Below are 51,110 nucleotides of genomic sequence, written 5' to 3' on the forward strand. Positions count from 1 at the left end.
GTCGAGTCACTGTGAGAGGTAACTCGTTCATCACTACGCGATGGCCCACCCACAACACGGGTACGACACGCCCGAGCTGCGGCTACGCCGCCTCACCGAATGTCCACCACCCCACGGGACTTACCCGTGGAAGATCGCTCCCGGCTCGATCCGGGTCAAGGCTCTAAATCGAGATGGCTCCGTTCACTTGGGGACACGCCAACCTCTCAGGTGATTAATCCGACGGGGATTACCCGAAACCATGTACCAGGTACTGCACGTACCTGATACTGTGCGAACACCTTATCGCGACGAGCTGCGCAGACAGAAGAGGAGAGACCGGTATCTATACAGAAATTGCTGGTCGAGCGACAGCCAGTCTTGTGACCTTTGGAAATTCGATTGCCCTCGCCGGCCAGGCATTGCGGTGGGCCGTGCGCGATATTGTCACCGGACGGTTTCCGTTTCGGGAGTTTGTCACACAGACGTGGTTCGTCATCACCGTAACGACGTTGCCAGCGATCCTGGTCGCGATCCCGTTCGGCGTTATCGTCTCGGTGCAGGTCGGAAGTCTAACCCAGCAGGTCGGGGCCACATCTATCGCCGGAGCCGCCGGTGGACTCGGGATCATTCAGCAGGGGGCACCGATCGTCACCGCGCTCCTGCTCGGTGGTGCGGCAGGGTCGGCCATCGCCTCTGACCTTGGCGCACGCACCGTCCGTGAAGAAATCGATGCCATGGAGACGCTCGGACTAAATTCGACACGTCGACTCGTCGCACCTCGATTCGTCGCGGTTCTCATCGTCGCTCCGATGTTATGCATGCTCATCGTGTTTACCGGTCTCGTGGCCGGCTACATCCTTAGCGTCAACGTCCAGGGCATCACGCCGGGGAGCTACGTCGCATCGTTCGCATCGTTCGCATCATCGGCGGACATCCTTGTAGCGCTGATCAAGTCAGTGGTGTTCGGTCTCGTGGTCGTGACAATCGCGTGTCATCGGGGCCTGTCCACGAAAGGTGGCCCCAAAGGTGTGGCCACATCTGTCAACGCCACCGTGGTCCTAGGGGTAGTGGCGTGCTTCGTCATCAACGTGTTCATCACCCAACTGACCATCATGTTCGTCCCGCAGACCATCGGATGACGGAGAACACGTGACCGCAGTACCATCCACCCGTTATAGTTTTGTTACTCGTCCGATCGTGCGTGCTGTGACACCCCTCGCTGAGGTCCCCGCGCAGCTCGGGCACATTACAACATTCACCATCGACACCGTCGCCGGAATTCGGCACGTCGCAACCACCTATCGACGACAGACGTTTTTATTCATACAGGAGTTTGCCTGGGGACGAGGCGCTGTACTGGTCGGCGGGGGTACCGCGATCGTGCTTGTGATTCTCGGAATGGCTGTCGGGGCGTCCATCGGCATCCAGGGCTACGCCTCGCTAGACCTGGTCGGGATGGGGTCTCTTACGGGATTCATTTCGTCATACGCCAACACTCGAGAGTTGGCACCGATGATCGCCGCGATCGGTTTCGCAGCCCAGGCCGGCTGTCGCCTCACTGCGGAAATAGGTTCGATGCGTATCGCCGAAGAGATCGATGCGCTCGAGTCGATGGCGGTGCGGCCGATTCCGTACATCGTCAGCACGCGTGTGGTCGCGGCGATCACTACCATCATCCCCCTCTACATCGTAACGCTGATACTCAGTTTCGGCGCGGCCAAGCTGGTCGTCATCCTTTTACACGGCCAGTCGGGTGGCACCTATGACTTCTATTTCGATGCGTTCCTCAAACCGCAGGATTTGGCGTTCTCAGTAATCAAGGTCCTCGTTTTCGTGGTGTCGGTCGTCATCATCCACAGCTACCAGGGTTACTACGCCAGCGGCGGAGCAGAAGGCGTCGGCCGCGCGTCTGGTCGAGCGATCCGCAGCAGTCTCATCATCATCGTCGTGGAGGACATGATCTTAACCCTGTTGATGTGGGGTTTCGATTCGGGCGTCAAGATTTCGGGCTAGGAGTTCAAGTGGCTGTATTTCAAGATCCATCAGGACGCGCGCCCTCACTGGCGAACTTGACCCTGCGCGGGATCGGGGTTCTCGTCGTAGTGACGGTTGCCGGCTATCTTCTGGCGGGCAACGCGACCGGAAAATATGAAGACAACACGACAGTGACGATCACCACCGACGCGGTTGGTGACGGGTTGAAGGGCGGATCGGAGGTGAAGTATCGGGGCTTCACGGTGGGCAAGGTGTCCTCGGTGTCGGGGCGCGACCAAAGTGTAAATGTGAAAATCGAGCTCACCGGAGTGAACGACGACATCCGGTTGCGTCAGGGCATGGCCGTGAATTACACGTCCGCCAGCGCGCTGGGGCCGACGGCACTGGAGATTGTCGACCCCGGGCGGGGAGTCCTCATCCGTGATGGCGGCAGCGTCTATGTGAGCAAGCTGCAGTCCGAACACACTTCGGTATCGACCCTGATTCGAAAACTCTCGAAGCTGGTCGATGCTCTCGATCAGCCGGCGTTCAATTCTGTGGTGAAGTTTGTCGTCGATGATTCCCAAACGTTTGCCGATGCCGGCCAGCTCATGTTCCAGATCGCGCAGCTCACTCGGGACGTTCAACAGCGGCCAGTGGGCCAGGATTTGGCGATCGCGGCAGACCTGTCCCAGGGCGTTGCCGACTTCATGACGCCGTTCGTTCCGGGCATCCTCATAAACGTCGACGTCGCTGACTTCTTCGCCACCGACGAGGCCATCAATCAGGCCACAGGCAACCTCAACAGCACCGGCGCGGTTCTGTTCGGGGGACTGGGAGGACTGTTGAGCGAAAACTACCCGGCGTTGAGTTCGGTACTGGACGTCGGCCTCGATCTGGCGAGGCCGGTCGCCAGATCGGCATCGGGACTCGCGCAGACCATTTACACCATCCCGCAGATCCTGGACAGCATCGACAACGCCACGCCGCAAGTCGGCGAGCGAGTACAACTTCAGGTCGCCCTGGTAGTGCAGACGTCACCTGCGCTGCAGAGCGCGCTTGCAGCAGGAGGACCAAGAAGATGAAGCTCAAGTCGTTAATTCCCACCATCGTCAAGATCGTCGCGTTCGCCGCAGTCATCGGCGTTCTCACCTACGTGATCATCGCCATCCTCGAACCCAGCTCGGACGGAGCGAGTTCTGAACGGTCTGCGGTCTTCTCCGATGCATCTGGGCTCAAGCCTCGCGACGGTGTGCGTTTGGCGGGAGTAAAGGTCGGTTATGTGACGGCGATCGGCCTGAAAGGGCCCACCGCGGTCGTTCATTTCCAACTGAACAACGACGTCGCGATCACGTCGAGCACCACCGCCGCCGTGCGTTATCAGAATCTTCTCGGACAGCGATATGTCGAATTGATCGGTGCGGCACAGGGAAAGACACAGGGGGCGGCGCTCACACAGGTGGCACTCGACAAGACCGTTCCCTCATTTGATGTGTCCACCTTGTTCAACGGGTTCAAGCCGGTGTTCGACACGCTTAACGCCGACGAGATCAATGAACTGCAGTCCAACTTGTTGCGCGTTGCTCAAGGTGATGGGAGGGGTATATCGCCTGTTCTGGAGCAGGTCGCCAACATCACCGCCTACGGGGACCAGCGGTCTGAGATCATCACGAATATCGTGACGAGTCTCGGCCAGGTCTCCGACCAACTCGAAGGCCGCTCGGCGCAGCTGGTCGAACTCGTCGACCAGCTGGGATCGATCGTCGACGCCTTCAGCCGCGTGAGTGACCGGTTGCGGGAGTCGCTGGGCGAGGTCAACCGGTCCATGGAGAAAACTGTCATCGCCGGGGAGCAACTTGACTCAACGTACGACCAGAGTTTCGCGACGATCTATCAGCGTCTGGCGCGAGAACCCGGGGAGTTGGAGGGGCTGCTGAATGGCGCGATACTGCTCAAGCCCCTTATGGACTCGCTGAACGCTTCGACGAATTCCACGCCGAGTGAGGCACGATGTTCGAAAGGCCTTCTGCCCCTGCCGGATACAGCCACGATTGCGCTTATGGGGCAACGATTGGTGGTGTGTAAGTGAGGTTGTTCAGTCGAAATCGACCGCATCACCAGTCCGAACGCAGACGCGACCTCATCGTCGCCGCTGTGGTGGTGGTGACCGTGGTGGTCGGTCTGGTAATCGCCGGGACCGTGTATATCGCACCGCCCGGCCAAAAGGTGTACTCGGCTCAACTGGTCAACACCGGAGGGCTGGAGTCGGGTGATCAGGTGCGTATAGCGGGGATAAGACAGGGAACGGTGTCGTCGGTGGACCTCGCGGGAACGTTTATCACAGTCGAATTTCGACTCGACGACTCAGTGCCAGTCCGTTCGGATGCCACCGCAGCGGTTCGCCTGATCACGCCGATCGGCGGGCGAGTTCTCGATCTGGACCCAGGGTCAGGACCGACCTCGCTGTCGGGGGCGATCCCCCTTGTTCAGACATCGAGTACTTACGACATTTCGGACACGCTCGAGACGACGACGCCGGTGTTCCGCGATGTAAAGGGCGTCGATCTCCGTCAGACTGCGTCGCTGCTGCAGAATGCGTTCTCCGACGGCAACACAAACATTCCCGACGCACTGAGGAACACCAGCAGTTTGATGGAACTCTTAGAGCGACAGTACGGTCAGCTCGACAAAGCGGTCGCTCTATCCGATGAATACGTCAACGCTTTCGCCGATCAAAAACAGGTGCTGGTCGACTTTCTCCGTCAACTCAGCTTCCTTGCCAGTACGCTGGGACCTGATATCGATAACGTCCGCGGCGGGTTCGACCTTCTCAGTCGTCTGTTCAAACTTCTCACGAGGCCGCTCGTGGCTTACAGCGATGGAATCGAACCGTCTGTCCAACAATACAAGACGCTCCTCGACAAGGTGTCGTCAGAGCTGCCAGGCTACTCCGATGCCCTGGCCCAGGTTGATCAGATCACTCAGCGCCTCGGCGTCCTCCTCCAGGCGCCGGTCGGTGCGTCGACTACCACAGAACCAGAGGTTCGTGTGTGCATTCCGAGTGGTGACGACAAATGTTGACTACATGGATCCGAAGACTGTTGCTCCTGATCGCCGTGGTGGTTGTGGTGGTCGCTAGTGTGGAAATAGGGGGGAGGGTGTCCGACGACACGCGCTCCCTGTGTGCCGAGTTCACCGACGCATCGGGCCTCTTCGAAGGCAACACAGTAGCCATGCTCGGCAAGAAGATAGGCAGCGTCGTCGGGGTGCACCAGAATAGTGATCAGTCCGGTGTAAGGATCGACATGCGGATCGACAAGAGCGTTCCGCTGCCCGCCGACGTCGGCGCGACTCTGGTGTCGACATCCATCGTGACCGAACGTCAAATCGAGTTCACCAAGCCGTACTCTGATGGAGCCCGATACGAGACGGATCAGTGCATTCCGTTGAGTAAGACGAGAACCCCGCTGGGAATCAGTCAGACGCTCGACTCGATCAGCAACTTGTCCGAGGACCTGGTCAAGGACAACGGCAGGAACACCGACGCGATCTTGCAGTCCCTCGAGCTCGTCTCCCGCAATCTAGAAGGAACGCAGGGTGACGTGGCCGGGATCATCAAGGACTCAGCCACGCTCATCGACGACCCGGCAAAGCGGGATATGCAGATTCGCAGCATCGTCGGGAACCTCGCCGCACTGACGGGGGTGGCAACCGAGAACGACAAAGAGGTGACCGCCCTCTTCGACAACTTCGTAGGTGCCATCGAGGTCATCATCGCGTTCGGCCAGACCTTCGGCTCGGCAGTCGAGTACGCGGGGACGTTCGTTCCGATCCTCTCGAGGTTCGCAACAGATTTCGGTCCCCCGATATTCGCGATCGGTGATGCTGCCGTTCCGCTCATCGCCGACATGGGAGAGCAGCCGGACATGGTGGTAGCGATCGCAGCCCGCACGGCAGACCTCATCGTGAAACACCCCGATGCCAAGTCAATTGTGCAGGCGTTCGCAGTGTCGCTGCCTTTGCGAAGCCTGGTCGGTGGCTGCGCCGCGCCGGTGGCAAACGGAGTCTGCGGGTCCAGCGATGTATCGAGGACGATCGCAGGGATGATGGGGGGAGGGGCCTGATGATCTCGGTCAATCGCGCATGCCTCGGACCCATGGTGGTCGCACTGATGGCAACGATAGTTTTCGTGACATCGTGTGGGATCAACGCCGACAATCCGCCGACGATAGCGACCTCCGACGCGGACGGTTACGACATCCAGATGGAGTTCACCAGCGCACTCAACTTGCCTGCCCTCGCAAAAGTTCTCTCGGGGGGAATCAGCGTCGGGTTCGTCGAAGATGTCACGTACGAGAACGGGCATGCGGTCGTGAAAGCTCGCATCGACAACACGACTCAGCTGCCGGGGGAATCGCGGGCTGAGCTGCGTCAGGACACTCTCCTTGGTGAGATCTACGTTGCCATCCTTCCCCCAGCCGAGCCGTCGACGGGTGCCTTGCTGCGGTCGGGTTCGGTGATCCCGTTGGCACGGACCGAGCCGGCAGCAAATGTCGAGGACGTCATGCGCGGGATGTCGAATGTCCTCGGGGGCGGTGAGCTCGACAAGATCCACACCGCGATCTCGACATTGAACACCACGTTCCCCAAGGACTTGCAGCAATTCGACGCCCTATACCAGACAACGCTGGAGACCGTCTCGGAGGTCTCCTCGAATACCGACAAACTCGACGTAGTGTTGAGGTCGGCGGATCAGACTCTGAAAGTGATCTTGGACGATCCGTCGGGAATCGACCGGATGCTGACCAAGGGCGGACGCAACTTTTCTGGCCTCGGCTACTCCCTGATCGAGGTCGCGTTACTCATCGCCAACTTGCGTGATTTCGCAGTGTCCGCGGGCAGGATCGTGGATCCGGAGTACTTACGGATAAAGGAGTCAGTGGCCGGGATCGCCCCGGTGATCGATTCGATCGCCAACTCCGACATCTACTCGAAGTCCGTCACGGAGCAGGCAACGAGCGTCATCCGCGACAAACTCATTCCATTCGTGCGGTCGCCCGACATTAACCTCTCGGACATCTCCATCGATGGTCGGGACCTAGCGCGGCGTGACGCCGAATCCTTCATAACCGTGTTGAGATCAATCGGAATGATGCCGTGAACCGCAGCAGCACGCTCATATCGATACTGGCTCTCGCCGTCGTGTTCGTCGTAGGGCTCGGCTACCTCGTCGTCGGCGTGGCACACATCAACCCCACCCGCTCCGAGTACTCCTTAACCGCCATCATCGACAGCTCAGGCGGTCTGCTGGACACATCGCCGGTGATGGTGCGGGGGGTACCCGTCGGAAAGGTGTCCTCGATCAACGTCGCGGATTCGGCAATTAAGGTCGAGATGACGATTGATTCCGACCACAAGATCCCCCAGGACAGCGAGATGTCTATCCAGAATCTGTCGCTCGCGGGGGAACAGTACATCAACTTCGTGCCCGCGGGCACGGCAACCGGTGGGTACTTCGATAACGGAGACGTGGTGCCCGCGGACGCGGTGCACGTGTCGCAATCGGTTCCCCAGGTGTTGCCAAAGTTGGCTGCAGTGGCAGATGGGCTCGACCCGGAATCGATCGAGTCCATCAACAAGACCGTCGCCGAGGCCGTCGCCGGACGGCAGGACGACCTCGACACGATCGGCGACATGATGCACCGTGTAGTCGATTTCGTCGGCAAAGATGGGTCCGTCCGGGTGACCGCAGACAACGCCGAGTTCCTGCTCGGCCTCTTGGCCGATGCCGGGGACGTCCTCAGTACGGCATCTGTACGCACCCCTGACGCCGTGAACGGGCTGGCGCGGATTCAACGGGCGTTCATCAGGTTCACAACCACCTCGTACGACAAGTGGCCTCCCGTGTTGAAGCTTGTGGAAAAGCTCAACGGCTATATTCAGATCCTGCAGCCGGATCTGCTGACGATCACCCGGGCGGTGAAACCGGCGACCGAGAAAGTTGCCGACACATACGTCGACTTCGGGTCGATCGGCGACCTCCTCGGCCGGACTTTCCCGGCGTCGCGACCAGGTCGCGCCGAGGTCCCCGTCACCGTGTCGCCGCCACTACGGTGACGCCCCGTCCGCAAGCGACTGTCACCGTTATTACACAGAAGGTCCCACATGACAAATGACGACCGAACGAAACCGCACCCCGAGCCCACTGAAGTCGAGGACAGCGCGGCCGCAGCGACGCCGGATGGCGATCTACTGATGGACGAAAACGCCCCAGCCGCGTCCGCCGTAGCCACGGCTGGGGCTGGAGACAGCGACGTCGACCCCCCCTCGCCAGGTGGGCACCGCTGGTCAGCATCGCCGCGATCACGTGCCGTGGTGGTTTCGGCCGTGATCGTGGTGCTCGCTGTGCTGGCCGGCGTGTTCGCCTACCTCTACCTCGAGGCCGACGAAGCGAAGTCGGTATTGGAAAACGACGCCGCGCAACGGGCCGCCGCGGCGAAGGCCGCCTCGGATTACACGACCAGATCCCTGACCTACAGCTACCAGAACACCGACGCCTTTTTCGCGGCAGTCAAAGAGGACGCGGGTGAGGCTCTAGTCAAGCGGTACGACGAGGTTCGGCCGACGCTGACCCAGATTATCCAGCAGGCCCAGGTGCAGGCGTCGGGACGCGTTCTGGCCACCAGCGTCACCGGTGAAACCGGTGACGCCGACGGAGAATACACGGTGATGGTCTTCGCGAGCCAGAAGACGCAGAACGTGCAGAATCCACAACCGAGTGAACTGCCGACATTGTTGAAGGTGGTCGTGACGAAAACCGCCCAGGGCTGGCAGATTCAGGACTATGGCCCAGCTGAATGAGACGGCTGCTCCGCAGAAGGAGTTCCACGAAGAGCAAGATGCAGGACGGTACTCATTCTTCGACGCGGTCGCAGATGTCGGCGGGGTCGACGCCGGTGAGGAGTTGGGTGATCTCTTCGGGTGGCGGGTGCCCCCTCGATCGGGTCAGTGATCCGTCCCGGTGTTTCCGGAGGGTTCGTCTCAGGGAAAGATGAAACCTCATGGCAGCAGGATCGAAGCGGTACTCGGCGGAGTTGAAGAAGGATGCCGTCGACATGGTGGCTCGGTTGGTGGCGCAGGGCGATACCGAGTGGGCGGCGATGCGCAAGACCGCGGATTTGCTCGGTGTGGGCGCCGCTGAGACCGTTCGTCAGTGGGTTCGGAAGGTACCCGTCGACGGCCCGGGCAGCACTGTCGAGTTACGTGCCGACGCCGAGGTCATCAGGAAGTTGCGTCAGGAGAACGCCGAACTCAAACGGGCCAACGGGATACTCAAGGCGGCGTCAGCTTTTTTCGCGGCCGAAATCGACCGGCCACACCGATAATTGTGGACTTCATCGGCACTCACCAGGGAAACCGGGTGGGTGCCGATGGTCTTGTCTGGGGTGTCGACTCGATGTGCACGGTGCTCTCCGAGCACGGTATGCACATCGCCCCGTCCACGTACTACGACCATGTCACTCGGGTGCCGTGTGCCCGAATACTGTCCGATGCACATGTCATCGATGCCATTCACATGCTCCGGACGCGGCAACCGCTCGCACGGGTTCTCGGTTCGCGGAAGACCTGGATTATGTTGCGCAGCAGCGGTATCGAGGTAGCTCGATGTACCGTCGAACGACTGATGCGGGAAATGAGGTGGCACGGTGCGCTCAAAAAGAAAGCGGGTCCGCACCACCGTCGCCGATCCGACCCACCCGCGGGCCGAGGATCTGGTGAAGCGCCGGTTCACCGCGGTGGCACCGAACCGGCTGTGGGTCGCCGATTTCACCTAATGCCGCACGATGTCGGGGTGGGCGTTCACGGCGTTCGTCGTCGATGTGTTCGCCCGGAAGATCGTCGGGTGGAAGGTCGCATCGGAGATGACCACCAGCCTCGTCGATACCGCCATCACTAACGCGATTGATTCCCGAAAACGTTCTGGTGTAACTGCTTTGAGTAATCTGATCCACCACAGTGGCGCTGGATCCCAGTACACGGCGATCGCATTCGGGCAGCGTTTGGCGCAGGAGGGCATCGCGGCGTCGATCGGAACGGTCGGCGACAGTTACGACAATGCCCTTGCCGAATCGGTGAACGCCGACTACAAGAATGAGCTCGTCGACAACGGCCCTCGCTTCCCCGGTGCCGCGGAATTGTCGTTGGCCACCGCACAGTGGGTCGCGTTCTACAACCGCGAACGCCCCCACAGCTACTGCCACGACCTCACGCCCGACCACGCCGAGCAACTCCACTACGATCGCACGCGCACCCTCAATCCGGAGGAGGCACTCACGCAGTGAGCCCTCCGGAAATGCCGGGACGGATCACAGTTTGCGAGTGGTCGAACACCGACAGAATCGGGAATGTCGGGATTTTGCAGGCCTCCTCGCCGTGCCGACGGTCGAAGACACAGCGATGGTCACCACGGCGCTGAAGACGGCGTTGCGGCGACGAGATCACGGTGGACACCGCGTCGGCTCAGGGCTCATCCATCACAGCGATGCCGGCAGTCAGGGCGGATTTAACCTGTCGTCGCAACACAGTGCCGTGAAGCCGAGTTCATCTGCTCTGCAAGCACTTCCGCTGGGGTTCGCCACCCAAGTGTTTTGCGCGGGCGGTTGTTGAGTGCATCCGTCACGGCCTGAACGTCACTTCGACGGTATCGAGCGAGATCGGTTCCCTTCGGAAAGTATTGTCGCAACAATCCATTGGTGTTTTCGTTCGTTCCCTGCTGCCAGGGGCTGTACGGGTCGCAGAAGTACACACGGATCCCGGTTTCTGCGGTCAACTCCGCATGACGTGCAAGCTCCGCCGCGGTCCCAGGTCACCGATCTGCGCAGGTGCTCCGGCAGCGGTGTCATCGCAGCCTGGAGTGCATCGCAGACCGACTGACATGTATGGGCCCAGGACATCTTTGACCGATTGTCATCGACACATCGTTACCCGCTTCTGGGGCGGTGGGCGTTGAAGTTCCGAATGGCTTTGGTTGAGGTTCGCGCGTAGACGCCGAGCTCGGTGGTTCCGTCGAGGACCCGAAAGTAGTTGTCTTCGACCACGACAGTCACGATGGTTCCGGCATGGGTACGGCCGACCTTGAGCAGCTGACCGGTCACCATGACCCGGCCGTCTTTCGGGACGCGTCGCTGTACGGTCTGCGGTCCGGCCGGCGGCGGCGCGGGCAACGTTCCCGTAGCTTCCCGTGCGCCGGTCAGACCCGCGAGCTGGCTGGCATCGAGCGGGTTCGGCAGTGTCGCGAGCAGGACGTTGTCGACACTGGCGTGGATCAGCCCTGAGGCGATTCGCAGCGTCACTCGTGTTCCCGCTCTGTCGGCTCCGAGGTGAAGTCGGTGACCGGCGAGGATGACGGTTCCGTCTCGTCCTGCGGTTCGGTCGACCTCGATCGGTCTCGGTTTGGTGGGCAGGACTGCGGTGTCTACTGCCGCTGTTGCCGGAGATGGTCGGCCCTGGCGTGTGCCGCGCATGGCGAGGCGTTCGAGGTCGGTGTGGGTCAGTCGCGAGCGCACTGTCTTGATCACGGTGTCGTCGAGGATGACATGAATGCTGACCAGGTCGATCCACAGGGTGACGGTCCGTCCGGCGTGGTTGCTTCCGATCCACAATTGTTGCGCTCCAGCGACATTGGTCACGCCGCTCGGTGGTACCTGGGTGTCGAGCTCGATTGCACTGCTGCTTCTTTCACGGCCCACCGTTGTCAGGCTGGAGCTTGCAGCGGTGAGAGTTGATGACGAATCGGACTGGCCGTTGTCGGTTGTTCCGTCGTGATGCTCGTGGTGGGCTCGCGCACGGAACAAACTCGCGGGTGTTGCCATGTCCAGACTCTGGTGGGGCCGCAGGGTGTTGTAGGCGTGCACCCATTCGTCGAGGGCGGCTTGGGCAGCAGCGATGTCGGCGAATGCGCCTGCCTCATCGAGGAATTCACGACGAAGGGTTCTGTGGAATCGTTCGATCTTGCCAGTTGTGGTGGGTGAATGGCGTCGGGTCAGTCGTGCGGTGATCCCGAATTCTCGGCATGTTCGCTCGAACAGCACTTCGGCCGGCAGCGGCCGAGTGTGTTTACCGGTGAATTGCTTCCCGTTGTCGGTGAGTACCTCGAACGGCGAACCCCACTTGTGGATGGCAGCGATGAATGCTTCACATACTGCGTTCCCGGAGGGGTGCTCGAGGACGGTTGCGGTCACGATGAATCGTGAGTGGTCGTCGATTCCGGTCAGCATTTTGCACTCGCGTCCGCCGACGAGGAACATTCCGCCGACGAGGTCGAGCTGCCATAGGTGCATCGGCGCTTCGCGCTGCCAACGTTTGTAGACTCGTTTATGTTGTTGCTCTTGATGATTGACCAAGCCGTTGCGGACGAGCGTTCGGTGGACGGTCGCGCGAGATGGGGTTCGGTCTCCGATTTCTTTGCTTAGCTCGAAGCAGATGCGGCGTGCGCCCCACCGCCGGTGATGTCGTCGCATCTCGCAGATGAGGGCTTCGATGTCGGGCTGGATACGGTTCGGGCTCGCATGTGGTCGTCTCGACGAGTCGACAAGTCCGTCGATACCCGAGTTTTCGTATCGCTTGCGCCACGCTGTGACGGTCTGTCTGGAGACGCCGAATCGCTCGGCGACGTCGCTGACCGGTGAGCCGTCGTTGACCTCGGTAATTGCTCGGAAAGCGGACCTGGACAGTGAGTCGTTCGGCGATGTTGGCATCGGATTCGAGGGGCTGAGGGGAAGGCACACCCAACGATCACCAAAGCTGGTGAAGCGTCAGATATGTGCCGATGACGTTCCGTCAAAGATGTGTTGAACCTTTACACGTCACCGACTCCGATCCGTAACCGGACAACGCCGGCCCGTTCTTCACCGGGGGCGCATCCCCGTACCCATCCTTACGTGGCAGATGCAGCAACGTGGTGAATCTGCTGGTGCGTTCGACAAGCGTACCCACTGTGGACCTGCCCAGCCCGATGATCAGACCTCCTTCCCAATGCCCTGGCGTTTTGCGATCAGCGACTTCGTCTGGCCGCGAGCCGATGGTGACGTCATCGGTGATGAATCCGGTGCGGAGCTTCTTCGCTCGCGCCCTCGGCTCGCGCAATGCTCGTCCGGTGCGCAGGCACGCCACCAACTCTCTATCCTGCGCTCCACGTCCTTCGATGCAGAGGGATTGGTAGATCGCTTCGTGGGAAATGCGCATCGACTCGTCGTCCGGGAAGTCGATCGGCAGGCGGTTGGCGACCTGTGCCGGGCTCATGCGCTGGCCCATCGTCGGTCCGCTCTCCGTGCCTTGTTGCGTCCCTTCCACGATGCGAACGGGCCGACAACCTCACCGTTTTCGTCGCGGATCACGCCCGAGAGCACTTCCTGTACGTACTCTCGAAGAGGTTCGTGTTCAACGAGTTTGGCTACCTTGGGTCGCCTTGCCGCAAGATCGGCTTCCATTGCGCCACTGATGTGCGGTACTCGACCTTGCCGCCGCGGGTGGCAGCGTTGCGGCGGAGTTCTCGCGAGATCGTCGACGGTGATCGCCCCGATCTGGTCTGCGATATCTCGCATGCTCATACCGTTCGCGCGAAGCAGGGCAATCTCCTCACGTTCGTGAAGGTCAGATACCTCCCCGTGGGCGGGGCCAAGTCAATCGGCGGCATACCTCCAGCGTGACGGAACCACCGTGAACCCACCGGCCCCGACACGCCGCAAGCGGTGCCGCGTCTTCACTGGTCAACCCCAACGCGATCTGCGCCCAGAACTCGCGTTCGAGATCTCGGCGTACCGGCGGACGACCCGGAGATTTCATCACCGCCCGCCCAGTCAACGTCGCCGCCCATTCTGGTGGTCGTCCCATCGAAACACCCTCCATCCCTTGAGGTGTTGCGTCGACCGGTTGAACCTGGTCAGTACACGTCGATCGCGTTCGCGGAAACGCTTGCGCTCGAGGGGATTGCGGCACCGATCGGCAGCGTCGGGGATGTGTAAGACAATGCGTTGGCCGAGAGCACAATTGGGTTGTTCAAGACCGAGGGAGTATCGAAGAGAGGCCCGTTCCTGAACGGCCCGCTAAAGACCATCGACGATGTCGAGTTCGCCACGATGGGATGGGTCGACTGGTTCAACCAACGCCGCCTCCCACAGCACCCTCGACTACCTCACACCAGACGAATTCGAGAAGGCCTACCACAGTCAAGAATCGGCTCTCCGCCCGGAGATGTTGCAAGCGTAGGAGCGGCAAGAAACCCGGGACGGTTCACTGACACGGCGCGCCGTCTGGTGGCGTTGCTTCACCCGCCTGGGCGCTATCGGACTGGATGCTGGGGAACGCCCCAGGGCGCAAAGCGGGTCGGTCAACCCTGATGTTCACTCTCTGCTATCGACTCAACTTCCTCGAGCGTGGTGGGGATGTGGTACGGCGGTCTGCTCGTGCCCGAGATGCGATAGCGGTCCCAGAAATCAGGGTCGCCCACGACGCACTCGGCGCGTCCCTCTGGTGTCGCAAAGACGGCAACCGTGCGCCTTCCCGAGAGGGCGGCGTGGAGCGCATCATTCTTGTCGATCCTTCCGTACCAGGTGTATAAGCCGTTGAGGGGCTGGAAATAGCCTTTGATCTTCACCCCGACAGCAATCTCCTTGCCACGGCACACCAAGGTGCCCTCGCCGGAGTAGTCGAGATCGTGGTCGTCAGACACGCAAGGCTCACTTTCTTCACATCAAACATTGACAAAAGAACGCATTGGCGCAGACACTATCAGTATCTGGTACCCGGAGTACGGGTATGAAGTCGAGACTCAGCTCGGCCCGGAACGCAACGGAGGTGTCACATGACCGTTCAAAATGTGGAGACCAAGCCCGACGTCTCAACGGAAGGCGCTGCGCGTGTCAGCGCCCGCAAGCCCGTCGACATGCAGAGATCTGCCGGCCGACTGCTGCGGGCGGCGGCCGAAAAATTCTATGACGCGGAGATCGACATCGATTGGGACTCACCCTGGGAGGAAGGAAAGTACTACCTGCCAGAGCATCGGGTCTCGCTCTACGGCACCAAGCTGTGGGAGAGAATGAGCGACGAGCAAAAGGCGGAACTCGGGCGCCACGAAATCGTCAGCATCCTCAGCTTCGGTATCTACGCGGAGAATCTGCTCAGCTCGGCGCTGCTCCGAACATCCGCCAAAGGCGCCCTGACAGATCAAAGGTCCCTCTACGCCCTTAACGAGATCGGCGACGAGGCACGTCACTCGACGATGTTCGCCCGACTGATCAACAAGACGGGCCTGGCACCGTACAAGTTGCCGAAGGGGTTCTTGAGCATCGCGAAGATCTTGCACTTTGTGCCTCTCGGCCCGTCCGTGTCCGGCGCGACTCTGCTCATCGAGGAGATCCTCGACCGCGCTCAGCGCGAGGCGATGAATGACCCGAAAATGCAGCCGCAGCTGCGCCAGCTCATGAAGATCCACGTTCTCGAAGAGGCCCGTCACATCACGTTCGCGCGGCTGGAAATGGTGGAAGGGATGCAGCGTCGCGGACGCATCTCGCGCGCCTGGCATAGAGGCACGTTGGCGGCCATTGCGAACTTTGCATACCCGTTGCTCATCAATCCGAAGGTATATCCCGATGTCGGAATCAGCCGTCTGCGCGGCCTGTGGGCGCAGCAGACGAGCCCGAACTATCGCGTCAACTTGCAGTTCATGTCCGAGCCGATGATCCGATTCTTCCACGAGGCCGGAATGATGGAGGGGAAGTTCACGATGGCGATGTGGCGCGCAACGCGCAGCCTGCCCGACGATCTGCGCTAACACGCCCGGCCCGGTCCGCGCGTCCCACAGCCCATTCCTCGACCCCACGACCGGATTCCTCGGTTCGTGGGCTTGGGCGGATGACATTCCCACACCTGCCACGCGTCACGGCGCGCCGTGCGGGTCCGTTTTCTGCATTCGATCAGGAGATTTTCACAATGCCGTCCTCCAACGCCAAGTCCGCCGCCACGGCGACAGACCCGGGAATAACCGAGCCCATCACTACCAAAGTTCTCATCATCGGCAGCGGCTTCTCTGGCCTCGGTATGGCCGTCCAGCTCCGCCGACGCGGGTACAGTGATTTCATCGTTCTAGAAAAGGCCGACTCCGTCGGTGGGACGTGGCGCGACAACACCTATCCGGGATGCGCGTGCGACGTACCGTCACTGATGTACTCCTACTCGTTCGAGAGTCGCGGTAGCTGGTCGAAGGTGTGGTCCTCGCAGCCCGAAATCGAGCAGTACCTGAAAGATATCTCCAACAAGCGTGGTGTCACTCAGAAGATCCACTTCGGGCAGAAGTTGGTCTCCGGATACTGGAGCGAGTCCGAATCTCGGTGGCACCTGCGTACCGAGTCGGGCCGGGAGTACGTCGCGCAGTACATCGTGTCCGGTGTCGGCGCTCTGCACATCCCGAATTTTCCGAATATCCCCGGAATCGACGAGTTCGCCGGTCAGGCGTTCCATTCGGCACAGTGGGACCACACGGTGGATCTCCAGGGCAAGCGGGTGGCCGTCATTGGCACCGGTGCCAGCGCGATTCAGTTCGTGCCGTTCGTGCAGAAGGACGCCGGCACACTCACGGTCTTCCAGCGAACCCCGGCTTGGGTACTTCCACGCAAGAACTTCGCGGTGCCGCCGGTACTTCGGACGCTGCTCAGCAAGATCCCCATTACTCGCCGCCTCGCTCGGTGGTCGGTCTACTGGGGCGCAGAGAGCCTGGCCTTCGGGCTCAACGGCCACTCCAACCTTATGCGACCAATCGAAAAGGTGGCGAAATGGAACATCGAGCGTTCTATCACCGACCCCGAGCTACGCCGGAAGCTGATGCCGTCCTACCGCATCGGATGCAAGCGCATCCTGGGATCGAACGACTACTACCCTGCGCTCGCCGCCCCCAACACGACAGTGATCAGCGATCGGATCGAAAAGATCACTGCCGATTCGATCGTCACCCCTGACGGCGTGTCACACCCTGTGGATGTGATCATTTACGCCACAGGGTTCCATGTCACGGACGGGTTCGATCAACTCGCGCTCAAGGGCGCTCGGGGCGAGGACTTGCCGTCGCACTGGCACCGGACGGGCATCAATACCCACCTCGGCATCACCACCGAGGGCTTCCCGAACCTGTTCTTCCTGCTCGGACCTAACACGGGTCTTGGGCACAACTCTGTCGTGTTCATGATCGAGCAGCAGATCAAGTACATCATGAAGGCCATCGACGCCGTCGACAGTCGAGGTGCGGAGCGTGTTGATGTGCGGGCCGAGGTTCAAGAACACTTCAACAAGAGCATCCAACACAAGCTCGCCAAGGGCGTGTGGACCAACGGCGGATGTACGAGTTGGTATCTGGACTCGCAAGGTGTCAACCGTACGGTGTGGCCCGGGTTCACCTGGCAGTACTGGCGAGCGACGAAAGACTTCGAGCCCGCCGAGTACGAGATCGCCTGACAATCCAACCGTAGGTCATCGAGAAGTGAGTATCCGACAGTGAGTAGTTCGACAGCAGGCAATTACGCGACCCAGGTCGCAGTCGTCACGGGAGCCGCCTCAGGGATCGGTCGGTCCCTTGCCCTCCAACTGGCCGAACGCGGGGCCAGCCTTGCCTTGTCCGACGTCGACGAAGTGCATCTCGAGGAGACGGCGGACATGTGCCGTACCGCGCATCGTGCGACCGTGGAGACCGCGGTGTTGGACGTGGCAGATCGTGCTGCGTTCCAGGTTTACGCAGAGAGCGTGCAGTCGTCTTTCGGGCGCGTCAACATGGTGTTCAACAATGCCGGCGTCGCCCTCGGCGCCGACGTTGTCGACATGTCCTGGGAGGATTTCGACTGGCTGATGGGCATCAACTTCGGTGGTGTCGTCAACGGGACCAAGGCGTTCCTGCCTTATCTGATCGCCTCTGGTGATGGTCATCTGGTAAACACCTCCAGCGTCTTCGGTCTGGTCGGGATCCCCAGTCAAAGCGCTTACAACGCCGCGAAGTTCGGTGTGCGTGGCTTCACCGAAGCGCTTCGGCAAGAGATGAAAATCAGTCGGCATCCGGTCACGGTGACATGCGTTCACCCCGGCGGCGTCAAGACTAATATCGTCAACAACGCTCGTGGTGTATCCGATATGGGGGCAGATACCGCCACCATTGCCTCGATGTTCAACAACATCGCCAGGACCACTCCGGAGAAAGCTGCGTGCGCCATCCTCAAGGGAATGGACAAGAAGAAGCCCCGAGTGCTGATCGGCGCAGACGCACGTGGCTTCGACTTTGTCGCACGCGTTGTCGGTCCGCGCTACCAGGACATCTCTGCGCCTGTCACACGCGCGGGCTACGCCTTGGCTCGTAAGCGGGGGATCATCAAATGACCCTCGAACAGGAGAATCGGCCGGGCACCACCGCGCGATCGCGAACGCTGACCGTGTCGGAGGTCGTGCAGGAGACCAAGGACTCCGTGAGCATCGCCTTCGAAGTGCCTGACGAGATCGTCGACGATTTCAAGCATCTACCCGGGCAGTTCATTACGTTGAAGATCCCGTCCGACCAGACGGGCCACGTCGCACGATGCTACTCGCTGAGCAGTTCGCCTCATGTCGATGACTTCCGCCTCGAGATCGGGGTGAAGCGCACCGCTGGGGGGTATGCGTCGAACTGGTTGTGTGACAACGTTTCCATCGGCATGGAGGTGACCGTCCTCACGCCATCGGGAAAGTTTACCGCTAAGAGCCTCGACGTCGACTTGCTCTTCTTCGCTGGCGGAAGCGGCATCACTCCGGTTCTGTCGCTGGTGCAGTCGGCTCTGGTGTCGGGCAGTGGGGAAGTTGTCCTGTTCTACGCAAACCGTGACTCCGATTCGATCATGTACAAGTGCCGGCTTGAGCAGATTAGATCTGAATTCGCCGAGCGGTTCACTTTGGTTGACTGGCTTGAGTCGGAGAACGGGATTCCCACATCAGAGGCTGTAGAAAAGATTATTCGTGAACACAAGGGATCGGCAATTTTCACCTGCGGGCCTTCCCCTTTCATGGATCTTGTGGAAAGCTCTGCCGCCGCATGCGGAGTGGATCATTCGGATGTACATCGAGAGGTATTCCAGTCGCTGACGGGTGACCCGTTCGACACCGCAACACTGCGTCGACTCAGTGACGACGAGGGTGTAGCTACGGCCACGGTTTACCTGAACGGAGAGTGCATCACCACGGAGTGGCCACGTAACACGCCTCTGCTCGATGTGCTGCTCTCGCGAGGGCACAATGCACCGTACTCGTGCCGAGAGGGCGCATGCAGCGCGTGTGTGTGCAAGCTCATCGATGGCGATGTCGAGATGGTGCAGAACAACATCCTCGTAGACGACGACATTGAAGACGGCGAGCGACTCGCGTGCCAGGCACTTCCGCTCACCGACGCTGTGACGGTGAGTTTCGATGACCTCTGACTCCTCGAAAGCTGGCCTATTGTCGCGGCGGTCGCGGGAGGTTCTCTCCAGTGACGGCACGAGGCTGTTTGTCGAGGAGTACGGGCTCGGTGATGATGCGCCGCTGTTGGTGTTCAGCCACGGGTGGGCTTGCCAAGGTCGGTTCTGGAGACCTCAGATCGAGCACTTCGCCACCACACACCGTGTGGTGGTGTATGACCAACGAGGGCATGGCTGGAGCGACCGGGGTCGCGCGCCCTTCTCTTCGTCGGTGCTCGGCGACGATCTCGAGGCTGTCTTGCGCGCTGTCGTCACGTCTAATCGTAAGGCATTGGTGACCGGTCATAGTATGGGCGGGATGTCCATCATGGGTTGGGCTGCCGAGCACCCGGAGTCGGTGCCCGTCTTATCCCGTGGTGCCGTCTTGGCGAGTACCGGCCCCTCGCAGTTGGTGAGTAAATCGACGCTAATTGGGTCGCCACGTCGATTCCGCGCCTCACTGGAGCGGGCATTCGCAGCCGGGCTCGCCACCGCGGGACCGGAGATGCTTGACACTCGCTTCAACCGACGGTTGGTGAAATACGGGACGATGGGTCCACACGCGCCAGCAGACGTTGTGGCTGAGTGTTCCGACATAGTACTGCGGTGCCCCCCTGCGGTTCGGGGAATGTGGGGCAGGGTCCTGGCCACCATCGATGTGAGCAAAGGAATCGACTCACTTACGGTTCCGACGACCGTGATCGTGGGCTCGGCCGACAAGTTGACACCCGCGGTTCATTCCATTGATCTCGCCGACCGACTGCAGCAGCGCCGCCGGTTGCATGAGTTCGTGGCGTTGCCACAGATCGGTCACATGATCAACATGGAGGCACCAAACTATTTCAACGAAGCAGCGGCCCGATTGGACGCAGCCACGGTAGGCGATGGCTTTTGAACCGTCGACCGGACACACATGAGCTCGTGAGACGGCCACGATCGTCGACAGGCCGCGCGTGTCCGAGTTGGGAGGGGTCCATCGAGGCGTACAGCATCGATGGCATCGCCACGGTGATCTTTTTTGCGTCGATGGTGCGCAGCACCTCGGCGGATAAAACTTCGGCAGCACCATCATCGGGCCGCCTTTCGTCAGGGTCGGCACGAAGAACGCGGCCCCAGCATGCGACAGCGGGGTGCACATCGAGAATTTGGGGAACCCGGCCATTCTCACTCCGGAGAGTTGAATCTGCGTCATCGTGAACATTGCCGAAGCCTCCGATGGCTCCCTTCGGCTTTCCGGTCGTGCCGCCGGTGTATGTGATCGACACGGTGCGATCCGGCGGACGATCGGCTGCTTGAGGGAGGGTGCCGAACCGCTGCGAGCGAACCGAGAGGTTTCAGCGAACGGCTCTCCAGCCCGACTCGCTTGAGAGGACCCTTCAGGGTATTGTTAACCCCATAATGTCATTCGTCCGCCGCGTTTCATTTACTCCATCTCAGGTGCAGCGTCGAGTGGCCGATGCCCGTAGCACCCGCTGGGATGAGCATAGAGTCGAGGTACGCGCGCAGCTGGTCGACGCGACCATACGGATCATCGAACGGTATGGTGCAGGCGTCAGCATGGACGACATCGCTGCGGAGGCCCGTGTATCTAAACCAAAGCTGTATCGCTACTTTGGCGACAAAGCGGGCTTGAACGCGGCGGTGGCGGCGAAACTCGGTGCGTTGATGTGGGATTCGGCGAAAGTCACTATTCTCGCCGACCAAGATTATCTTTCGGTTGACGACATGGTTCGCTCGTCCGTCCAGAGCTACGTCGCGCTCGTCGGGCAGTATCCCACTGTCGTCAGATTCCTTATGGCGAATCACTTGTTTCAGTACTCCGGATCGGGAAATGGCGGAGTTGCTGACGAACTGAGGTCGGTGATGGAGGTCGTCGCCGATCGGTTCACTGAAAGTCTTCAGCGTGTTCACGCAGATACTTCGGTCATTCCCTTGGCCGTGGCGTCCATTCTGGGTTCTGGTCTATCTGCGACTCAGTGGTGGATCGACAACGGTCGTGAGCAAGGGGTGGATGATACGTTCTTCGCCGCACACCTATCAGAGACGACGTGGGGAATCATCGACGGCGCGGCCGCAACCGTAGGCGTGGCCTTCTCACGCAGTCTGCCATTCAGCCATCCCGGTTTCGCGTCCCGCCACAAAATGGACTGAATCACCCTAGATATCCAATAATTGTAACTTGTCAAGCTGCGTCGGGTTGTTGCGCGGTGCGGTGTGCCCAAGCGGTGTGTTCGTCGTATTCGGTGCAGTGGCGTACGCACCCGTGCAGGAGCCCGACAAGTCTGTTGGCGAGTGCGCGGAGCGCTTGGTGGTGGAGGTCTCCGGTAGCACGGTGTTGTTCGTAGAACGCGCGAGCGGCCGGACTCTGGCTGAGGGCGCAGAACGCCCACCGGTCGATGGCATCGTAGAGCCGCCGGTTGCGGATATGTCGAGCCAGTACGGCCCGCTTCTTGCCCGACGCAACTGTCAGGGGTGACGTACCGGCGTAATTCTTGCGAGACTTGACGTTGGTGTAGCGGTCGACGTCGTCGCTGAATTCACCGAGCCCCGGGCGGCGAGGATGACACCGATTCCTGGCAGGGAGAGGTAGATGGCGGCGTTGTGTGTCAGCGTCCGGGTGTGTTTCAAAATGGCGGGTCAGATCGGCTTCGAGGTCGCCGATCTGACGGTTCAACTCCGCGATCAACGCCAAGAGTGCGCCCGGCATCGCGCTCGACCTGCGCTGCGAACGCCTGCAACCACGAAAGGCGAACGCTACCGATCCCGTTTCTGCGCCCGCTGCGCACTCCGCGACGACCTCCATGCAATCTTGATATTCGATAACGAGGACATCGCGCTGGACGCGCTCCTTCAAGCGTTGGGCGCAACAAATCGACCTCAGAGCGCGGTCATCTTGATGCGAGGCGCGCGGGCCTCGCCTGCCGCCGCGGAGCGGCAGAGATTGGGGTCGTCGCAGCATTCGGCCGAGGCAGGTCGGGTGTGAGATAGTTGCATTCGCGAGATGCCCTTCGTGGTGGCTGGAATGTTCCCTAGACAAGAACTCAGTTACGGGCAGTCCGCAAACGCGGCCTCAGAATAGTCATCTCCAGGTCCGAAATCCTCGCGGCAGATCACTTCTCTCTTTAAAGCTATGTCGGCTTGGTCGATCCTTTAGTGCGGTTCACTTCTGACATAGTGCAGTTTATCTTTCGAAACTAACAGCGGTGCAGGCCGAGCGCACGAAGACGCGACAGACTCGGCACAATGTTTTCACGACAGAGAGGTCCGACCATGAAAAGAATTCCAGACGAGGTCAGCGGGTCGGCCGGCCCCGCTATCGAGAACTGGGCGCGCTCGTTCTGGAGCACGAGTTTCGATTCGCCTGATCTACCGCCCCACCACCCCGACTGTCTTGGTTGTGGGCCGCAGAACCCGCACGGCCATGCCCTGTCGGTCCAGCGTGACGAGAACGGCGTGGTGGCTCACCATGTGTTCGATCAACGTCATGTCGGGGCACCCGGGATAGCACACGGCGGCGCGGTGGCGACCGTTCTCGACGATCTGTTCGGCTTCCTGCTCTACACAGTGGGTGAGCTCGCCGTGACGCGGCGTCTCGAGCTCGACTACCTAGCGCCGGTTCTGCTCGGCACTCCATACGTATTGCGTGCTGCCGTTCGGTCTCGTGATGGGCGCAAACTGGATCTCACGGCCACGATGGACGATGCGCAGGGCCGCTCGGTAGCCACCGCTACTGCCCTGTTCGTGGTGGTCGAGGTCGAACACTTCATGCAGTCCCAAGCCCGAGCCCAACTCCGGGCCACAGACACGAATCACACCGAAGAATAGACACCCTGGCCGACCTTCACCGACGTCCGTCACCCGCGGTGGCTGTCGTACGGCTGCGTCTACCTGGCGCAAAGACGGCGAGGACGAGTGCCCCAGCGGCGGTCAGCGCCGCCAACGACAGCGTCGCCTGACCACTTCCGTGTACGAATGCGGCTCTGGCGAACTCGGCCAGCGGCTGACCAGCTGGTCCTGCGCGGTCGGCGACCTGCAACGCGGCGGCCAGAGAATCGGCCACCGGACCACGGGCAGGCTCGGGTAGCTGGGGCAGAGCCGGCTGAATGTGCTGAACGTAACCGGCCGCGAGCACGCTACCGGCTACCGCAATCCCAATCGCGGCACCGATTTCGCGAGCTGCGTCGTTGACCGCGGCAGCCACCCCGTGCTTGGCCTCAGGAGTGTCCGAGACGATGGCGAAAGTCGCAGGGGCGGTACACAACCCCAAACCCGCACTCATGATGAGCAAGGGCCACAGCAGGTCAGGGTAAGTTGCCGCGACGGTCAATCTGCTCACCATCACCAGTCCCGCCGCGATGGTGAGCAGACCTACAGTGGTCATCACCCGCAGGCCAACAATGTTCGACAGCCAGGGTGCAATCACCGAGATCACGATGAGCGGCACGACCATAGGGGTCAACGCCAACGCGGCGGTGAGCGGTCCATAACCGAGAATCAACTGCAGATACTGCACCAACAGCAAGAACACCCCGAAGGTCACCAGAAATTGGATACAGACCGACAGTGCGCCGGCACCGAAGCCACGGCGGGCGAACAACCGGACATCGAGTAGGGGTGCCGAGGAACGTAGTTCTACGACGACGAACACCACAACTGCGAACAAGCCCACCGCAGTGCTGATGGCGACGAGCGAATCCGACCAGCCACGGGCCGGAACCTCGATCACAGCGAAGACGATCGCCCCGACCGCGACAACTACGGTCACCGCGCCCACCCAATCGACCGGTGGATGCTCCTGCTGGCGGGACTCCGCGATACTGCATGCCAACCCGGCCAGAACCGCTCCGGCGACGGTCAACCCGACGAACACCGAGGTCCACGACCACTGTTCGAGCAGCACACCAGCCCCGAGGATGCCCAGGACCGCCCCGGATCCAGCAACCCCGGCCCACACACCTACAGCGCGGCCGCGATGCGCCGGTGGAAATCCCGCGGTCAGTATCGACAGCGTCGAGGGCATGACCAGCGCCGCACCCGCCCCAGCCAACGCGCGAGCAGCGATCAGCCACGCCGGGTCGGCGAGAAACAAGGGCAAGGCCGACGCGAAAGCGAACAACGCCAACCCCGCCACGAGCACCCCGCGGCGACCGTACCGGTCACCGATCGCACCGGCAGGCAGAACGAAGCACGCCAATACCAGCGTATAACCGTCGACTATCCAGGTCAGTTGAGCTTGCGTCGCCCCTGTCGCGACCGCGATCTGTGGCAACGCTGAATACAATGCCGCCATTGCGGCCACCACCAACGCGACCGCCATGCACGACACAATCAACATCCACCACTGGGCACCGCTCCATCGAGCGACGCTGGCAGAGTCGGATCTACGTTCGTTCAACGGCCAGCCTCCCAGTTAGAGACTGATCGTCTCGGTACGAGACTATTAGTATCATAACTTTGCGGGTGTGACAGAATGGTCAAGCGAGGACATGTTTTGTCAGTCAAAATGGAGCGGAGCCCGTTCATGGTCGACCCTCTCGTTGCAGCCGAGGGTCCGGCCGACCCCCGGCTGGCGCGCTCACGTAACCGGTTGCTCGAAGCGGCGGGCCAGCTGCTGTCCACCGGCGGTGTCGAGGCGGTCACCGTGGAGGCGGTCACCCGCATGTCGAAGGTTGCACGTGCCACTCTGTACCGCCACTTCGGAAGTACCACTGACCTGCTTGCTGCAACCTTCGAGCGACTACTACCCCCAGTCGACACCGATATCGATACCGGTCCGCTACGTGAACGTCTGATTTCGTTGCTCACCACCCAAGCCGACCTCATCGACCAAGCTCCGGTGCAGATGACCACGCTGGCCTGGCTGGCAATGGGACCCGTCAACAGCGGCGACGCCAGCCGGCGCGATCTCGATCCTGGCGCGGTGGTCTCGCTTCGGGCCCGTGTCATAGAGCAATACCGCAGGTCCCTGGATCAGATCCTGACGGCCCCTGACGCTCGCGCTGTACTCGGCGAGATCGACACCACCTTCGCCCTCATTCAGCTCCTCGGACCGATAGTGTTCGCTCGCCTCACAGGACTGCGCCACATCCACGCCGACGACTGCATCCAAATCGTCGACAACTTTCTCGCCGCCCATGCCGCAAGTGTCCGATCGAGCACTTCGCGCGACCACAGCCGTCCACGGCCGGCCGCGACGCTAGACCCGCAGCTCACCGACGGCCAATAAAACTTGATGCGAAATTTCACCATCAATGCGCTATCCAGTCAGGGATCGCAGCGCTCACTGGATACGGCCGGACGTGTGCTCGAGAACTCGGAGTTGCACTGCAGTGCACTTCTGACATCGTGCAGCCGTCTTCTGAAACTGACACGAGGAACGCGAATCGGTCGTAATCTGCTCCAATAATCCGCCCGTTCGACTGTGTTCTGTTGGGAACCCTCTCAACAAAAGTTGAGCAACGCTATGGGGCGTACCAGACTTTCCCGGTCACCCGATCTCGAGCCCTCGAAATTGCTACGTTCTGCCGGTCCGAAGTGACATGGGACACCGATCGTTGCAGGGGAGCGAGAATGCACGTAGAAGCACTGTTCGGAGATGGTTCGTTGCGTCCGGTCTGGCCGCACGCGGATGCACTGATCACCAGCGAATGCCCGGGGCTTCGCTTCGCCGGCAAGTACGCCGACGTCGTCGCTCTGAGCAACGGTGATCCGACCGCGTTGCGGCCGTTCGTCGACGAGGACACCCGACGCCGGGTGGCGAGCATGGCACCGCCGCGCACCGACACGGCGCTGGTGTTCGGAGCCAACGGATTCCTCGGCGCGCACCTGATCGGCCGACTCACTCGTGATTCCGCCGTCGAGGTCGTCTATGCGATGGTGCGCCCCACCGAGGAGGAGACGGCGTTCGAGCGCCTGCAGCGCACCTTCGACCAGTACGAGATCGAGGTCGACGCCGACAAGATTCGCATCGTCGAGGGCACTCCCACGACGTTCCGGTTCGGTCTCGACAAGGCTGCCTACTTCGATCTTGCTGCCGGAGTGGGGCAGATCTTCAATTGCGCCAGCTCGACCGACTACACCGAGAGCTATGCCGATCTGCGCGACGACTGGTTCGTGAGCGTCCTGCGCATTCTCGAATTCAGCATCACCTCCACGCGTAAGCACCTCACCTACGTGGGCAGCATCGGAGCTCACCTCTACCAGAAGCCCGAGGATTTTCGCCGCCCGGATTCGTGGTGGTACTCGGGCTACGCGCAGATGAAGTGGGTCAACGCAACGCTTCTCGGGTGGCTCTCGATGTCGGACACCTACTCCGTCACCCTGTGCGAGGCCCCCTACATTCTCGGAAGTACCGAACTCGGCCGTGATCCCGGACGGGTGTACAGCTTCTGGCGCATCATCGAACTGGCCATCGCCGCCGGTGCCATCTGGGACGGCCCGGGAATGAACTACGTTCCGGTGGACGTGATGTGCGACGTCATGGCCGGCAATGCGCTGCGCAGTCACCCGTTGACGCGGCTCCTACCGAGCAACCCCACCGGTTACGGCCACGACCTCTACGCCGAGCTGCTCGGACTCGACCTGGTGAGCTGGGACGAGTTCAAAGAGCGCGTCAGTTCGCGCATTTCGCCTCGATTTGCCGAGACGATGCTGGCCGACAACATCGATCAGCTGATGCGCCTGGTGCACAAGCCCGAGGCGATACTCCCACTCGACCACGACATCTCGTGGTGCGACCACCGCCGACTGTTCGAGCTCTATTTCGAGAAAGCACAGCTCAAGACGCTCACGCCCGCCGCCGTCAACTGACGTGGCAGACGGATTCGAGCCCACCTCGGTGCGCCTACGGGACGTACCCATCGGCCGCGAGGTGACCAACGGCGTTCTCTCGCTCGGCTTCTACGTGGTGTGTGGGCTGATCGGACTGCTGCCCGGCCCGGTGCGGAACTGGGCAGCGGATGCCTTCGTGACCTGGTCGGAGAGCGTCGACGAACAGCGGCACAGCTGATGTCGTGGTGTCGGTGGGCCCTCGGCCTCGCTGCCGCGACGGCAGCTCCGTTCGCGCTGTTCGTCTACTGGCGAACCCGGTTCTTCTTTCGCGATCCGCATCGAGTACCGCCCGCCGATCCGCGAGCGGTACTGGCTCCTGCGGACGGCTTCGTCACGTACGTCAAACGAGTGGAGGCAGGCAGTACCGCGTTCGCAGTCAAGAAGGGGCGAACCATTGCCCTCGACGAGATCGCCGGCGTCGCCGAAGCCGACAGCGGGTACCTCATCGGCATCTACATGTCCGAATACTCGGTACACCGCAATCGAATTCCGATCTCGGGCATCGTCAGGATGCGCCGACACCGATCTGCGGCACCGTTCAACAAGTCGATGGCCCGGGTCGGGGCCAATCTGCTGACGCGGCGAACTCCCTACGACGTGGGCTGCGACTACCTGCTCACCAACGAACGACTCACCGTGTCGATCGAGCACGCGTGCGGAGCCGTGGTGACGGTGACGCAGATAGCCGACCTGTGGGTCAATCGCATCGTTGCGCACATCGCGGTGGGCGACACCGTCGAGCGCGGCGAGCAGTACGGAATGATCCGCTTCGGTTCTCAGTGCGACGTGTTCGTGCCCGACGCACTCGTCGACGAGATCACTGTCCGGCCAGGCAATTACGTGTTCGCCGGCGAGACGACGGTGGTGCGTTCACCGATCCTCGTCGACGGCAGACAACCGAGCGAAGAGGAACGATGATCACGATCGAAGAGGTCGACGGCAAAGCCGGTTGGCGTGAATTCGAGTCCGTCTCGGACCTGGTCTACCAGGGCGATCCGTACCGCCTACCCGACGAGTCGATGGACCTGGGCCGAATTCTCATCGCACCGCCGCCCTCGGTTGCCGCCACCCGCGTCACGAAAGCATTTCTGGCTCGCGAGAACGGGATTGCCGTCGGTCGCGTCGTGGCCATCCACGATCTGTCGTTCACCGAGTACACGGGGGAGCCGATCGGCTTCTTCGGCTTCTACGAGGCGGTCGACGATCACGACGTCGCCGAAGCGCTGCTCGACGCTGCGGCGCACTGGCTTTCGGCGCGCGGACTCGCGACGATTTCCGGGCCCTTCGGTCCGTCGATGTTCTACAGCGCAGGCATCGTCGTCGACGAGGTCCCGGCGCTGCCCCTGGTGGGGATGCCGCACAATCCGCTCTACTACGCGGCCCACTTCGAGAAGTGGGGTCTGATGGCGGTCAAGGACTTCTACAGTTACCTTTTCGACGACCCGTGCATCATCTACAACGACCCCAAATACGCGCGGCACATGCAGATCTTCGAGAAGATCAAGGCGCGATCCGAGGTGACGTTCCGGTCGATGAAATACCGGACGTTGCGACGCGACGCGAGCATCGTGCGGGATCTCTACAACAAGACGTTCGTGAACTTCTGGGGCTTCTCGCCGCTGTCCTACACGGAACTGTTCGAGTTGCTGAAGATGATGCTTCCGGTCATCGATCGTCGGCTCACCCTGCTGGCCGAACTCGACGGCAAGCCCGTCGGCTTTCTGATGGGAATCCCGGACGTCAATCAGGCCGCCGCGAAGGCGTCGCACCTGAAGTCGCGCTGGGCACGAGACCTGGTGACGCTGTGGCACGTCAAGCGTCCGGGTCGCACGGAGGTCATCGACGGAGTGCGGGTGGACATGCTGTTCGTCGATCCGGATTGCCCCGATCGAGCCGTGTCCTCTCTGCTGATCATGGAGATGTCGGTGCGTATGCGCGATCTCGGGTTCACGCGCGTCGAAGCGGCTCCCGTGCTCGACGACAGTCCGTGGATGAAGGGCTCGGTCCTGTCCCGGACGAAACTCGCTCCGCACCGCACGTACCGCATCTTCAGCCGGGAGTTGACGTAGATGACCGACACGATCTCGCGAATCGACCCGCAGGTGAGCTGCGGAAACATCGGCGACCGGTGGGGTCGACTGGTCGCGCGGCGACGCTGGGTGGTGCTGGCGATCTGGACGCTGCTGGCGGTGGGATCCGCGATTCTGTACCCAGCGCTGCAGAACTCCCTGGTGGGGGCCAACTTCTCCGTTCCCGGAACCGAATCCAGCCGCGCCGACCAACTGGTCGAGCAGCATTTCGCGTCCTTCGGCTCGGAACAGCTCGTCGTCACGTTCACCTCGGATTCGGTGGACAGCCGGAACCCGGCCTTTCGCGCACGGGTGGCCGAGGTCGTCTCGTCACTGAGGCAGTCACCGGACGTACTGCGTGTCGTCGACCCCTACGAGAGCGCAGGATTCGTCCCGACGATCTCCGACGACGGGACCTCGGCGCTCGCATTCGTCGGCATCGGCGGAGAGGCCAGCGATCGGATCGCAGTGGCCGAACGCGTGCAGGAGATGATCGGCGGTGCGTCCGGTGATGGCGTCGAGGTGGCGGTGACGGGCTACTCGCCGATGACCGTCGATCTCACCCGCGTCGAATCCGAGGACGCCGTGCGGGCCGAGAGCATCGGTCTGCCCATCGCTTTCGTGGTGCTGGTTCTGGCGCTGGGTTCCGTGGTCGCGGGCATCGTGCCGCTGGTCACCACCGGAATCGGAGTGCTGGCGGCGTTCGGCATGTTCGCGTTGCTGTCCAACGTGATGACCTTCGATGTTCTCGTCACCACGGTGGCGGCGATGTTCGGTCTGGGTCTGGGAATCGACTACGCACTCTTCATCGTCAGTCGGTTCCGGGAGGAGATCGGGCGGGCCGGACCCGGTGAAGATTCGGACAGGACCGAGCGCGCGGTGGGGGCGGCCATGGGCACCGCCGGACACATCATCGTCATCTCCGGTCTGGTCGTGTTGATCGCACTCGGAGCCCTCGCGATCGTCGATGTCCCTGCGGTGCAGAGCATCTCGTTGGTCGTCGCGCTCACCATCGCCACCGTCGTCGTGGTCGCGTGGACCCTGCTGCCGGCACTTCTCGCGGTGCTGGGAACGCGCATCGGGGCCTGGTCGCTGCCGCGACGATTCCAACCTCCCTCGGTCGACGAGCACGACGCCGCAGTTCCCACGTGGTGGTCGCGGTGGGCGCAGCACGTCATCGAGCGCCCCTGGCGTTACACGGTCGCATCCGCCGCCGTCCTCATCGTCTGCCTGGTTCCCATCGGTTCGATCTCGTACGGGGTCGATCTCGGTGCCGAGGCGCTGAGCGCGGAACCGTCCGGACGAGCCAACACGGTCCTGACCGAGAAGTTCGCGCCCGGCACCATCTCGCCCATCACCATCGTGTTCACCGGCGAGGACGACAGTCCATTGGGACCGCAGCAGATCGCCACGGTCGACGCGTTCGCGAACTCCGTGCGCGGAGACGATCGCGTCGCCTACGCGTTGGCGCAACCCGAGGGCGGCCGGTCGTTGCTGATCGTGGTCCCGTCGGTCCCGATCGACTCGACGGAGGCCGCCGACCTCGTCGAAACCCTGCGTTCTCAGGCAGTTCTCGCCGGTGACGTGGACGGCACCAGCGTGTCCGTGGGCGGTACCACCGCGCTGGTGGTCGACGCATCCGAGGAGATCTCCGGCAAGTTCGTCTGGGTCGTCGCCGCGGTACTGGCCTTTTCTCTCTGTTACTTGGCCGTCGTGTTTCGCAGCGTGGTGATCCCGCTCAAGGCCGTCGCCATGAACCTGCTGGTCACCGGGGCAGCGCTGGGTGCCACCGTCGCCGTCTTCCAATGGGGTTGGGGTTCGAGCATTCTCGGCTTCGAGAGCCCGGGTTACATCCAGGTGTATCTACCGGTGACGGTGTTCGCCGTGGTCTTCGGTCTGTCGATGGACTACGAGGTGTTCCTCATCGGCCGTATGCGAGAAGTGTTCGTGCGGGGAGCGAGCAACGACGTCGCCGTCGTCGACGGCATCGAACACACCGCCAGGCCGATCACCGCCGCCGCCGCAATCATGATCGCCGTGTTCGCCAGCTTCCTCACCGCAGACGTGCTCGAGCTCAAACAGTTCGGCTTCGCTCTTGCCATCGCGGTGCTGTTCGACGCCGTGCTGGTGCGCATGATGCTGGTGCCGGCGATGATGAAGCTCTTCGGCGAGCGCAACTGGTGGCCCGGTACGCGGAATCGTCAGGTGGTCGGCAACTGAGCCGACGCCAGCAGCGAGCCGTCCGCGCCGCGGATCTCGATCTCGGTGACGTCGCCGCGAAGTACCGCCGCGTTCATGCGGCATTCGATGGTGACGTCGCTACCGAGAAACGTGCCGGACGGGAGTTCGGTGCCCCACCGATCGACGAGGACGACCTCGTACGGGCCTCGATCGGACACGCCGTCCATGTCGAGGAACGTCTCGGTGCCCCACGTGTGCGCAACGAGGCCGCCCTCGATGTCCACGCTCGGCATGCTCGTGGTGAAAGCGACCTGCTCGTAGGCACCCAGGGTTCCCGGAGGTCCGGTGATCGCGGCCGGTGGATCCTCGGGTTGCGGTCGAGAGGCGTCGATACCGAGCACGACGCCGCTGCCGACGACCAGCCCCGCGATCGCGGCGGCGGCCGCCAGGCCGGCCGATCTGCGCGGTCCACGTGTCCGCTGGGGTGGCCACGCAGAGCCGGGTGACGTACCCAGAACTCGGGCGCGGAGGTCGGGTGACGTCGATGCTTCGAGCCACGGTTCGGTCGGACCGCGACGACCGAGAGTCCCGGTCAGCGCGCGCAGTTCGGCGATGTCCCTGTCGACGGTGGGATCGGATGCTGCGAGCTCGCGTAGCTCGGCGGCCTCGGTGTCGTCGAGGTCGTCGCCGACGGCAGCGGCGATCAGTTCGGCTCGGCGATCGTCTCGGGCGTTCATGCTTCCTCCTGTCCGTCGAGATGGTCTCGCAGCGCCCTCAGTGCGTAGAAGGCGCGAGTGCGCAATGTTCGTACGGCAACGCCCGTCGACTCGGACAGTTCCGCATAGGTGGTTCCCGCCAGGTGCACCGCAACGACGACCTGCCGATGATCGGGAGAGAGAAGGGCGAGCGCGGCGATGATGCGCAGTCGCTCGTCCACGTCGGGACTGGTGTCACGCGAGATCGCGACCGATCGTCGGTCGAGGTCCTCGATCCTTTCCGACGCCGGCTTCGGCATTCTGCTCAGAGACCGTTGGACGTCGACGATCACATTGCGCTCGATGGCGAACAGCCAGGTACGCAGCGCTCCTCGGCTGGGCTCGAATCGGGACCGGGCCCGCCATGCGCGAAGGAACGTCTCCTGGACGCAGTCCTCGGCAAGCGCTCGGTCGCGCAGTGCGTTGACGGCGAAACCGAGCATGGCCGACGCATGCTCGTCGTACGCGGCAGCGACGTCGAAGTGCAGTTCGATCACGCTCCCGATGCTCATGACAGTGACTACGTCGACGGACCCCCGGACGTTCATATCCGAGACTGGAGTATTTCTTTACCGAATTTTGAACATCGTGGCATCGACCGTCGTACACCTCTGCACGGGCTCGCCTGCCCGATGCTCCCACGGAAGGCCCACGAGATGACCAGACGCTCGATCACCCGCCCGACCATGTCCGTCCGCGGCACCGCCACCGCAGTCGTCGGCGGCACGGCCGCTGCACTGATGCTGTTCACCGCGGCCCCGGCCGGTGCCGATACCCCCGTTGCCGAACCGGACTCGTTCACCAGCGCGTTCACCGCGATGGCAACTCCCGACCAGGTGGTGAACGGCGACGGTGTCGCCACTCCGGGCCAGCCGGGCGCGACGGGCACGTTCACGCTGCGCATCAATTCCGATCTCGACATCGTCTGCTACGACATCGCGCTCGACGGCGTCACCGGCGATTACATGAGCCCGGCCAAGACCGCCACGCACATTCACGAGGCGGCGGCGGGTGCTGCGGGACCTCCGCGTCTGGCGTTCCCGAACCCGACGCCGATCGGTGACGGCCCACGTTCGAGCACCGGCTGCATGCAGGGACCGTTCACCACCGGCCTGACGCCGGCCGGTGCCGACGCCGACAGTGGAACCGGATTCACGCTGGACCAGATCGAAGCAAATCCGGCGGGCTTCGCGGCCGACACCCACACCGTCGACTTCGTGGCCGGAGCGGTACGCGGACAGCTGACGCAGATTCCGGTCGGCTCCGTCGCCACCGGAGGTGGCGGTTCGGCTCTGGCCGCGGCGTCCGATTCGGCCTCCAGTAATGCGGTGCCCGTCGTCGGCGCGGTTGCCCTCGGCGCAGTAGTCCTGGGTGCAACGGCGATCGCGGGAGTGACGTTGGTTGCTCGCCGCAGCGGAACGGCACGCAGCTGAGATCTCGGCTCCTGGTTGCTGTTACGGCAGTGGTGGTGGTGACGGGCTGTACGTCCGCACCGCCGCCATCTGCCGCACCATCACCACCTGCCGCACCAACACCTACCTCGGTACCACCTGCCGCACCAGCGACCGAGTCCTCGACCGCTGGAGATTTGCCGGGACCGGGCCCGACGGCGGATTTCGCGGCGCAGGCACCGACCCGGCTCAGCGTCGAGGCCATCGACCTCGACGAGCCGTTGATCGGCCTCCATCTCACCGAGAACGGCGAGATGGAGGTGCCGAGCGACTACGACGACGTCGGGTGGTTCACCGGCGGCGGCAGACCGGGCGTGATCGGTAGTCCTACCGTGCTGGCCGGGCACGTGGATTCCACGACCGGTCCCGCAGTGTTCGATCGGTTGTCGGAGCTTCGACCGGGAGATGTCGTGACGGTGGGGGACGGGACGGGTGGTCGAGTCGACTACCGCATCGATCGGGTCGGCGACTACGGCAAAGTGGAGTTCCCGACGGTGCAGGTCTTCGGGGCGGTGCCCACCGACGAGATCAGGCTGATCACGTGCTCGGGCGACTTCGACGCCTCGGTGGGCAGTTACGAGCGCAACCTCGTCGTCTACGGAGTGCGGCAATAGCCCAGCGTTTTGGAGTTGACGCGGAGGATGTTGTAACCTGAACAACGGTTCGGATCACGAGTGCTCGCACTCCGGTCCAGACCGCCCAATCAAGTTCTACCCAAGACCGTTGGTCACCGCCTTCTCGAAGGATTCACTTCCGGGAGTTGCGCGGTTGAAGGTCCGAGATCGTGTCGGACGGCCCACGCAGGAGAACGAGGTAGGGAACCTGTCTGCAGTCCTCGCGACTGCCTGCTCGTTCACGCCCCGTGTGCTTCTTGCGCCGGGGCGTTCGTCGTTTTCCGGCCCTCTCGCGATCGACACAACTTCCCACGAGAGGAGGCGAAGTATGGCAAAGCCCGAAAAGGTCTCAGCAGTATCGGAGATCACCGAACAGTTCAAGGGTTCGACGGCTGCCGTCGTCACGGAATACCGTGGCCTGTCGGTGTCCGGTCTGACTCAGCTCCGGCGTGCGCTCGGCGAAGGTGCCACGTACTCCGTCGCCAAGAACACCCTGGTCAAGCGCGCAGCGGCCGAGGCAGGTATTACCGGCCTCGACGAGTTGTTCGTCGGACCGACCGCCATTGCATTCATCAAGGGCGAGCCGGTCGACGCAGCGAAGGCCATCAAGGCCTTCGCGAAGGACAACAAGGCCTTGATCGTCAAGGGCGGCTACATGGACGGCGCAACGCTGTCCGTGGAAGAGATCAACAAGATCGCAGACCTCGAGTCGCGCGAAATCCTGTTGGCCAAGCTCGCCGGCGCCATGAAGGGCAACTTGTCGAAGGCTGCAGGCCTGTTCAACGCTCCCGCATCGCAGTTCGCGCGTCTGGCGTTCGCGTTGCAGGAGAAGAAGGCTGCCGGCGCACCCGCCGCAGCCGAGGCACCTGCAGAAACAGAAGCACCGGCGGAAGCTCCCGCCGAAAGCTGATCCGCTGGTATTGGCGTACAGCTCAGCTCCACACCATCAACACCATGCCGCGGATCAGCGGTTAGGTACTTACAGGAAGGACCCGCCACCATGGCGAAGCTCAGCACCGAAGAATTGCTCGACCAGTTCAAGGAGCTCACTCTCCTCGAGCTCAGCGAGTTCGTGAAGGCATTCGAGGAGACCTTCGAGGTCACCGCAGCTGCCCCCGTCGCCGTTGCTGCTGCAGGCGGCGGCGCAGCCCCCGCCGAGGCTGCTGAAGAGCAGGACGAGTTCGACGTCGTCCTCGAGTCGGCCGGCGACAAGAAGATCCAGGTCATCAAGGTCGTCCGTGAGGTCGTTTCCGGCCTGGGCCTGAAGGAAGCCAAGGATCTCGTCGAGAGCGCTCCGAAGGCAATTCTGGAGAAGGTTGCCAAGGACGCAGCCGACGCCGCCAAGGAGAAGCTGGAAGCTGCCGGCGCGAAGATCTCCGTCAAGTAGGACCGCTTCGTTGCAGTCGTGCTTCGTGCTCTGAACGCACGAGCGCAAGAAGGGCCGTTCCCACCTCGGTGGGACGGCCCTTCTTCTGTTCTCGGACACCGCACGGGGTGCACCGTTGTGATCGATCACGGACTCCTGCAAATCGCGTGACACCGGCCTTGTGCCCCTGTTTACTCGGTTTCGCCGAAGTCCAAAGCATTCCGAAGGGTTTCGGCGGTCATTGTTTGTGGCGTGTCACAGCTTTGTGACGCAGGGACTTGTCACAGTTCTGGCGAGTCGCCGACCGTGTCGCGTGAGATGAGCCACACTGATGCAAGCTCTACAGCCTGACTCGGGGAAGTTCTTACTGGGCGGTAAGCTCCCGTGTCGGTGCGGACACGTGCATGGGATACAGTGACACAACCCACATCCGGGTCGATGTGTACGAATTGTGGAGGTCAGCGTGGGAGTCGAGGTTTCGGTCGAGGGATTGACCAAGTCTTTCGGGGTACAGAAGATCTGGCAGGACGTGACGTTGACCCTGCCGAAGGGTGAGGTCAGTGCGCTCCTCGGTCCTTCCGGTACCGGCAAGTCGGTCTTCCTGAAGTCCTTGATCGGCCTCCTGCGTCCCGAACAGGGCAAGATATTCATCGACGGAACCGACATCCTGCAGTGCTCCTCCCGTGAGCTCTACGAGATCAGGAAGCTCTTCGGGGTGCTGTTCCAGGACGGCGCACTGTTCGGCTCGATGAACCTCTACGACAATGTCGCGTTCCCGCTCCGCGAGCACACGAAGAAGTCCGAGTCCGACATCCGCAAGATCGTCATGGAGAAGTTGGAACTGACGGGTCTGCTCGGTGCCGAGGACAAGCTGCCCGGCGAGATCTCCGGCGGTATGCGTAAGCGCGCCGGTCTCGCCCGCGCTCTGGTTCTCGATCCCGAGATCATCCTGGTCGACGAGCCGGACTCCGGCCTCGATCCCGTTCGCACTACGTACATCTCGCAGACCCTGATCGACATCAACGCCGAGATCGACGCCACGATCCTGATCGTGTCGCACAACATCAACCTCGCTCGGACGGTGCCCGACAACATCGGCATGCTCTTCCGTCGCCAGCTGGTCATGTTCGGCCCCCGCGAGGTGCTCCTGACGAGCGACGAGCCGGTAGTCAAGCAGTTCCTCAACGGAACGATGATCGGTCCGATCGGCATGTCGGAGGAGAAGGACGAGGCGCAGATGGCGCAGGAGCAGGCCATGGTCGACGCCGGCCACCACGCCGGCGGCGTCGACGACGTCGAAGGCATCGTGCCGCAGATGAAGGCCACTCCCGGAACTCCGGTGCGCGAAGCCGTCGGGCGTAGGCAGGAGCGCGTCCGCCAGATCATGCACACCCTGCCGCACAATGCCCAGGTTGCGATCCAGGAAAGCCTCGACACCACCGACCCGGGTCAGCGTTACCCCGCGTATGCAGACCAGCAGCAGGGTTACGACCAGCAGGGTTACGACCAGCAGGGATACGACCACCAGGGTTACGACCACCAGGGTTACGACCACCAGGGTTACGACCAGCAGAGTTACGACCAGCAGAGTTACAGCGGGCAAGGTCATGATCAGCAGGGCTACCAAGCTCCAACACAAGGTCGGGGTCAATAGCAGACATGGGGGGATCGAAGAAGTCCACGTTCGCTCCGGCGAGCGCCGCTCTGACACAAGCCGGCAATATCGTCGAACTGTTCGTCGAGGTGGTTCGCAACACCTTCCGTAGGCCGTTCCAGTTCCGCGAGTTCATCGAGCAGGCCTGGTTCATCGCCAGCGTCACGATTCTGCCGACGGCGCTCGTCGCCATTCCGTTCGGCGCGGTCGTGGCGCTGCAGACCGGATCGCTCATCAAGCAGCTCGGTGCCGAGTCGTTCACGGGTGCGGCCAGCGTGCTCGCGGTCATCCAGCAGGGCAGTCCGATCGTGACCGCACTGCTGGTGGCCGGCGCTGCCGGTTCTGCTGTGACTGCAGACCTCGGCTCGCGCACCATCCGCGAGGAGATCGACGCCATGCGAGTGCTGGGTATCGACCCGGTACATCGTCTCGTCGTTCCCCGAGTGCTCGCGATGATCCTCGTCGCACTTTTGCTCAACGGCCTGGTCTCGGTCGTCGGCATCGCCGGCGGTTACTTCTTCAACGTGATCCTTCAGGGCGGCACCCCCGGTGCATATCTGGCGTCGTTCTCGTTTTTGGCCCAGCTGCCGGATCTGTATGTCGCCGAGGCGAAAGCAGCAATCTTCGGACTCATCGCGGGCATCATCGCCTCCTACAAGGGCCTCAATCCCAACCCCGGACCCAAGGGCGTCGGCGAGGCAGTGAACCAGACGGTTGTCATCACGTTCCTGCTGCTCTTCTTCGCCAACCTCATCCTGACCCTGGTCTATCTCCAGGTCGTCCCAGCGAAGGGAGCGTAACCGCGATGACGATCGCAAGAGGTCGCGGTGACCGCACGCTGATGCGCGTCAAGCGCGTCGGCAACGCCCCGCTCAACGTGCTCGACCGCGCAGGCGAGCAAATGTCGTTCTACCTGCGGGCCATCGGGTGGATTCCCAAGACCGCAGTGCATTACAAGAAGGAGGTGCTCCGCCTGCTGGCGGAGGTCACCTTCGGCAGCGGTGCGCTCGCCGTCATCGGTGGGACCATCGGCGTGATCGTGATGATGTCCGGCTTCACCGGCATCGTCGTCGGTCTACAGGGCTATGCAGCCCTCGAACAGCTCGGTAGCTCCGTGCTCACCGGATTCCTGTCCGCGTACGTCAACACCCGTGAGATCGCGCCGATTGTCGCAGGACTGGCACTCTCGGCCACCGTCGGCTGTGGTTTCACCGCCCAGCTCGGTGCCATGCGAATCTCCGAGGAGATCGACGCGCTCGAGGTGATGGCCGTACCCAGCGTGCCGTTCCTCGTGACCACCCGCATGATCGCAGGCTTCGTGGCCGTCATCCCGCTGTACATCGTCGGGCTGTTGGCGTCGTACGTCGCATCCCGAGGGATCAGCACCATTTTCAACGGGCAGTCCACGGGGTCCTACGACCACTACTTCAACCTCTTCCTACCTCCGGAAGACGTGTTGTATTCGTTCTTGAAGGTGCTGATATTCGCCTTCGTCCTGATCATGATCCACTGCTATTACGGCTACCACGCCTCTGGCGGACCTGCCGGTGTCGGCGTCGCAGTGGGCCGTGCCGTTCGTACCGCGATCGTCACGATCGCCGTACTGGACTTCTTCTTGAGCCTCGCCATCTGGGGCACGACCACCACAGTGAGGGTTGCGGGATGATCGACTCGCCGTCGCGACTGAAGCGAGTACTCCTCGGTTTGGCGTTCTTCCTGGTGCTCATCCTGTTCCTGGGGTGGAGCATCACGTCCTACAACAAGACGTTCAAAGATGTGGTGAAAGTCAGCCTCGAAACCGACTCGGTCGGCAACGCGCTGCCGATGAACGCGGATGTCAAGGTGCGCGGAATGATCGTCGGCGAGGTGCGCTCGGCGTCCACCGTCGACGGCGTCGTGACCTCGCAGCTCGCCATCGATCCGGACAAGGCACCGCTGATTCCGTCGAACGTGACGGCACGGTTGCTTCCCAAGACACTGTTCGGTGAGCGCTACGTCTCGTTGATCGTGCCCGAGAACGATGCGGCGTCGCCGATCTCCGAGGGCACGGTCCTCAAACAGGACACCAGCGGAAACGCCATCGAGGTCGGGCAGTTGCTCGACGGCTTGCTTCCACTGCTGCAGGCGATTCCGCCACAGGATCTGGCGAACACCCTCGGGTCGTTGGCGCAGGGCCTCAGCGGGCGCGGTGAGCAACTGGGCCAGACCATCGACAACCTGACGAACATCGTGTCGGGTCTGAACACGGAGTTGCCGAACATCCAGCAGACGTTGGTCGGGCTGGCCGACTTCTCGCAGACCTACGCAGACGCGGCACCGGACTTGGTCTCGGCGCTGGACAACTTGCGGACGACGGGCAACACCGTGGTCGAGCGGCAGTCCAGCCTCGACACGCTGTACGGCTCCCTGACCTCGGCGTCGTACACCACTGCGGACTTTCTACAGACCAACTCCGAGAACCTGATCGGATTGGCCGCGAACTCTCGGGAAGCGCTCGAGCTGCTGGCCGAGTTCTCCCCGACGTTCGGCTGCACGTTCACTTATTTCGCCGAAGGTGCCAGGCGCGGAAAAGTCGTACTCGGTGAGGGCGACGAGTACCCCGGCATCAACGTCTCCGCACCGTTCGTCAACCCGAAGGGTCGTTACTTGCCGAACCAGGACGAGCCGCGCTTGTTCGACGATCGCGGAGCCACCTGTTTCGAGCCCGCGGCGCCGGGGGAGTTCTTCCCGCAGTATCCGGGAGGCTCGATCAACGACGGTTCCTACCAGGTGCCGACCCGGAACCCGGGCCCGCAGGTGATCGAAGGACAGGGACCACCGAAGTCTGCCCAGAGTTCCATCGTTCCCGCCGTCTCCGCATCCGCGCAGCCGGCGAGCTACGAGGGCTCCGACTTCGAGCGCGACACTCTGGCCGTGATCTACGGACAGGCGAGTGGTGTTGCACCGGACAGTATTCCGTCGTGGGCGGCCGCTATCGGCGCACCGGCACTGAGAGGAGTGGAGGTGACCGTGCCATGAGAGGCCTTCTCGCGCCGATCATCAAGTTGGTCGTGTTCGCCGTGATTACGATCATTGCTACGGCCACCCTTGCCTTCACCATCGCCAATTCCAGCGGCGGCGGCGGCACCAAGTTCTCGGCTGTGTTCACGGACGTCACGTCTCTCAACGAGGGCGACGAGATTCGTATCGCGGGCGTTCGTGTCGGCCAGGTCGACAAGATCGAGATCGCCAACGAGCGCGAAGCCAAGGTGGACTTCACTCTGAGCAGTCGTGATTGGCTCCCGGCCAGTTCGACGGCGACCATCCGATTCCGGAACCTGGTGGGCCAGCGCTACATCGCCATCGAGCAGGGTTCGGGAGATCAGGGTCGGAAGATCACCGACGGTGCCACCATTCCGTTGGAGCGGACCAAGCCTGCGGTGAACCTGACCACGCTCTTCGACGGCTTCCGCCCGCTGTTCACCACGCTCAGCTCCGATGACGTCAACAAGCTGTCGTACCAGATCATTCAGGTGTTCCAGGGGGAGTCGGGCACCATCAACGAACTGGTCACCAATACGGCGACCCTGACCAACACCGTCGCCGACAAGGATCAGGTCATCGGGCAGGTCATCACCAATCTGAACAACGTGTTGGAGACGGTGAACCAGAACGACGGGCAGCTCGACAGCCTGATCGTCAACACGCAGCAGCTCGTCTCGGGCCTGTCGGCCGACCGTGGTGTCGTCGGCTCCGCCGTGACGTCGCTCGCCGGCCTGACCAACGCGACCGCCGACCTGCTCGAGCCGACCAGGCCGTCGATCCAGGGTTCGGTGACTGCGTTGAACACGTTGGCCGAGACAGTCAACCGACGAAGCGACGACGTGGACACGGTCCTCGGAATTCTGCCCGTCAAACTCGAGAAGCTCATTCGCACGGCCCAGCAGGGATCCTGGTTCACCTTCTATCTGTGCGGTATCGACATCGTCGCCGGACCGGGTAGTTCGCCGAATCTGAATCTGCCGACCGGGCTGCCGACCGTCAACCAGCCGCTGTACACGAACTCCGCAGCGCGTTGCAAAGCTGGGGGGATCAAGCAATGAAATCTCGTCGTAGTCCGGCCACCATCGGTGCGCTAGGTATCGCAATCATCCTGCTCGCCACGATGTCGGTCTTCTTTCTCGACCGGCTCCCGATCATCGGTGCGGGTTCGGTGTACACCGCCGAGTTCAGCGAGGCAGCAGGGCTCAAGCCGCCCAACGAGGTCCGTATCGCGGGCGTGAAGGTCGGCAAGGTCACCGATGTGCGTCTCGACGGCGACCGGGTGCTCGTGGACTTCACGGTCAAGGACGCCTGGGTCGGCAACGAGTCGCGAGCGGCCATCGCCATCAAGACTGTGCTGGGGCAGAAATATCTGGCGCTCGACCCGAGCGGTCCGGAGACGTTGAGCCCCAAGGACCCGATTCCGCTCGAGCGCACCACGTCCCCGTACGACGTGATCGACGCGTTCTCCGCTGCGGCCTCGACCATCAGCGACATCGACACCGATCAGCTGGCGACGAGCATGCGGACCCTGTCCGAGGCGTTCTCCGAGACGCCTGCGAACATCCGTGCCTCGCTCGACGGTGTGACTCGGTTATCGCAGACCGTGGCCAGCCGTGACGAGGAACTGAAGAAGCTGTTCGAGGCCACCGGCGAGACCTCGAAGGTGCTGGCCGACCGCAACGAGCAGTTCAACCAACTGATCACCGACGCGGGCCCGCTTCTCGAAGAGCTCAACAATCGGCAGCAGGCCATCTCGCAGCTGCTCACCGGCACTCAGCGAGTGTCGCAAGAGCTGACCGGCCTGGTTCGCGACAACGAGGCCACCATCAACCCGATGTTGCAGCAGCTCAACGGCACCATCGAGATCCTGCAGCGCAACAACGACAACCTCGACCGTGCGCTGAAGCTGTACGAACCGTTCATTCGGCTGTACACGAATCTGACCGGCAACGGCCGGTGGATAGACATCACGCTGGCAAACCTCACACCGCCCGGAGTTCCGTTGATACCTGGTTACCGCCAGCCCTCGCTCGATACGTTGGCGGGGAACTGATGACAGACACGCAAACAGCACCGAGAAGCAAGAACAAGCTCGCGCTGATCGCCGTCGTCGTGACCGTGGCGCTCGTCCTCGCGGTCGCCGGCTGGTGGCTGTTCACCAGGGCCGGAACGACCAAGATCACCGCCTACTTCGACAAGTCGATCGGCATCTATTCCGGCTCGGAGGTGCGCGTGCTTGGCGTCAAGGTCGGTACGGTCGACTCCGTGACGCCGCAAGGCGAAGACGTGGAGGTCGTCCTCCGCGTCGACCGTGGGGTCGACATTCCTGTGGACGCAAAGGCCGTGCAGGTCACCCCGTCGCTCGTCGCCGACCGCTACGTCCAGGTTTCACCCGCCTACACCGGCGGCGACACCATGGCCGACGGCGCGACGATCGGTCGCGATCGAACCGCAACACCCGTCGAGGTCGACGAGCTGTACAAGTCCATCGACGACCTGTCCACCGCCCTCGGTCCGGACGGCGCGAACAAGGACGGCGCTCTCACAGATCTGGTCAACACCGGTGCAGCCAACCTCGACGGCAACGGTGAAGCGTTGGGCAACAGCATCACCCAGCTCTCGGCCGCCGGTCGAACGTTGAGTGACTCGCGCACCGACGTGTTCGACACGATCAAGAACCTGCAGACGTTCGTCAGCGCCTTGGCCGTCAACGATCAGCAGGTACGCAACTTCAACACCCAGTTGGCCGACCTGACCGGTTTCCTGTCGGGGCAGCGAGAGGACCTCGGAGCTGCACTCCAACAGCTGTCGGTCTCGCTCGGCGACGTGGCGACGTTCGTCGCGGACAACCGGACCCAACTGACCGATGCCGCGAACGGTCTCACGGTTCCGACGCAGACACTCGCCGACAACCGCGAGCAGCTGGTGCAAACGCTCACGTTGCTGCCGCTGGCCATCAGCAACCTGGTAAACGCCTACGACGCCGAGTCGGGAACGCTCGCCACGCGCGCCAATCTCCAGAACGAGACCCAGGATCCGCTCGGCACCCTGTGTCAGCTCATCGATCTCGGAAAGCTGGTTCCCGGTGATCCGCGCTTCGAAGCACTCGGTGCGCAGATTCAGCCGATCATCGATCAGTGCTCCAACATCACCACGATGATCCAGGCCCCGATCAAAGACCAGAACCGGATCGTGCTGCCGTTCGGCGTTCTCACCAACGACATCGAGCAGAACGTGTCCGTGCCGGGCACCGTGCCTGGCGTCGTCTCGCCCAGGCTCGGAAACAGCTCGATGCCCGGACTGGAGCAGTCGTACATCGGAGGTGGGGGACAGTGAGAGCCTCTGTGAATCGGAATCGAGCTCGAGTGAAGCGTTCTTTGGTGGTCGGAGCCGGTGCGTGCGTGGTGGCGCTGTCGGCCGGAGCATGCTCGTCGGCCGGCATCTACGCGATACCGCTGCCCGGCGGTGCCGACGTCGGTGAGAACCCGTTGAACCTGACGGTGCAGTTCGACGACGTACTGGACCTCGTCCCGCAGTCGACCGTGAAGGTCGACGGCGTCTCGGTCGGCCGCGTCGACTCGATAACGGTCCCGAACGACGGCTGGACCGCCGACGTCAACGTCATCTTGAATTCCGACGTCGACCTTCCGGCCAACGCGATCGCATCGGTGCAACAGACCAACCTGTTGGGCGAGAAGTTCGTGCAGCTCTCGGCACCTCCTGGCGACGAGGAAGCAGCGCGTCTGCAGGACGGGGCCACGATCCCGCTCGATCGCACCCGCCATGCCACCGATATCGAACAGGTACTCGGTGCGCTCTCGCTGCTGCTCAACGGCGGCGGTGTCGGGCAGCTCTCGCCGATCGTCAAGGAACTGAGCACGGCGTTCGACGGTCGCGAAGGCAGAACCAAAGAGCTTCTGCAGCAAGCGAACACCCTCATCGACGGCCTCAACCAGCAGCGTGACGACATCACCCGCGCCATCGACGGGCTGGACACTCTCAGCGGCCGCGTCAACACGCAGACCGACAAGATCGACGCAGTGCTGAAGGATTTGCCGATCGCCACCGAGGTTCTCGAGCAGCAGCGCCCGCAGCTGACCGAGATGCTCGGAGCGCTCGACCGTCTCGGAGCCGTCGGCACCGACGTGATCGACCGTTCCAAGGACGATCTCATCGCGGACCTGCGGGCACTACGCCCCACGCTCCAGGCCCTGGCCGATTCGGCGGACGACGTGGTGAGCTCGCTCGCGGTGATCCCCACCCTGCCGTTCGCGGACGGCACCGAGAAAATCATCGAGGGCAACTCGGCGAACCTGTTCCTTTCGCTCGACCTGTCGATCGGAACTGCGTTGCGCAACTTCGGCGTCGGGGAGGGCGATCCGGTCTACATCCAGCCCAAGTACGGCAACACGCTGCCCGTCGTCGACCCGTCGAATCCGTACTACAACGGCAACGGACCGCGCCCGGGTTGGCCGACGATCTCGCTGCTGCCGTTGCCGCCGATCATCCCGTCACCGGTTCCCGGCCCTGGTGCACCTGCGAACGAGCAGGCAGCGGCGGCCGCCGCGCCCGCACCGGCCGATCCGTTCGCACCGTTGAACGATCTGCTCGAGCGATTCGGAGTTGGACAGTGAGATCGAGACTGGTTCGCATTCAATTGGTCCTCTTCGTCGTGGTCGCCGTACTGGGGTCGGTCTATGTCGGTGCCAAGTACGTGCGACTTGACAACATGCTCGGCTTCGGGCAGTACCAGGTCGATCTGAACCTCGCCGATTCCGGTGGCATCTTCTCCAACGCCGAGGTCACCTACCGAGGTGTCCCGGTGGGAACCGTCGGAGATCTGGAACTGACCGAGGACGGCATCCGAGTCGCGCTCATGCTCGACAACGGTGGCCCCGACATCCCTGCCGACACCAAGGCCGTCGTGGCCAACCGATCGGCAATCGGTGAGCAGTACGTCGACCTGCAGCCCGAGACCGATCAGGGCCCGTTCCTGGTCGAAGGGTCACAGATTGCGCAGGCCGACACCACCACGCCGGTGCCGGTGGAAGAGGTTCTCGCCAACACGAACACGCTGGTTCGGTCGGTACCGCTGGAGACGTTGACGCGAGTCGTCAACGAGCTCGGCGTCGCATTCGACGGTAAGGGCAACGATCTCGCTTCTCTCGTCGATTCGCTCGGGAACATCTCCGAGGCTGGAAACGAGGCCCTGCCGCAGACGCTCGCGTTGGTTCGCGATGCGGTGCCGGTGCTGAACACGCAGTCCGAGCAGTCGGACCTGATTCGACAGTTCAGTACCAGCCTGGACGAGGTGACGGCTCAGCTGAAGTCGAGCGATCCGGACATCCGTCGCCTGATCGATACCGGTACTGCGGCGGGCGACCAGCTCGGTGGCCTCATCACCGATGCGGGTCCTGCTCTGACGACCGATATCAACAACCTGGCCCTGGTTGCTGCTCAGGCCGAACCTCGGTACGTTGCGCTTCGTCCGTTCCTGACGTTCCTGCCTGCACTCGGTGCCGGTATCTCGACGATCGTCCCGGACGACGGCACGATCCATCAGGGTCTGTTGCTCGAAACCAACAACCCGCCGCCGTGCACCGTCGGCTACGAGGGCAGCCAGGCGATCCTGGACGAGGAGAAGCGGAAGAATCCGAACTTCGACGAGACGCGGGAGAACTACCCGCTGAACCTCGATGCGAACTGCGCTACGCCGCAGGGCAGCGTCACCGGTGTTCGTAGCGCGAACCGAATCGTGTTCGCCGATCCGGACGTGCCGCAGCCGTGGGACCTCAAGCCCAAGGTCGATCCCGAGAAGCTGAACCTCAACCCCATTGCCACCCAGTTGGCACCGCTGATCGGCGTCACGCCGAAGTAGTGAAATCGGTGGAACTGCTGCTCAGCACTATCGTCGGGCCGAGAGTGGTTCGGCCGGATATTACCGAGTAGTAGGGTGGAAAGTGTGAACTCGAGCACCGAAGCCCTGGAGTCCTCAGCGACTCCAGGGCGTAACAAGACCGCGAAAATCCTCTTTGCCGTCGTCACGGTGATCGCCGTGGCGGCCCTCGCAGCGGCCGTGTTCTTCGGATACGGCTGGGGCAATGCGTTGCTGAGTCAGAAGCCCACCGCGGACACCCGCGACTCTGCTCTCACCGGCGCTCAGCAAGCGGCCGTCAACCTCAACACTGTCGACGCGGCCAACATCGACCAGTCGTTCGACAACATGAAGTCGTCCATCACCGGCGACCTGATGCTCAACGACCTCGAGCAGACGCGGTCGGGTATCACCGACCAGGTTCGTCAGTCCGGTGCCAAGAGCGACGCCGAGGTGCTGCACGGAACGTTGACCGAGCTGAGCACGGACGAGAACACCGCCACCGCTCTCGTGGTCATCGCGACGACCACTACCTGGCCCGACCGCATCGAGCGCAGCAAGCTGACGATGAGCCTGGCCATGGAAGAGATCGACGGGGTGTGGAAGACCAACAAGGTCGACCCGATCGGTTCGCGGATCTCGCTCGACAACCCCAGCACCAACCCCGTCATCCCGAACGAACCGGGCGGCCCCGCCGATCCGAATGCCGCCGATCCGAATGCGGCCGACCCCGGTACGGACGCGACGCCTGCTCCCGAGCCGGACTCCGGCGGTAACTGAGAATCTGGCAGTGGTGTTTTCCGTCTGTACCGAAGTGAGTTTCGAAGGAGTTCTGTAGTGCCTCCCCAGCGTCGCAAGATCGTTCCACCCACCACCACCAGCAAGGTTCGACGCAAGGTGGCCGGCACCGGGAAGCCGACTGCAGCCGACACCGACACGGCGTCGACCGACGCCGAGGGATCGGCGGCCGCCGAGTCGCAGGCCGTTACGACGCCGACCGAGCCGGTTCTCGACAAGCCCGCAACCGACAAGCCTGTGACCGAGAAGCCGTCACTCGCGAAGTCTTCGGTCGACAAGCCTGCAACCGACAAGTCTGCAACCGAGAAGCCTTCGGTCGACAAGCCTGCAACCGACAAAACTGCAACCGAGAAGTCTTCGGTCGACAAGCCTGCAACCGACAAGTCTGCAACCGAGAAGCCTTCGGTCGACAAGCCTGCAACCGACAAAACTGCAACCGACAAGTCTGCAACCGACAAGTCTGCTGCCGACTCCATCGCAAGCGCCTCGTCCTCCGGACCGGTGTCGGGTATCGGCTACAAGCACGTGATCGTCGTCGCGGTGATTGCCGTGGTGCTCGGCGCGTTCGCTGCCGTTGCCGCGTTCAAGCCGTTCGCCACGATCGACAATGCGGCGTGGGTGGATTCCGCGGCCACCCAGGAGGTCACTTCGGCTGCGACCGATGCGCTGCAGACCCTGTACACGTACAAGGCCGAGACGATCGATGCCGATTTCGATGCGGCCCGCGCTGTTCTCAATCAGTCGATGCTCGACGAGTTCAACTCCACCGCTGAGACAACCAAATCTGCTGTGGTGCAAACGAATACGGGTACCGAGGCCATGGTGACGGACATCGGTGTCACGCGGTTGGAGGACGACAAGGCCGAGCTGCTCGCCAATGTGAACATCAGCGCTACGCAGAACGGCGTCGCGTCGGGCAGCGCCGAGGGCCCGTTGACGGTGAACATGGAGAAGGTCGACGGCTCCTGGAAGCTCTCGGCCATCGACGATCAATAGTCGCTCCAACCAATAGCTCGATCAGGCCCCGTTCGACGCAGAAGCCCTGCGCGGACGGGGTTTTTTCGTATCGTTTTCGGCCGTCTCTCACCGACTTCGGGCCGAGCTACCATCGCGTTTGCGTCCTGGTTGGGACGAGCCCTGGTTGTTCGGGACAACCATTTTCACGCTCGGACAGCCAGGGGTGGATCCGATGAAAACGGAGCATGCTGGTCATGACTGACACAACTATCGATTTTTCCGTGCTGGAATCCCGGTCCGGTCGATCGGGCTTTGCCGAGCACGTCAATCCCGAACTGTACCGCTTGTTGTCTGCGCTGAACCTGGATCGCGAGTACGTGCGCGGCGACGGGACGGTCCTGTTCGACGCCTCGGGCCGACGCTATCTCGACTTCGCGGGGGCGTACGGAGCCCTTCCGTTCGGGCACGGTCCCACTCCGATCTGGCAGGCGGTCAACGACGTTCGCTGCAGCGGGGAGGCAATTTTCGTGCAGCCCTCGGTGCTGAGCGCGGCCGGTGAATTGGCAGATCGGTTGGGGCGCTTGGCCCCCGAGGGGTTGACGCGAACGACGTTCGTCAACAGTGGTACCGAGGCGACGGAGGTCGCGCTCAAGATCGCCCGAGCGCACACCGGGCGGCTGGGTGTGCTGACCACCGCGAACAGTTTCCACGGTAAGACCCTCGGTGCCTTGTCTGCGACGGGAAACATCAAGTATCAGAACGGTTTCGGCGCTCCGGTCGAGGGATTCGATCATATCGAGTTCGGGGATTCGGATGCGCTCGACGCGGCCCTGGCGGCAGCACCCGGGCATTATGCAGTGTTTCTGGTGGAGCCGATTCAGGGTGAGGGTGGAGTGGTGTGCCCGCCCGACGGATACCTGCGCCGCGTGCGGGAGATCTGCGATCGGCACGGGGTGCTCATGGCACTCGACGAGGTGCAGACCGGGCTCGGCCGGACGGGCCGGATGTTCGCAGCCGAGCACGACGGCGTGGTGCCGGACATTCTTACTCTCGCCAAGGCGCTCGGTGGCGGGATCGTGCCGGTGGGCGCGGTGCTGAGCCGCCCGGAGTTGGTGGGGGAGAGCTTCGCGCTACGGCACACGTCGACCTTCGCGGGGAACGCGTTGGCTGCACGGGTGGGTATCGCGGTACTCGAAGAACTGACTCGGGACGGCTGCGCGGTGGTGGAGAATGCGGCAGTACTCGGCCATCGGCTGAAGAACGATCTGAGCGCGCTGGCCGAGAAGTATCCGTCGGTGGTCACCGAGGTACGCGGCCGCGGACTGTTGCTGGGCATCGAACTCACCGCGGACGTGAACTTCGTCGGACGGCAGTCGCTGCTCGGATCGATCGCAGATCAGCACAACCTCTCCGCGGTGATCTGCTCGTACCTGCTCAATGTCGAGGGGATCCGAGTGGCTCCGACTCTGTTCGGCAACAGGGTGATTCGCATCGAGCCGCCGCTCACGGTGTCCGGGGTGCAGTGCTCGCGTCTGGTCGCAGCACTGGACCGGGCGTTGGGCTACGCGGCAGCGGGAGACATGGACGGATTGTTCGGGCACCTGTTGGGCCGTCCGACCGTCGCCACGCCGCCTGCCCTCGCGGCGCTGCGTCCCGGGCGTACCCCCGACATCGCGGTACGGCCCACCGATCGACGTTTCGCGTTCATCGCACATCCCCTCGATCTCGGGTTCTTCGCGGCATTCGACCCGGCGCTCGAGGTGTTCGACGACTCCGAGCGACAGGACTTGCTCGAGCGGTTCGCGGCGTCGACGTCCGAGCTCGAACCCGCGTCGTTCGTCATCGGCAGTGGCCGGGTCGTCGGAGGCGGGGACGCGACGGCGCACGGTGATCTGATCGGGCTGCCGTACACCTCTCAGCAGTTGCTGCAGCTGCCGACCCAGCGTGCGCTGGCAGTGGTGGGCGGTGCCGTCGAGCTGGCGATCTCACGCGGTGCAACGGTCGTCGGGTTGGGCGGTTACTCGTCGGTGATCACCGGCAACGGGTTGGGTCTCGGCGCGACGACGCGTCCCATCGCCACCGGCAACACGTTCACCGCTGCGGCCAGTCTGCGGGCTGTTCGACGCGTGTGCCGTGAACGCGGAATCGATGTCGCGCGGGCTCGAGTGACGATTCTCGGTGCCGCCGGGGCGATCGGGCGAACCATCGGCAGGCAGTTGGCCGGCGAGGTCGGTGCCGTCGTGCTGGTCGGTAGGCAGGGGGAGAGTTCGGTGATCGCTCCCAAGCTGTGGGCGGCTGCGCAGGAGATGGTGGCGAGCGCTCGGGCGGGTGCGGGGTCGGGGGAGCTGGCCGCCGCCGCGCACGCTGTCGACGGTGATCTGGACGATCTGATCAGGTCGCGGCACCTGGAGTTCTTCACCGATCCCGTTGCTGCGGTGCATGATTCGTTGATCGTCATCGCTGCGACGTCGGCACCACATGCGTTGATCGATCCGACGGATCTGATGGAGGGTGCCATCGTCTGCGATGTGGCGCAGCCGCCGAACATCGGCCGGGACGTGCGCAGTGAGCGGCCGGACGTCACGGTGTTCGACGGTGGCATCGTGCAGGTGCCGGCGGGTTCGGATTTCGGGCTGACCTACGGGTTGGCTCCTGGGCTGACCTACGCCTGCATGGCCGAGACGATGCTGATCGCGTTGTCGGGTGAGTTCGGACTGCGGAGTATCGGCGCCATCCTGGACGGCGAGAGCGTCGAACGATTGGGTGAGTTGGCCGATCTGCACGGCTTCGCGCTCGCCGAGGCGACGCGGTGGCGGGAGAGCGCCCGGTAGTCGGCAGGGCGGGGCGCGTCGGTGTCCCCGCCCCGCCTCGCCCCGCCCCCGCCCCCGCCCCCGCCCCTGCCCCCGCCCCCGCCCCTGCCGTCTGCGTCAATGGACCCTTGCATACGTCTCGGCGGTGTGCACCGCTCCCCGGAAGTTGGACTGAGTAATTCAGTTCCGACTACCGGGGAGTTTTGTATGCGTGCACGAAGTTCACTTACCGAGGATCAGCGGGTCGCGGCGGTAGCGTTGTTCGAGGATGG

Annotated in this window: 44 protein-coding genes and 6 pseudogenes; 41 read left to right on the forward strand and 9 right to left on the reverse strand. The window is 62.5% G+C overall.

Going from position 1 to position 51,110, the window contains the following annotated elements; translation table 11 throughout:
- Nucleotides 1-413 precede the first annotated feature (413 nt).
- The 11 genes and pseudogenes from MTX34_RS23810 to MTX34_RS23860 all read left to right on the forward strand — a co-directional run bounded on the left by MTX34_RS23810 (nucleotide 414) and on the right by MTX34_RS23860 (nucleotide 10,298).
- Nucleotides 414-1,121: an ABC transporter permease gene (locus MTX34_RS23810; protein ID WP_228139276.1), complete on the forward strand. Its 708-nt coding sequence runs from the start codon at nucleotides 414-416 to the stop codon at nucleotides 1,119-1,121.
- Nucleotides 1,122-1,131: 10 nt separating this feature from the next.
- Nucleotides 1,132-1,995: an ABC transporter permease gene (locus MTX34_RS23815; protein ID WP_027498257.1), complete on the forward strand. Its 864-nt coding sequence runs from the start codon at nucleotides 1,132-1,134 to the stop codon at nucleotides 1,993-1,995.
- An 8-nt stretch (nucleotides 1,996-2,003) separates the two neighbouring features.
- Entirely contained in the window at nucleotides 2,004-3,041 is a 1,038-nt protein-coding gene (locus MTX34_RS23820; RefSeq protein ID WP_068052708.1) for an MlaD family protein, read from the forward strand.
- Nucleotides 3,038-4,045, forward strand: coding sequence for an MlaD family protein (locus MTX34_RS23825; RefSeq protein WP_068052711.1), 1,008 nt, complete (start codon nucleotides 3,038-3,040; stop codon nucleotides 4,043-4,045). The genes MTX34_RS23820 and MTX34_RS23825 overlap by 4 nt, the downstream gene beginning before the upstream one ends.
- Complete coding sequence (locus MTX34_RS23830; protein WP_027498254.1) at nucleotides 4,042-5,037, forward strand: MlaD family protein; 996 nt, start codon at nucleotides 4,042-4,044, stop codon at nucleotides 5,035-5,037. Before MTX34_RS23825 ends, MTX34_RS23830 begins: the two co-directional genes overlap by 4 nt.
- A complete protein-coding gene (locus tag MTX34_RS23835; protein WP_027498253.1) occupies nucleotides 5,031-6,080 on the forward strand; it encodes an MlaD family protein in 1,050 nt (349 codons plus the stop codon). The genes MTX34_RS23830 and MTX34_RS23835 overlap by 7 nt, the downstream gene beginning before the upstream one ends.
- Complete coding sequence (locus tag MTX34_RS23840; protein WP_032370850.1) at nucleotides 6,080-7,117, forward strand: MlaD family protein; 1,038 nt, start codon at nucleotides 6,080-6,082, stop codon at nucleotides 7,115-7,117. The genes MTX34_RS23835 and MTX34_RS23840 overlap by 1 nt, the downstream gene beginning before the upstream one ends.
- Entirely contained in the window at nucleotides 7,114-8,073 is a 960-nt protein-coding gene (locus MTX34_RS23845; RefSeq protein ID WP_027498251.1) for an MlaD family protein, read from the forward strand. Before MTX34_RS23840 ends, MTX34_RS23845 begins: the two co-directional genes overlap by 4 nt.
- Before the next feature lie 48 nt (nucleotides 8,074-8,121).
- Complete coding sequence (locus tag MTX34_RS23850) at nucleotides 8,122-8,817, forward strand: hypothetical protein (protein ID WP_027498250.1); 696 nt, start codon at nucleotides 8,122-8,124, stop codon at nucleotides 8,815-8,817.
- Nucleotides 8,801-8,968 (forward strand): hypothetical protein, encoded by a 168-nt coding sequence (locus tag MTX34_RS23855; RefSeq protein WP_155288583.1) that lies wholly within the window; start codon nucleotides 8,801-8,803, stop codon nucleotides 8,966-8,968. The genes MTX34_RS23850 and MTX34_RS23855 overlap by 17 nt, the downstream gene beginning before the upstream one ends.
- A 49-nt stretch (nucleotides 8,969-9,017) precedes the next feature.
- A pseudogene (locus MTX34_RS23860) lies at nucleotides 9,018-10,298 on the forward strand (IS3 family transposase).
- 221 nt (nucleotides 10,299-10,519) lie between these two features.
- On the opposite strand, the pseudogene MTX34_RS23865 reads toward MTX34_RS23860, so the two are convergent.
- From MTX34_RS23865 to MTX34_RS23875, 3 genes and pseudogenes are all read right to left on the reverse strand, one after another.
- Nucleotides 10,520-10,886, reverse strand: a pseudogene (locus MTX34_RS23865) (IS30 family transposase); the annotation flags it as partial.
- Nucleotides 10,887-10,937: 51 nt separating this feature from the next.
- Nucleotides 10,938-12,713, reverse strand: a complete 1,776-nt coding sequence (locus tag MTX34_RS23870) for an IS481 family transposase (protein WP_068052714.1) — start codon at nucleotides 12,711-12,713, stop codon at nucleotides 10,938-10,940.
- A gap of 118 nt (nucleotides 12,714-12,831) precedes the next feature.
- Nucleotides 12,832-13,863: pseudogene (locus MTX34_RS23875) on the reverse strand (helix-turn-helix domain-containing protein); the annotation flags it as partial.
- 14 nt (nucleotides 13,864-13,877) lie between these two features.
- Between MTX34_RS23875 and MTX34_RS23880 the strand changes: the two are divergent.
- A pseudogene (locus MTX34_RS23880) lies at nucleotides 13,878-14,129 on the forward strand (IS3 family transposase); the annotation flags it as partial.
- Between the two features lie 215 nt (nucleotides 14,130-14,344).
- Here the strand turns inward: MTX34_RS23880 and MTX34_RS23885 are convergent.
- The gene (locus MTX34_RS23885; RefSeq protein WP_027498244.1) at nucleotides 14,345-14,686 is read right to left on the reverse strand and encodes a DUF4873 domain-containing protein; all 342 of its coding nucleotides are present in this window, start codon (nucleotides 14,684-14,686) and stop codon (nucleotides 14,345-14,347) included.
- 132 nt (nucleotides 14,687-14,818) lie between these two features.
- Here MTX34_RS23885 and MTX34_RS23890 point away from each other — a divergent pair, with 132 nt between their 5' ends.
- The 5 genes from MTX34_RS23890 (at nucleotide 14,819) to MTX34_RS23910 (ending at nucleotide 20,349) form a co-directional block, all read left to right on the forward strand.
- Nucleotides 14,819-15,787: a diiron oxygenase gene (locus MTX34_RS23890; RefSeq protein ID WP_027498243.1), complete on the forward strand. Its 969-nt coding sequence runs from the start codon at nucleotides 14,819-14,821 to the stop codon at nucleotides 15,785-15,787.
- A gap of 158 nt (nucleotides 15,788-15,945) precedes the next feature.
- A complete protein-coding gene (locus tag MTX34_RS23895) occupies nucleotides 15,946-17,460 on the forward strand; it encodes an NAD(P)/FAD-dependent oxidoreductase (RefSeq protein ID WP_027498242.1) in 1,515 nt (504 codons plus the stop codon).
- 39 nt (nucleotides 17,461-17,499) lie between these two features.
- A complete protein-coding gene (locus MTX34_RS23900) occupies nucleotides 17,500-18,369 on the forward strand; it encodes an SDR family oxidoreductase (protein WP_027498241.1) in 870 nt (289 codons plus the stop codon).
- The gene (locus MTX34_RS23905) at nucleotides 18,366-19,436 is read left to right on the forward strand and encodes a ferredoxin--NADP reductase (RefSeq protein WP_027498240.1); all 1,071 of its coding nucleotides are present in this window, start codon (nucleotides 18,366-18,368) and stop codon (nucleotides 19,434-19,436) included. Before MTX34_RS23900 ends, MTX34_RS23905 begins: the two co-directional genes overlap by 4 nt.
- Nucleotides 19,426-20,349: an alpha/beta fold hydrolase gene (locus tag MTX34_RS23910; RefSeq protein ID WP_027498239.1), complete on the forward strand. Its 924-nt coding sequence runs from the start codon at nucleotides 19,426-19,428 to the stop codon at nucleotides 20,347-20,349. Before MTX34_RS23905 ends, MTX34_RS23910 begins: the two co-directional genes overlap by 11 nt.
- A gap of 30 nt (nucleotides 20,350-20,379) precedes the next feature.
- Here the strand turns inward: MTX34_RS23910 and MTX34_RS23915 are convergent.
- Nucleotides 20,380-20,746, reverse strand: a pseudogene (locus MTX34_RS23915) (AMP-binding protein); the annotation flags it as partial.
- A 106-nt stretch (nucleotides 20,747-20,852) separates the two neighbouring features.
- On the opposite strand from MTX34_RS23915, the gene MTX34_RS23920 reads away from it, so the two are divergent.
- Complete coding sequence (locus tag MTX34_RS23920) at nucleotides 20,853-21,605, forward strand: TetR/AcrR family transcriptional regulator (protein ID WP_068052725.1); 753 nt, start codon at nucleotides 20,853-20,855, stop codon at nucleotides 21,603-21,605.
- A 31-nt stretch (nucleotides 21,606-21,636) separates the two neighbouring features.
- Here MTX34_RS23920 and MTX34_RS23925 read toward each other — a convergent pair.
- Nucleotides 21,637-22,152, reverse strand: a pseudogene (locus MTX34_RS23925) (transposase); the annotation flags it as partial.
- A 572-nt stretch (nucleotides 22,153-22,724) separates the two neighbouring features.
- On the opposite strand from MTX34_RS23925, the gene MTX34_RS23930 reads away from it, so the two are divergent.
- On the forward strand, nucleotides 22,725-23,279 hold the full coding sequence (locus MTX34_RS23930; protein WP_027498237.1) for a PaaI family thioesterase: 555 nt from the start codon (nucleotides 22,725-22,727) through the stop codon (nucleotides 23,277-23,279).
- Nucleotides 23,280-23,295: 16 nt separating this feature from the next.
- On the opposite strand, the gene MTX34_RS23935 is transcribed toward MTX34_RS23930, so the two are convergent.
- A complete protein-coding gene (locus MTX34_RS23935) occupies nucleotides 23,296-24,771 on the reverse strand; it encodes an MFS transporter (protein WP_371827903.1) in 1,476 nt (491 codons plus the stop codon).
- A gap of 204 nt (nucleotides 24,772-24,975) precedes the next feature.
- Between MTX34_RS23935 and MTX34_RS23940 the strand changes: the two genes are divergently transcribed.
- From MTX34_RS23940 to MTX34_RS23965, 6 genes are all read left to right on the forward strand, one after another.
- Nucleotides 24,976-25,680 carry a TetR/AcrR family transcriptional regulator gene (locus MTX34_RS23940; protein ID WP_027498235.1) on the forward strand — a complete coding sequence of 235 codons (705 nt, stop codon included), beginning with the start codon at nucleotides 24,976-24,978 and terminating at the stop codon, nucleotides 25,678-25,680.
- A gap of 344 nt (nucleotides 25,681-26,024) precedes the next feature.
- Entirely contained in the window at nucleotides 26,025-27,263 is a 1,239-nt protein-coding gene (locus tag MTX34_RS23945; protein WP_094665723.1) for an SDR family oxidoreductase, read from the forward strand.
- 1 nt (nucleotide 27,264) lies between these two features.
- Nucleotides 27,265-27,462 (forward strand): hypothetical protein, encoded by a 198-nt coding sequence (locus MTX34_RS23950; protein WP_027498233.1) that lies wholly within the window; start codon nucleotides 27,265-27,267, stop codon nucleotides 27,460-27,462.
- Entirely contained in the window at nucleotides 27,462-28,202 is a 741-nt protein-coding gene (locus MTX34_RS23955; RefSeq protein WP_068053209.1) for a phosphatidylserine decarboxylase, read from the forward strand. Before MTX34_RS23950 ends, MTX34_RS23955 begins: the two co-directional genes overlap by 1 nt.
- Nucleotides 28,199-29,353 carry a hypothetical protein gene (locus tag MTX34_RS23960; protein WP_068053212.1) on the forward strand — a complete coding sequence of 385 codons (1,155 nt, stop codon included), beginning with the start codon at nucleotides 28,199-28,201 and terminating at the stop codon, nucleotides 29,351-29,353. Before MTX34_RS23955 ends, MTX34_RS23960 begins: the two co-directional genes overlap by 4 nt.
- Nucleotides 29,354-31,573 (forward strand): MMPL family transporter, encoded by a 2,220-nt coding sequence (locus MTX34_RS23965; RefSeq protein WP_094665724.1) that lies wholly within the window; start codon nucleotides 29,354-29,356, stop codon nucleotides 31,571-31,573.
- On the opposite strand, the gene MTX34_RS23970 is transcribed toward MTX34_RS23965, so the two are convergent.
- The gene (locus MTX34_RS23970) at nucleotides 31,555-32,271 is read right to left on the reverse strand and encodes a hypothetical protein (RefSeq protein ID WP_027498229.1); all 717 of its coding nucleotides are present in this window, start codon (nucleotides 32,269-32,271) and stop codon (nucleotides 31,555-31,557) included. The two genes, MTX34_RS23965 and MTX34_RS23970, sit on opposite strands and share 19 nt — an antisense overlap.
- On the reverse strand, nucleotides 32,268-32,801 hold the full coding sequence (locus MTX34_RS23975; protein WP_045840763.1) for an RNA polymerase sigma factor: 534 nt from the start codon (nucleotides 32,799-32,801) through the stop codon (nucleotides 32,268-32,270). The genes MTX34_RS23970 and MTX34_RS23975 overlap by 4 nt, the downstream gene beginning before the upstream one ends.
- Nucleotides 32,802-32,945: 144 nt before the next feature.
- Between MTX34_RS23975 and MTX34_RS23980 the strand changes: the two genes are divergently transcribed.
- The 16 genes from MTX34_RS23980 (at nucleotide 32,946) to MTX34_RS24055 (ending at nucleotide 50,859) form a co-directional block, all read left to right on the forward strand.
- Nucleotides 32,946-33,722 carry a CHRD domain-containing protein gene (locus MTX34_RS23980; RefSeq protein WP_027498227.1) on the forward strand — a complete coding sequence of 259 codons (777 nt, stop codon included), beginning with the start codon at nucleotides 32,946-32,948 and terminating at the stop codon, nucleotides 33,720-33,722.
- Nucleotides 33,723-33,877: 155 nt separating this feature from the next.
- On the forward strand, nucleotides 33,878-34,354 hold the full coding sequence (locus MTX34_RS23985) for a class F sortase (protein ID WP_231893840.1): 477 nt from the start codon (nucleotides 33,878-33,880) through the stop codon (nucleotides 34,352-34,354).
- 328 nt (nucleotides 34,355-34,682) lie between these two features.
- The gene (gene rplJ, locus MTX34_RS23990) at nucleotides 34,683-35,264 is read left to right on the forward strand and encodes a 50S ribosomal protein L10 (RefSeq protein WP_008713855.1); all 582 of its coding nucleotides are present in this window, start codon (nucleotides 34,683-34,685) and stop codon (nucleotides 35,262-35,264) included.
- 90 nt (nucleotides 35,265-35,354) lie between these two features.
- Nucleotides 35,355-35,741, forward strand: coding sequence for a 50S ribosomal protein L7/L12 (gene rplL / locus MTX34_RS23995; RefSeq protein WP_008713856.1), 387 nt, complete (start codon nucleotides 35,355-35,357; stop codon nucleotides 35,739-35,741).
- A 442-nt stretch (nucleotides 35,742-36,183) separates the two neighbouring features.
- Nucleotides 36,184-37,374 carry an ABC transporter ATP-binding protein gene (locus tag MTX34_RS24000; protein ID WP_094665774.1) on the forward strand — a complete coding sequence of 397 codons (1,191 nt, stop codon included), beginning with the start codon at nucleotides 36,184-36,186 and terminating at the stop codon, nucleotides 37,372-37,374.
- A gap of 5 nt (nucleotides 37,375-37,379) precedes the next feature.
- The gene (locus MTX34_RS24005) at nucleotides 37,380-38,174 is read left to right on the forward strand and encodes an ABC transporter permease (protein ID WP_027498224.1); all 795 of its coding nucleotides are present in this window, start codon (nucleotides 37,380-37,382) and stop codon (nucleotides 38,172-38,174) included.
- A 5-nt stretch (nucleotides 38,175-38,179) separates the two neighbouring features.
- Entirely contained in the window at nucleotides 38,180-39,040 is an 861-nt protein-coding gene (locus tag MTX34_RS24010) for an ABC transporter permease (protein WP_027498223.1), read from the forward strand.
- Nucleotides 39,037-40,392, forward strand: a complete 1,356-nt coding sequence (locus MTX34_RS24015; RefSeq protein WP_008713865.1) for an MCE family protein — start codon at nucleotides 39,037-39,039, stop codon at nucleotides 40,390-40,392. Before MTX34_RS24010 ends, MTX34_RS24015 begins: the two co-directional genes overlap by 4 nt.
- On the forward strand, nucleotides 40,389-41,456 hold the full coding sequence (locus MTX34_RS24020) for an MCE family protein (RefSeq protein ID WP_027498222.1): 1,068 nt from the start codon (nucleotides 40,389-40,391) through the stop codon (nucleotides 41,454-41,456). Before MTX34_RS24015 ends, MTX34_RS24020 begins: the two co-directional genes overlap by 4 nt.
- Nucleotides 41,453-42,451, forward strand: coding sequence for an MCE family protein (locus MTX34_RS24025; protein WP_008713869.1), 999 nt, complete (start codon nucleotides 41,453-41,455; stop codon nucleotides 42,449-42,451). The genes MTX34_RS24020 and MTX34_RS24025 overlap by 4 nt, the downstream gene beginning before the upstream one ends.
- Nucleotides 42,451-43,734, forward strand: a complete 1,284-nt coding sequence (locus tag MTX34_RS24030) for an MCE family protein (RefSeq protein ID WP_027498221.1) — start codon at nucleotides 42,451-42,453, stop codon at nucleotides 43,732-43,734. Before MTX34_RS24025 ends, MTX34_RS24030 begins: the two co-directional genes overlap by 1 nt.
- 29 nt (nucleotides 43,735-43,763) lie before the next feature.
- Entirely contained in the window at nucleotides 43,764-45,032 is a 1,269-nt protein-coding gene (locus MTX34_RS24035) for an MCE family protein (protein ID WP_027498220.1), read from the forward strand.
- A complete protein-coding gene (locus tag MTX34_RS24040; protein ID WP_068283782.1) occupies nucleotides 45,029-46,276 on the forward strand; it encodes an MCE family protein in 1,248 nt (415 codons plus the stop codon). The genes MTX34_RS24035 and MTX34_RS24040 overlap by 4 nt, the downstream gene beginning before the upstream one ends.
- Before the next feature lie 84 nt (nucleotides 46,277-46,360).
- Nucleotides 46,361-47,053 carry a hypothetical protein gene (locus MTX34_RS24045; protein WP_094665725.1) on the forward strand — a complete coding sequence of 231 codons (693 nt, stop codon included), beginning with the start codon at nucleotides 46,361-46,363 and terminating at the stop codon, nucleotides 47,051-47,053.
- 57 nt (nucleotides 47,054-47,110) lie between these two features.
- Nucleotides 47,111-48,067: a hypothetical protein gene (locus MTX34_RS24050; protein ID WP_094665726.1), complete on the forward strand. Its 957-nt coding sequence runs from the start codon at nucleotides 47,111-47,113 to the stop codon at nucleotides 48,065-48,067.
- A gap of 215 nt (nucleotides 48,068-48,282) precedes the next feature.
- Nucleotides 48,283-50,859, forward strand: coding sequence for an aminotransferase class III-fold pyridoxal phosphate-dependent enzyme (locus MTX34_RS24055; protein WP_243611058.1), 2,577 nt, complete (start codon nucleotides 48,283-48,285; stop codon nucleotides 50,857-50,859).
- Nucleotides 50,860-51,110: the final 251 nt, after the last annotated feature.

Source organism: Rhodococcus sp. ARC_M5, assembly GCF_022810405.1.
In the GTDB taxonomy this organism is placed as follows: Bacteria; Actinomycetota; Actinomycetes; order Mycobacteriales; family Mycobacteriaceae; genus Rhodococcoides; species Rhodococcoides navarretei.

Bases quoted from the DNA above. Each gene is read 5' to 3' on its own strand.
- MTX34_RS24055 (WP_243611058.1), top strand. From the start codon at position 48,283: ATGACTGACACAACTATCGATTTTTCCGTGCTGGAATCCCGGTCCGGT.
- rplL (WP_008713856.1), top strand. From the start codon at position 35,355: ATGGCGAAGCTCAGCACCGAAGAATTGCTCGACCAGTTCAAGGAGCTC.
- MTX34_RS24030 (WP_027498221.1), top strand. From the start codon at position 42,451: ATGACAGACACGCAAACAGCACCGAGAAGCAAGAACAAGCTCGCGCTG.
- MTX34_RS23970 (WP_027498229.1), bottom strand. From the start codon at position 32,271: ATGAACGCCCGAGACGATCGCCGAGCCGAACTGATCGCCGCTGCCGTC.
- MTX34_RS23870 (WP_068052714.1), bottom strand. From the start codon at position 12,713: ATGCCAACATCGCCGAACGACTCACTGTCCAGGTCCGCTTTCCGAGCA.
- MTX34_RS23975 (WP_045840763.1), bottom strand. From the start codon at position 32,801: ATGAGCATCGGGAGCGTGATCGAACTGCACTTCGACGTCGCTGCCGCG.
- MTX34_RS23840 (WP_032370850.1), top strand. From the start codon at position 6,080: ATGATCTCGGTCAATCGCGCATGCCTCGGACCCATGGTGGTCGCACTG.
- rplJ (WP_008713855.1), top strand. From the start codon at position 34,683: ATGGCAAAGCCCGAAAAGGTCTCAGCAGTATCGGAGATCACCGAACAG.
- MTX34_RS23835 (WP_027498253.1), top strand. From the start codon at position 5,031: ATGTTGACTACATGGATCCGAAGACTGTTGCTCCTGATCGCCGTGGTG.
- MTX34_RS24010 (WP_027498223.1), top strand. From the start codon at position 38,180: ATGACGATCGCAAGAGGTCGCGGTGACCGCACGCTGATGCGCGTCAAG.
- MTX34_RS23825 (WP_068052711.1), top strand. From the start codon at position 3,038: ATGAAGCTCAAGTCGTTAATTCCCACCATCGTCAAGATCGTCGCGTTC.
- MTX34_RS23965 (WP_094665724.1), top strand. From the start codon at position 29,354: ATGACCGACACGATCTCGCGAATCGACCCGCAGGTGAGCTGCGGAAAC.
- MTX34_RS23895 (WP_027498242.1), top strand. From the start codon at position 15,946: ATGCCGTCCTCCAACGCCAAGTCCGCCGCCACGGCGACAGACCCGGGA.
- MTX34_RS24005 (WP_027498224.1), top strand. From the start codon at position 37,380: ATGGGGGGATCGAAGAAGTCCACGTTCGCTCCGGCGAGCGCCGCTCTG.
- MTX34_RS23910 (WP_027498239.1), top strand. From the start codon at position 19,426: ATGACCTCTGACTCCTCGAAAGCTGGCCTATTGTCGCGGCGGTCGCGG.
- MTX34_RS23960 (WP_068053212.1), top strand. From the start codon at position 28,199: ATGATCACGATCGAAGAGGTCGACGGCAAAGCCGGTTGGCGTGAATTC.
- MTX34_RS23980 (WP_027498227.1), top strand. From the start codon at position 32,946: ATGACCAGACGCTCGATCACCCGCCCGACCATGTCCGTCCGCGGCACC.
- MTX34_RS23850 (WP_027498250.1), top strand. From the start codon at position 8,122: ATGACAAATGACGACCGAACGAAACCGCACCCCGAGCCCACTGAAGTC.
- MTX34_RS24025 (WP_008713869.1), top strand. From the start codon at position 41,453: ATGAAATCTCGTCGTAGTCCGGCCACCATCGGTGCGCTAGGTATCGCA.
- MTX34_RS23905 (WP_027498240.1), top strand. From the start codon at position 18,366: ATGACCCTCGAACAGGAGAATCGGCCGGGCACCACCGCGCGATCGCGA.
- MTX34_RS23945 (WP_094665723.1), top strand. From the start codon at position 26,025: ATGCACGTAGAAGCACTGTTCGGAGATGGTTCGTTGCGTCCGGTCTGG.
- MTX34_RS23955 (WP_068053209.1), top strand. From the start codon at position 27,462: ATGTCGTGGTGTCGGTGGGCCCTCGGCCTCGCTGCCGCGACGGCAGCT.
- MTX34_RS23940 (WP_027498235.1), top strand. From the start codon at position 24,976: ATGGTCGACCCTCTCGTTGCAGCCGAGGGTCCGGCCGACCCCCGGCTG.
- MTX34_RS23930 (WP_027498237.1), top strand. From the start codon at position 22,725: ATGAAAAGAATTCCAGACGAGGTCAGCGGGTCGGCCGGCCCCGCTATC.
- MTX34_RS23890 (WP_027498243.1), top strand. From the start codon at position 14,819: ATGACCGTTCAAAATGTGGAGACCAAGCCCGACGTCTCAACGGAAGGC.
- MTX34_RS23855 (WP_155288583.1), top strand. From the start codon at position 8,801: ATGGCCCAGCTGAATGAGACGGCTGCTCCGCAGAAGGAGTTCCACGAA.
- MTX34_RS24020 (WP_027498222.1), top strand. From the start codon at position 40,389: ATGAGAGGCCTTCTCGCGCCGATCATCAAGTTGGTCGTGTTCGCCGTG.
- MTX34_RS24015 (WP_008713865.1), top strand. From the start codon at position 39,037: ATGATCGACTCGCCGTCGCGACTGAAGCGAGTACTCCTCGGTTTGGCG.
- MTX34_RS23935 (WP_371827903.1), bottom strand. From the start codon at position 24,771: ATGGCGGTCGCGTTGGTGGTGGCCGCAATGGCGGCATTGTATTCAGCG.
- MTX34_RS23920 (WP_068052725.1), top strand. From the start codon at position 20,853: ATGTCATTCGTCCGCCGCGTTTCATTTACTCCATCTCAGGTGCAGCGT.